The sequence below is a fragment of the Actinokineospora sp. NBRC 105648 genome (assembly GCF_030269645.1).
In the GTDB taxonomy this organism is placed as follows: Bacteria; Actinomycetota; Actinomycetes; order Mycobacteriales; family Pseudonocardiaceae; genus Actinokineospora.
The window spans coordinates 1-57,671 of record NZ_BSTR01000002.1 but is presented as its reverse complement, the minus strand read 5'-3'; the positions used below and the strand labels follow the sequence as shown (position 1 = coordinate 57,671).

At 72.6% G+C, this 57,671-nt stretch carries 39 protein-coding genes and 1 pseudogene (1 of these 40 running past the window's edge); 10 read left to right on the top strand and 30 right to left on the bottom strand.

Annotated features, from left to right (window positions below):
* Positions 1–1,961: the 3' portion of a bifunctional acetate--CoA ligase family protein/GNAT family N-acetyltransferase gene (locus tag QSK30_RS01465; RefSeq protein WP_285498905.1), read on the top strand. It extends 652 nt beyond the left edge of the window; the window shows 1,961 of its 2,613 coding nt (coding positions 653–2,613); the start codon falls outside the window, past its left edge; the stop codon is at positions 1,959–1,961.
* Positions 1,962–2,055: 94 nt separating this feature from the next.
* Positions 2,056–3,720, top strand: a complete 1,665-nt coding sequence (locus QSK30_RS01460; protein ID WP_285498904.1) for a sensor histidine kinase — start codon at positions 2,056–2,058, stop codon at positions 3,718–3,720.
* A 31-nt stretch (positions 3,721–3,751) separates the two neighbouring features.
* Here QSK30_RS01460 and QSK30_RS01455 read toward each other — a convergent pair whose 3' ends face one another.
* The 4 genes from QSK30_RS01455 to QSK30_RS01440 all read right to left on the bottom strand — a co-directional run bounded on the left by QSK30_RS01455 (position 3,752) and on the right by QSK30_RS01440 (position 6,514).
* Positions 3,752–4,387, bottom strand: coding sequence for a response regulator (locus QSK30_RS01455; RefSeq protein WP_285498903.1), 636 nt, complete (start codon positions 4,385–4,387; stop codon positions 3,752–3,754).
* 112 nt (positions 4,388–4,499) lie between these two features.
* On the bottom strand, positions 4,500–4,784 hold the full coding sequence (locus QSK30_RS01450) for a hypothetical protein (RefSeq protein ID WP_285498902.1): 285 nt from the start codon (positions 4,782–4,784) through the stop codon (positions 4,500–4,502).
* Positions 4,784–5,830, bottom strand: a complete 1,047-nt coding sequence (locus QSK30_RS01445) for an Acg family FMN-binding oxidoreductase (protein ID WP_285498901.1) — start codon at positions 5,828–5,830, stop codon at positions 4,784–4,786. Before QSK30_RS01445 ends, QSK30_RS01450 begins: the two co-directional genes overlap by 1 nt.
* Before the next feature lie 117 nt (positions 5,831–5,947).
* A complete protein-coding gene (locus tag QSK30_RS01440; RefSeq protein ID WP_285498900.1) occupies positions 5,948–6,514 on the bottom strand; it encodes a hypothetical protein in 567 nt (188 codons plus the stop codon).
* A 149-nt stretch (positions 6,515–6,663) separates the two neighbouring features.
* On the opposite strand from QSK30_RS01440, the gene QSK30_RS01435 reads away from it, so the two are divergent.
* The 3 genes from QSK30_RS01435 to QSK30_RS01425 all read left to right on the top strand — a co-directional run bounded on the left by QSK30_RS01435 (position 6,664) and on the right by QSK30_RS01425 (position 8,046).
* A complete protein-coding gene (locus tag QSK30_RS01435) occupies positions 6,664–6,978 on the top strand; it encodes a BON domain-containing protein (RefSeq protein WP_285498899.1) in 315 nt (104 codons plus the stop codon).
* 194 nt (positions 6,979–7,172) lie between these two features.
* On the top strand, positions 7,173–7,499 hold the full coding sequence (locus QSK30_RS01430) for a hypothetical protein (RefSeq protein WP_285498898.1): 327 nt from the start codon (positions 7,173–7,175) through the stop codon (positions 7,497–7,499).
* 148 nt (positions 7,500–7,647) lie between these two features.
* Positions 7,648–8,046 (top strand): DUF1003 domain-containing protein, encoded by a 399-nt coding sequence (locus tag QSK30_RS01425; protein WP_285498897.1) that lies wholly within the window; start codon positions 7,648–7,650, stop codon positions 8,044–8,046.
* 598 nt (positions 8,047–8,644) lie between these two features.
* On the opposite strand, the gene QSK30_RS01420 is transcribed toward QSK30_RS01425, so the two are convergent.
* Positions 8,645–8,812, bottom strand: coding sequence for a hypothetical protein (locus tag QSK30_RS01420; RefSeq protein ID WP_285498896.1), 168 nt, complete (start codon positions 8,810–8,812; stop codon positions 8,645–8,647).
* 752 nt (positions 8,813–9,564) lie between these two features.
* On the opposite strand from QSK30_RS01420, the gene QSK30_RS01415 reads away from it, so the two are divergent.
* Entirely contained in the window at positions 9,565–9,861 is a 297-nt protein-coding gene (locus tag QSK30_RS01415) for a hypothetical protein (RefSeq protein WP_285498895.1), read from the top strand.
* Positions 9,862–10,279: 418 nt separating this feature from the next.
* Here the strand turns inward: QSK30_RS01415 and QSK30_RS01410 are convergent, their stop codons facing one another.
* The 6 genes from QSK30_RS01410 to mppP form a co-directional block, all read right to left on the bottom strand.
* A complete protein-coding gene (locus QSK30_RS01410; RefSeq protein WP_352231536.1) occupies positions 10,280–10,513 on the bottom strand; it encodes an RICIN domain-containing protein in 234 nt (77 codons plus the stop codon).
* Positions 10,514–10,608: 95 nt separating this feature from the next.
* Positions 10,609–11,010 carry an ATP-binding protein gene (locus tag QSK30_RS01405; protein WP_285498894.1) on the bottom strand — a complete coding sequence of 134 codons (402 nt, stop codon included), beginning with the start codon at positions 11,008–11,010 and terminating at the stop codon, positions 10,609–10,611.
* Between the two features lie 79 nt (positions 11,011–11,089).
* Positions 11,090–12,178: a hypothetical protein gene (locus QSK30_RS01400; RefSeq protein ID WP_285498893.1), complete on the bottom strand. Its 1,089-nt coding sequence runs from the start codon at positions 12,176–12,178 to the stop codon at positions 11,090–11,092.
* Positions 12,179–12,601: 423 nt separating this feature from the next.
* Entirely contained in the window at positions 12,602–13,396 is a 795-nt protein-coding gene (gene mppR, locus QSK30_RS01395; RefSeq protein WP_285498892.1) for an enduracididine biosynthesis enzyme MppR, read from the bottom strand.
* The gene (locus QSK30_RS01390; RefSeq protein ID WP_285498891.1) at positions 13,393–14,604 is read right to left on the bottom strand and encodes an aminotransferase-like domain-containing protein; all 1,212 of its coding nucleotides are present in this window, start codon (positions 14,602–14,604) and stop codon (positions 13,393–13,395) included. The genes mppR and QSK30_RS01390 overlap by 4 nt, the downstream gene beginning before the upstream one ends.
* Positions 14,601–15,737: an enduracididine biosynthesis enzyme MppP gene (mppP, locus tag QSK30_RS01385; RefSeq protein ID WP_285498890.1), complete on the bottom strand. Its 1,137-nt coding sequence runs from the start codon at positions 15,735–15,737 to the stop codon at positions 14,601–14,603. Before mppP ends, QSK30_RS01390 begins: the two co-directional genes overlap by 4 nt.
* A gap of 288 nt (positions 15,738–16,025) precedes the next feature.
* On the opposite strand from mppP, the gene QSK30_RS01380 reads away from it, so the two are divergent.
* On the top strand, positions 16,026–17,546 hold the full coding sequence (locus tag QSK30_RS01380) for an ArnT family glycosyltransferase (RefSeq protein ID WP_285498889.1): 1,521 nt from the start codon (positions 16,026–16,028) through the stop codon (positions 17,544–17,546).
* Between the two features lie 12 nt (positions 17,547–17,558).
* On the opposite strand, the gene QSK30_RS01375 is transcribed toward QSK30_RS01380, so the two are convergent.
* The 11 genes and pseudogenes from QSK30_RS01375 to QSK30_RS01325 all read right to left on the bottom strand — a co-directional run.
* Positions 17,559–18,224, bottom strand: coding sequence for a response regulator transcription factor (locus QSK30_RS01375; RefSeq protein WP_285498888.1), 666 nt, complete (start codon positions 18,222–18,224; stop codon positions 17,559–17,561).
* Positions 18,209–19,417 carry a sensor histidine kinase gene (locus QSK30_RS01370; RefSeq protein WP_285498887.1) on the bottom strand — a complete coding sequence of 403 codons (1,209 nt, stop codon included), beginning with the start codon at positions 19,415–19,417 and terminating at the stop codon, positions 18,209–18,211. Before QSK30_RS01370 ends, QSK30_RS01375 begins: the two co-directional genes overlap by 16 nt.
* A complete protein-coding gene (locus tag QSK30_RS01365) occupies positions 19,410–20,639 on the bottom strand; it encodes an MFS transporter (RefSeq protein WP_285498886.1) in 1,230 nt (409 codons plus the stop codon). Before QSK30_RS01365 ends, QSK30_RS01370 begins: the two co-directional genes overlap by 8 nt.
* Complete coding sequence (locus QSK30_RS01360; RefSeq protein ID WP_285498885.1) at positions 20,633–21,856, bottom strand: serine hydrolase domain-containing protein; 1,224 nt, start codon at positions 21,854–21,856, stop codon at positions 20,633–20,635. Before QSK30_RS01360 ends, QSK30_RS01365 begins: the two co-directional genes overlap by 7 nt.
* A complete protein-coding gene (locus QSK30_RS01355; protein ID WP_285498884.1) occupies positions 21,856–33,831 on the bottom strand; it encodes a non-ribosomal peptide synthetase in 11,976 nt (3,991 codons plus the stop codon). The genes QSK30_RS01360 and QSK30_RS01355 overlap by 1 nt, the downstream gene beginning before the upstream one ends.
* The gene (locus QSK30_RS01350) at positions 33,828–42,662 is read right to left on the bottom strand and encodes a non-ribosomal peptide synthetase (RefSeq protein WP_285498883.1); all 8,835 of its coding nucleotides are present in this window, start codon (positions 42,660–42,662) and stop codon (positions 33,828–33,830) included. The genes QSK30_RS01355 and QSK30_RS01350 overlap by 4 nt, the downstream gene beginning before the upstream one ends.
* Before the next feature lie 13 nt (positions 42,663–42,675).
* Positions 42,676–43,719: a guanitoxin biosynthesis L-enduracididine beta-hydroxylase GntD gene (gntD, locus tag QSK30_RS01345; protein ID WP_285498882.1), complete on the bottom strand. Its 1,044-nt coding sequence runs from the start codon at positions 43,717–43,719 to the stop codon at positions 42,676–42,678.
* Positions 43,720–43,811: 92 nt separating this feature from the next.
* The gene (locus tag QSK30_RS01340) at positions 43,812–44,738 is read right to left on the bottom strand and encodes a TauD/TfdA family dioxygenase (protein ID WP_285498881.1); all 927 of its coding nucleotides are present in this window, start codon (positions 44,736–44,738) and stop codon (positions 43,812–43,814) included.
* Positions 44,735–44,947, bottom strand: a complete 213-nt coding sequence (locus QSK30_RS01335) for an MbtH family protein (protein WP_285498880.1) — start codon at positions 44,945–44,947, stop codon at positions 44,735–44,737. The genes QSK30_RS01340 and QSK30_RS01335 overlap by 4 nt, the downstream gene beginning before the upstream one ends.
* 26 nt (positions 44,948–44,973) lie before the next feature.
* A complete protein-coding gene (locus tag QSK30_RS01330; protein ID WP_285498879.1) occupies positions 44,974–45,861 on the bottom strand; it encodes an ArsR/SmtB family transcription factor in 888 nt (295 codons plus the stop codon).
* A 642-nt stretch (positions 45,862–46,503) separates the two neighbouring features.
* A pseudogene (locus tag QSK30_RS01325) lies at positions 46,504–46,844 on the bottom strand (transposase); the annotation flags it as partial.
* Between the two features lie 292 nt (positions 46,845–47,136).
* Between QSK30_RS01325 and QSK30_RS01320 the strand changes: the two are divergent.
* The gene (locus QSK30_RS01320) at positions 47,137–48,009 is read left to right on the top strand and encodes an alpha/beta fold hydrolase (RefSeq protein WP_285498878.1); all 873 of its coding nucleotides are present in this window, start codon (positions 47,137–47,139) and stop codon (positions 48,007–48,009) included.
* Between the two features lie 266 nt (positions 48,010–48,275).
* Here QSK30_RS01320 and QSK30_RS01315 read toward each other — a convergent pair whose 3' ends face one another.
* From QSK30_RS01315 to QSK30_RS01290, 6 genes are all read right to left on the bottom strand, one after another.
* Complete coding sequence (locus tag QSK30_RS01315) at positions 48,276–48,425, bottom strand: hypothetical protein (RefSeq protein WP_285498877.1); 150 nt, start codon at positions 48,423–48,425, stop codon at positions 48,276–48,278.
* 96 nt (positions 48,426–48,521) lie between these two features.
* Complete coding sequence (locus QSK30_RS01310; RefSeq protein WP_285498876.1) at positions 48,522–49,322, bottom strand: ABC transporter permease; 801 nt, start codon at positions 49,320–49,322, stop codon at positions 48,522–48,524.
* A 3-nt stretch (positions 49,323–49,325) separates the two neighbouring features.
* Positions 49,326–50,261 (bottom strand): ABC transporter ATP-binding protein, encoded by a 936-nt coding sequence (locus QSK30_RS01305; RefSeq protein WP_285498875.1) that lies wholly within the window; start codon positions 50,259–50,261, stop codon positions 49,326–49,328.
* Positions 50,258–50,599: a hypothetical protein gene (locus QSK30_RS01300; protein WP_285498874.1), complete on the bottom strand. Its 342-nt coding sequence runs from the start codon at positions 50,597–50,599 to the stop codon at positions 50,258–50,260. The genes QSK30_RS01305 and QSK30_RS01300 overlap by 4 nt, the downstream gene beginning before the upstream one ends.
* Before the next feature lie 156 nt (positions 50,600–50,755).
* Entirely contained in the window at positions 50,756–51,085 is a 330-nt protein-coding gene (locus QSK30_RS01295) for a hypothetical protein (RefSeq protein ID WP_285498873.1), read from the bottom strand.
* A 295-nt stretch (positions 51,086–51,380) separates the two neighbouring features.
* Entirely contained in the window at positions 51,381–53,351 is a 1,971-nt protein-coding gene (locus QSK30_RS01290) for a phosphocholine-specific phospholipase C (protein WP_285498872.1), read from the bottom strand.
* A gap of 309 nt (positions 53,352–53,660) precedes the next feature.
* On the opposite strand from QSK30_RS01290, the gene QSK30_RS01285 reads away from it, so the two are divergent.
* Positions 53,661–54,533 (top strand): TIGR04222 domain-containing membrane protein, encoded by an 873-nt coding sequence (locus tag QSK30_RS01285; protein ID WP_285498871.1) that lies wholly within the window; start codon positions 53,661–53,663, stop codon positions 54,531–54,533.
* Positions 54,534–54,639: 106 nt separating this feature from the next.
* Here QSK30_RS01285 and QSK30_RS01280 read toward each other — a convergent pair whose 3' ends face one another.
* Positions 54,640–55,527 carry an aminoglycoside phosphotransferase family protein gene (locus tag QSK30_RS01280; RefSeq protein WP_285498870.1) on the bottom strand — a complete coding sequence of 296 codons (888 nt, stop codon included), beginning with the start codon at positions 55,525–55,527 and terminating at the stop codon, positions 54,640–54,642.
* Between the two features lie 148 nt (positions 55,528–55,675).
* On the opposite strand from QSK30_RS01280, the gene QSK30_RS01275 reads away from it, so the two are divergent.
* The gene (locus QSK30_RS01275; RefSeq protein WP_285498869.1) at positions 55,676–56,713 is read left to right on the top strand and encodes an amidohydrolase family protein; all 1,038 of its coding nucleotides are present in this window, start codon (positions 55,676–55,678) and stop codon (positions 56,711–56,713) included.
* A 769-nt stretch (positions 56,714–57,482) separates the two neighbouring features.
* On the opposite strand, the gene QSK30_RS01270 is transcribed toward QSK30_RS01275, so the two are convergent.
* Positions 57,483–57,671: transposase (locus QSK30_RS01270; protein WP_285498868.1), on the bottom strand; the 189-nt coding region annotated here is incomplete at its 5' end.

Here is a 57,671-nt window from a genome sequence, read left to right as displayed (position 1 = left end):
TGCGCAACATCATCCGGGCCGGGTTCACCGGGACCCTGAGCGCGGTGAACCCGCACGCGCTGTCGATCCTGGGCGTGCCCTGCGTGTCCTCGGTCGAGATGCTGGCCGAGGCGCCGGACCTGGCCGTGGTGTGCGTGCCCGCCACCGTGGTGCTGCCGGTGCTGGCCGAGTGCGCCGCGCGCGGGGTGCGCGCGGTCCTGGTGATCACCTCGGGGGTGACCGGCGAACTCGCGGCCCGGGCCAGGGACCTGGTGCGCGCCCACGGGATGCGCATGGTCGGGCCGAACTGCCTCGGGATCGCCAACACCGCTCCCGACATCCGCTTGGACGCGACGTTCGCCGCCGAGCCGGTGCCCGCGGGTGGGATCGGCGTGCTCACCCAGTCCGGTGGCGTCGCCATCGCCCTCGCCGCCGGGCTGGGGCTCGCGGGCACCGGAGTGTCGACCCTGGTGTCCGCGGGCGACAAGGTCGACGTCTCCGGCAACGACCTGCTGCACTGGTGGACCGCCGACCCGGCGACTACCGCCGTGCTGGTCCACCTGGAGTCCTTCGGCAACCCGCGGCGCTTCGCCCGCCTGGCCCAGACCCTCAGCGCGGCCAAGCCGGTCGTGGTGGTGCGCGCGGGTGTCTCCGCGGCGGGCAGCCGGGCCGCCGGGTCGCACACCGCCGCGCTGGCCACCCCGGCGGTCACCCTGGACGCGCTCTACCGCCACGCGGGCCTCACCGCTGTCGACAGCGTCAACGAGGCGGTCGAGGCGTTGGCCCTGCTGACCACCCAGCCGCTGCCCGCCGGACCGAGGACGGCCATCGTCACCAACGCGGGCGGTGCGGGTGTGCTGGCCGCCGACGCCTGCGCCCGGTACGGCCTCACCGTGCCCGACCTGGCCGAGCAGACCCTGCGCGCGCTGCGCGGTGGCCTTCCGCTCAACGCCGCGGTCGCCAACCCGGTCGACACGACCGCGACCGTCGGCGCCGACGTGCTGGCCCACGCGGTGGCCCACGTCCTGCGCGACGACTCCGTGGACGCCGTCATCGCGCTGTGCGTGCCGACCGCCCTCGGCGACCCCGCACCCGGTGCCCTGCGCATGGCCGAAGTGGCCCACCGGTCCGGCAAGCCGCTCCTGCTGGTCAGGCTCGGCGGGCAGGCGGCCTGCGGGCACGAGGGCGAACCCGCCGTGCCGGTGTACGCCGAGCCGCACGCGGCGGTGCGCGCCCTCGCCCACGCCGCACGGCGCCGGGCCTGGCTCGACCAGCCGCGACCGCGGGCGCACCCGGTCGTCGACCTCGACCGGGAAGCCGTCGACCGCGTGCTCGCGGCCCACCCGGACGGCGGGTGGCTCGACCCGCGGCAGAGCTTGGCGCTGCTGGCCGCCGCGGGGGTACCGGTGGAAGCGGGTCGGGTCGTGCCCGTCGGCGGCGCCGTCGAGGCGGCCGTGGCGGACCTGATCACCGCCGGGCGGCCGGTGGCGCTCAAGGCCGTGACCGATGGCCTGCTGCACAAGCGGGAGGCGGGCGGGGTCGCGCTCGGGTTGACCGATCGCGGGGGCATCGAGACCGCGGTCGACGCGCTGCGGGCCGGGTTCGGTGATCGGCTGCGCGGGGTCTTCGTCCAGCCGATGGCAGGCCCGGGCACCGAGGTGCTCATCGGTGTGCGCGGCGACGAGCGCTTCGGCCCGCTGGTCGTCTGCGGCACCGGGGGCACGCGGGCCGAATCGGGTGAGCACGGAGCCCGGCTCTGCCCACTGTCCGAAGTGGACATCGTCGAGCTGTCGGGCGGCGATCCGCTGGTCGATGCCGTGCTGCGCCGGGTCGCCCACCTCGCCGAGGCGGTCCCCGAGATCGCCGAGCTGGATCTCAACCCCCTGATCGTGACCGACACGCACGCCGTCGCGGTGGACGCGCGCGTGCGGCTCGCCCCGGTCAGCCGGGTCGATCCGCTGCGGCGGGCGCTGCGCGGGTGACCACCTCCGGCAGGTGATCCGCGGGGTGACGGCTGTCCGTCGGGTTGCCTGCCGTGCAACCCTTCTGTCGCCGGGCGAGAACGGGGAGGTCTGCGTGGAGCAGGCGGGCAAGGCGACCGGGTTGATCGCCGGGTTGCGACTGGACGAGCTGCTGCGGGAGTTGCACGAGCGCATCGGCGAGCTGATGCGCACCCGGGACAGTCTGCAGGGCCTGCTCGACGCGGTGATGGCCGTCGCCGCCGGGCTGGAGCTGGACTCGACGCTGCAGCGGATCGTGCAGGCGGCGGTCGACCTGGTCGACGCCCGCTACGGCGCGCTGGGCGTGTTGGGCCACCGCGGGTTGTCCCGGTTCCTCTACGAGGGCATCGATGCCGGGACCCGCGCCGGGATGGGGCACCTGCCCGAGGGGCGCGGTCTGCTGGGGCTGCTGATCGAGCACCCGGAGCCGATCCGGCTGCTCGACCTGGCGAAGCACCCGGCGTCGGTGGGGTTCCCGGCGAACCACCCGCCGATGGGCAGTTTCCTCGGTGTGCCGGTGCGGATCAGGGGTGAGGTGTTCGGCAACCTGTATCTGACCGAGAAGCGCGGCGGGCCGTTCACCGCCGACGACGAGGCGGTGGTGCAGGCGTTGGCCGCCGCGGCCGGGGTGGCGATCGAGAACGCGCGGCTGTTCGAGCGGTCACGCGACCGCGAGCGGTGGCTGACGGCGGCGGCGGAGGTGAACACCCAGCTGCTCGCGGGCGCGTCGCAGGGGGAGACGCTCGACCTGATCTCCCGCCGCGTGTTGGAGCTGACCAGGGCGGACTGCGCGTTGATCCTGCTGGTCGACGAGACCACCCGGGACCTGCTGCGGGTCGGCGCCGCGACCGGGTCGGTGGGTGAGCACCTCTCCGACCCGGAGGTCGCCGCGTTCGCGCCGCTGATCGAGGAGGTCCTGGCCACCGGGGACGCCCGCGAGGTCGCCGACCTGGCCGTGGAGCTGGGCTGCGGATCGCTCGGCCCCGCCGTCCTCGTGCCGCTGCGGATGGCGGGCGGGGTGCTGCTGGCGGCGCGGGAGAAGGGTGGTCGGGCGTTCGGCCCGGACAAGGCGCCGATGCTGGCCTCCTTCGCGGGCCAGGCCGCCGTGGCGCTGGAACTGGCGGAGAAGCAGCGCTCGCAGCGGCTGCTCGACGTGCTCGCCGACCGCGACCGGATCGCCCAGGACCTGCACGACCACGTGATCCAACGCCTCTACGCCACCGGGATGAGCCTGCAGGGCACCCTGCGCCGGATCAGCGACGAGGAGGTCCGCTCGCGCGTGCAGAGGGCGGTGGAGCAGCTCGACCAGACCGTGCGGGAGATCCGGACCTCGATCTTCGACCTGCAGGCCGCCGACGGGTCGAGCAGCCTGCGCCGTCGGATGCTCGACGTGGTCGCCGAGATCGGCGCCGGGGCGTCGGTGTCCCCCGCGGTCGCGATGTCCGGCGCGATCGACACCCTGGTGCCCGCCGAGATCGGCGAGCACGCCGTCGCCGTGCTGCGCGAGGCGCTGAGCAACGCCGTGCGCCACTCCGGGGCCAAGGAGATCGCGGTCGCGGTGACCGCGGGCGACACGCTGCTGGTCGAGGTGCGCGACGACGGGGTCGGCCTGGGTGAGCCGGGGCGCCGTAGCGGCCTGGACAACATGGCCCGCCGAGCCACCCAGTGCCACGGCAGGTGCGAGACAGGCCCGGGGGACGGCGGGGGGACCGTGGTGCGCTGGATGGTCCCCCTCGGCTGATCAGCGAGCCGGGGCCGCGCGGGCGCCCCGGCTACTTGCCGCGGCGCAGTTCGGCGGCCAGGACGGCGGCCTGGGTACGGCGCTGCATCTTGAGCTTGGCCAGCAGGTGCGAGACGTAGTTCTTGATCGTCTTCTCCGCCAGGAACATCCGCTCGCCGATCTCCCGGTTGGTCAGGCCCTCACCGATGAGGTCGAACACCGCGCGCTCCTGCTCGGTCAGCTCGGCCAGCGGGTCGCTCTCGGTGCGCTCGCGCCGGATCCGGTCCAGCAGGGCCGAGGTCGTCCTCGGGTCGAGCAGCGAACCACCCGCGCCGACCGTGCGCACCGCGGCCACCAGGTCCGTGCCCAAGACCTGCTTGAGCACGAAACCGGACGCCCCCGCCAGGATCGCCTCAAGGAGCGCTTCGTCGTCGGCGTACGAGGTGAGCATCAGGCAGCGCAGGTCCGGCAGCGCGGAGCGCAGCTCGCGGCACAGCTCCACGCCGGTCCCGTCGGGCAGGCGCACGTCGAGCACCGCCACGTCCGGCGCGGTGGCCGGGACGCGCACCAGCGCCTCGCTCACCGAGGCCGCCTCCCCGACGATCTCGATGTCGGGCACGTCGAGCAGATCGGCCACCCCGCGCCGCACGATCTCGTGGTCGTCCACCAGGAAAACCCGAATACCCATCTTGCTCCCTCCAGCGCCGGTACCGACTACATGGTGGACTGTAGGCACCCGAGCCGCCGCGTACCCGCGTCCAGTGGCAGCGTCGCACCGGGACTTTGGTCCTCCCCGCAGGTCAGCGGACAGCGTCCAGCAGCAGCCGTTCAGCCGCTCCGATGGCCGCTCGCGCCGCCGCGACCGAGCCGGGGTCGACCAAGATCGACGTGATACCCACCAGGACCGGGTGCTCGGCGTAGTCGGGGTGGGCCGTGGGCGCCTGCCCGCACAGCGACGAGGTGATCCCCGCAGCCTGGCGGGCGGCGGGGATCCGGCCGCCGGGGTCGGCGCCCTTGCCGCCCGCGGACCCGACGTCGGTGCCGCGTGGTTCGGACAGGTCGACCACCAGCTCCTCGGTATCCATCACGCGCTCCCCATCGGAACCCAGGGCTCCGCCGGATCGAAGGGGTCGAGTACATCGGTGAGCGGCCTGCGGGGTGTGCGCGGCAGCTCGCCCACCCCCGGCGCGGGCCAGCCGACCCGCAGCAGCACCTGCGGGGCCATGGCGTCGTGCAGCACGTCCGCGCGCAGCCGCGCGCGGATCTCGCGCGGCTGCAGCGACTGGGTGAGCGGGCAGGACGCGAGCCGCAGCGCGGTGGCGGCCAGGGTCAGCGCGCTCATCGCCTCGCCCGCGCGCAGCCGCGACACCACGTCGTCGGAAGCGGTGCCCAGCACCAGCAGCGCCCCGGCGCCCCCCGCGGCGGAACGGTCGTGCTGGTCCAGCGCGGGGGCGGAGAACCGCCGGGTGACCAGGTCGCCGTAGCGCGTCTCCCGGGTCGTGTTGGCGGCGGGCACCCCGTCCGGCGACCCCGCGTGCCTGCCCGACCACAGCGCCAGCTCGGTCCGGTAGGCGTCGTCGGTCGACTGGTCCCGCTGCGCTCGGCCGATCAGTTCGGCGAGCTCGGCCCGCTCGGATCCGGTCACCACCCGGGCGAGCACACCGGCGTGCGCCGCGGCCTCGGCCAGCGCCGCGAGCCGGGGCTCGTCCACGGGCCACGCGGCGTAGGCGCGGCGGTCGCTGCGCCTTCGGAGGATCGCCGACGCGGCCACGACGTCGGCCCGGGTGGGCGCGGACGGCGTCACCTCGACCGCGGCGAGGTGGGCCGGGTCCGCCGGATCGGGCACGCGGTGGATGCGCGCGCGCCACCCGAACGCCGCCAAGGCCGTGACGAGGTGGTGCAGTGCGGCCCCGCAGCTGACCAGCAGGTCACGGCCGTCCGGATCGGTCGCGGGCAGCCGCCGCCCCTGGTCGGCGAACAGGTGGATCGACGCGCGCCCCACTCGCCAGCGCCAGGGCTGGGTGTTGTGCACCGAGGGTGCGCAGCACGCCAGGCGCAGCGCGCCCGTGATCGTCTCGTCGTCGGGGTGGCCGTCGACCGGGACACTCCGGTCCACCGGTGTCGGGGTCATCGCACACGTCCTTGTCCGTCGGTACCGCCAGGGGTTCACGGTTCGTCAGTACTGGTCCGCCCACCAGAGCGGTTGGTCCCGGCCGGTGCGGGCCCAGGGACCCGCCCGCACGCGGGCTCAGCGCAACCAGCGGCGGCCACCGACCAACCGCGTCCACCGCCTGCCCAGTCCCCACGGGTCGCCCGCGGCGAGCACCGCCAGCGCGACCACGACCAGGGCGTAGACCACGTGGTAGTCCACCAGCGGGTTGGTGGAGCGCGTCAGCGCTCCGGCGTCGGTGTGCCGGGCGAGCGGCCACTCGGCCACCCACATCAGCAGCAGCATCAGGGTCGCGCTGACCGCGGCGGGACGCAGGGCGACACCGAGCAGCAGGGCCACCGCGATGCCGAGCAGGCCGAGCATGAACAGCCAGTCGGCGACCGGCGCCCCCGCCCACGAGCGCAGGGTCGCGGCGAACGGGCCGTGGTCGAGTCCACTGAGGAATCCCCGGGTCGGCGAGCCGCCGTCGACCCAGGCACCGGCACCCGGGGTGGCGTAGCCCAAGCCGAAGGCCTTGTCCAGGAAGGCCCACAGGAAGACGAATCCCATGACGAGTCGGGTCACCGCGAGCACCCGCCCGCCCGCGTTCGTCCCGGTTGTCGTCTGTCGCGCCGTGGCCGTGCTCGGCCGGGTGACGGTGATCATGTTGCCCTCCAGGGGTTCCGGTGCACACCAGTGTCGGCATCGGACACGGGTGTGTCCGCCGCCCAAGGTCCCGTCACGCGGTGCCCTCGGTCCCTGTGCGCCCGGGTCCGACCGGCGCACCGTGGTGGTAGGCGAAGAGAGGAGCGACCATGTCCACCACGTCGCAGGACCCGAGGACCGCGCTGCGCCGGCCCGATGAGGACATCCGGGCCGAGGTCCAGGACCGCGTGCTGCCGGAGATGGAGGACATCGACACCCGGCTGGTGCGGGCCGCCGTCGAGGACGGAGTCGTCCTGCTCGTCGGCCGCTTGGACTGGGACAGCCAGGCGCCGGTGGTTGAACGGGCGGTGGCTGGAGTGGCCGGTGTGCGGGAGGTCCGCAACCGGCTGCGGTGCACCTGGGACGACGTCACCCGGTTTCCCTGGCACCCACACCTGCCACACCTGCGGCGCACCGGCCACTGACGCCACCGGCCTGCGCGGACTCCGCGGCACCGGGTCGGCCGAGGTCGGGGCGTACCGACGCGCACGACAAACTGGGGTGCCGCGATGCCGTCGAGGACCTGGTCGCGGATCTCCGCCCGGGTCCGCGGGATCTCGACGGTCGGTGCGCTCTCCGGCTGGTCGCGGCGGGCGCGGTCGAGGGCGCCCTGCTCGGCTTGGGGCAGGCGGTGGTGTTGGCCAGGCTCGTACCCGCCCTGCCCGCCCGCGCCTGGGTGCTGCGCACCGCCGCCGCGGCGTCCTCGGCCCACGTACTCGGCCTCCTGCCGTCGTTGACCGGACAGCCCTGGGTCGCCGGTGTCGTCGGGTTGCCGCCGCTGCTGTCCCTCGGCGTGGCCCAGTGGTCGGTCCTGCGCGGCCTGGTGCCGTGGGCCGCCCGCTGGGTCACCGCCACCGCGCTCGGCTGGCTGGTCGGCCTCGCGGTGTCCTGGGCATCGCGACCCCGCTGTGGCGCGAGGTCCAGTCGGACCTGGTCGCGGCGCTGATCGGGTGCGTCGCGGGCGTCGCCATGGCGACGTCGGTCGCGGTCGTGACCGGCTTGGCCCTGGTGCACCTCACCGACCGGGCACCGGTCCCTCTGCCAAGCTGACTCCAGACCGCCCCGCCTTGCCGGCGCACGTGGAGGAGAGCCCGATGAGCACTGTGCCGACACCCGGCCCCGGCGAGCACCCCGTCGTCGCGCGGATGCGCGCACACCGGGTCGACGACCGCCAACTCCGGATCGCCGACGCGATCACCAGGTTCGCGGGCTCGATGATGTTCGTCTACATCCACGTCGTCGTGTTCGCGGTCTGGATGCTGGTCGCCGAGAGCAGCCCCTGGCCCACGCTGACGCTGGTCGTGTCCCTCGAGGCGATCTTCCTGTCCACCTTCGTGATGATCGGGCAGAACCGGGCCGCGGTGTTCCAGCAGGCCAAGGCGGACCACGACTTCGCCGAGCAGGAACTCGAACTCAAGACCAACACCCAGCTCACCCGGGAGATCCACGTCCTCACCACGGAACTGCACCGCCGCGCGTTCGCCCAGGACTGACCAACCGGACCACGGCCGTCCACAGCGGACTCGACGATCCGGCGGACCGAAGGTCCCGACCCTGACCGCGATGATCGGTGCTGCCGATCCTGACCGCCGCGCACTGGCCGGGCGCCACCGTGGCCAAGGCCTACCGCGGCGCCGGAACGGCCCGAGCTCGGGAGCGTCGTGGGTCCGGCTGCCTGGCGATGGAGCCGGGCGGTCCACGCATCGACGTTACGAGGCACCAAGTTTGTTCACGGCGTCGAATTCGACGATGACGGCCGTGAGTGTCTCCGGCGCTGTCTCGACAGCTGTCGAATCGGCAGGTGCCAGTCGGCGATCCTCAAGGCTCGGGCCATCGCACCCGCGCGGCGGCGCAGATCTCTGGTTGTCGCCACTGCCGGCAAGGCTCGCGCTTGATCGTCAGGGGTGGTGACGGAGTTCATGGAGTCCGCGACGGTTTCAGCGCGGTCGAGGTCGCGGCCTTGACCATGGCTTGACCACCGGTGCAGGCATGCTCGCTCGCGTGTAGGGGTTGGTGTTGGCGCGGGCGATGTTGTCGGCGTGCCCGACCAGCGTGCCTGCTCGCTTGAGATCACCAACCGCAGCCACGGCTTCAGCCGCTGGCGATCAATCCGGCCGCCCGGTCGAGATCACCGGCCTTCGCCGCGGCCTCAGCCACCGAGGCCAGCGCCTTCGCCTGCCAGTAGGGGTAATCACTGGCATCGGTGATGGCCTCGGCACTGGCGAGATCACCGGCCCTGGCTGCAGCTTCGGCTACCACCGACCACACCTGACCGGCCCGACTCCCCGCAACCGGGCGGCAGCACGTTCCCGACAACGCCAAGCGGCCCGCGCCGCACAGTTGATCATCCCGTGCCGGCTGCCGCCCAGGTCCGCAGGCGTGACTCCCACATGCGGGGAAGCGGACCGCCGCAGAACGGGCGACCCGTTGGCGGGCGCACCCCAAGCGGTCATGTCAGGTGCGCCTGGTGCGCTCGGGCCAGGTGCCGGCCACTGGCCACGTCAGGCGGCGCGGCCTTCGACCCGCCGCGGGAATCGGCCGTCTGCTCACAGGCCGTCACGGACTGAGGTGTCGGCTTGGGGCGTTGTGCTTCGGTGTTTCCCGTTCAGTGTTCGGGTCCTCGACCGTGGCCCGGCCCGGTGAGCGGACATCCGGGTGAACCTGCCGGAGAACGGGCGGCAGTGCTGAACTGACCTCGATCGGCGTTCGCGAGCTGCTCACCGGCGCCGACGTCGACGCCGCGATCGAGAAGGCCGCGAGCGGCCGGACCGTGGTCGTCCACAACGCCGACCAACGCCGCCACGACGTTCCGGCAGACCCTGGGCAAGGCTCTCGAAGGACTCCGGCGCCACACCCGAACACCTCCCCGGGATCGCCCACCGCCGTCCGCCGCGGGGCACTGTCGCTGCGGCTAAATTGGTTGAACCAATTGGTGGATGATCACGGGCGGTCGGCCTGCTTTGATGGAGCGGGCCCGCACCGGGCCCGGCCGCGGCGAAAGGTGGACCTCCGTGAAGTTCGGGAAGATGCTCGGTGTCGCGTCGGCGACGGCGCTGGCGTTGACGGCCCTGGCCGGACCGGCGTCGGCGCAGGACTCGCCGTTCTGGTCGTGCCGCACGGTGCCGGCCGGCTACACCTACACGATGGTGCGTGCCGACCAGGGGTGCGAGCCCCTCTACTACGTCACGCTGCCCCGGACCGGGTTGTGGGCGTGCAAGGTGACCGCCGGGTTCACCTACACCGCCACCCGACCCAGTTCCAGCTGCCGACCCGACACCAACGTGCAGTACCTGCTCGCCGCCGCGTAGCCGCGCCGTGTCCCACGACCGCATGGTCGTGGGACACGGCAGCCGATCGGTGCCGGGGAAGTCGATGGTCTGCCCGCCCTTGGCGGCCCTCGGACCGAGGACCCGGTGACCACCATGGTCCGGGTGCGGAAGAGCATCCGCCCCAGCAGTGCGTGTGGGTGTCGCCGAACAACGAGTCCTTCCGACCGGCCGCAGATCCCGGCGAGGAGATCCTCATGTCCACAATGGAGGCAGCGCGCGGCGAACGGCGAGAGGGCTCGCGGAACTCTGCCCCGCATCCGCTTGTGGTCATGAGCGCGCGGCCTCGCCGAACCTGGTCGCGTTGCGCCACAACGGATCGGACACGGGGGCGGACTCGGACAACGCTGCCCGCAGGTGAGTCTCCTGGACAAGCGGGGGCCAAATCGGTGTTCGCGGATCAGAAGTTCACGTCCCAGTGCTGGTAGTTTTGGCCGCAGGCGTCCTGAGTGGTCTTCGACTTGTAGTTGAACGACGTGATCGTCAGGCACATGCCGCTGTGCTGCACGCGCGGGTACCCGGTGGTGGGCTCGTAGGTCCATTGCTGGTTGGCGCCGCCGTTGCAGTAGTAGATCTCCACGTCCACGTGGTTGGCCGTGTTGCCGCGTGGGATGTCCGGACACATGGCGTTCACGTTCGTCCTGATCGACGAAGCCAGGCCAGTCGCGGCGAGTGCGGGGTCGGCCTTGACCTCGGCGAGGACTTTCGCGGCCGTCTTAAGGTCCCGTGTCAGCGGGGGAAGACGGCGACCAGGGTGCTCACATCGGTGTCCGGGTCGGTGGTCAGGCTCATCCGGTCAGCCACCTCGCGCATCACCCGCAGCCCATCGACCATGCCGGGATCGCGCCCGGGGTCGGTCCAGGCGAAGTGGTCCCTCGCGGTCAGCACCAGCACCTCTGAGTCCACGTGCAACGTCACCGTCGCCTCTGCGGACCCACCACCGCGGCGTGATCGCAGGTGGTCGATAGCGCTGCTCAACGCCTCGCTCGCGGCCCAGACCACGTCGTGGCGGGTGCGGTGGGTGATCTTGCAGTCGGCCATCCACCCGCGCACCCTGGCGCGGATCAGGGCCAACTGCTCGACCCGCACCGGCACCGTCGCGGTGAACACCGCCCACTCGACCATGGTCATACACCTGGATGCCCCACCGTCGCCCTTTTCACGCCCCGTTGTGGCCAACCGGACCCGGCGTTCCCGGCCGACGTGCCGGTCAGCCCCGGCGGTTCCCGCCGGTCTCACTCCGGTGCCCGATCGCGGCGATGAGCGCGGCGAACGCCATGCTGTAGAGGGTGAACACGACCGACCGCATGAACTGCTCGTGCGTGGGCTCCTCGCGCATGCGGTGCACGTTGGCCAAGACCGAGAGCGCCGACCCGGCCACGACGACCAGGGCCATGAACGCGTCGAACTGCGGCGGGTTGTCGCCCATCAGCGTGTTCGCCACCCAGTCGCGCGCGACCTGGGGGTAGAGGGCGTGGCTGCCGCCGACGTCGCCGACGACCATCAGCATCGACCAGGACGTGCCGACCCCCAGCGCGCCCAGCAGCACACCCCGGTGCCCGCGCCCCGCCTTCACCGTCCCGGTGAGCTGGTCGACGACCAGTTGCCCGAACACGCACAGCACGCTCAGCGCCAGCAGGAACTGCAAGAACGGGACCTTGAAGACGAGTCCGAGGAGCAGCAGACCGAGCCCGATGCTCAAGGCGGCGCTCACGACCACCCCGCCCACCGTCCCGAGCACGGACACGAACGCAGGCCCGTTCGAGGAGAACGCCATCGACGACAGGACGCCGAGGGCCACCAAGAGCACCCACACCCACCAGTCCCAGCCGCGGACCCACGCGGACGCCGCGAGGACCCACGGGCCGATGGTCCTGACCACCCAGTGCACCGCCGCGCCCACCCACGCCACCGCGTGCAGCCCGGCTGCCGCGAGGGGCGCCGTGAGCAGCGCGATGACCGCGAACGCGGGCTCCCGGTGCCGCGCGCCGAGGGCGAGGACCGCCAGCAGGAACACCCCGGTCGCACAGATGAGGCAGGTCAGCAGCAGCGAGTACGCGGGCAGGGCTCCGTTGACCGCCGCACTGGCGCCTGCCAGCCACCGCAGCGACGCCCACCCGTCCCCCGCGGTGAGCCTCGCGGTCCCGTCGGGCAGGCTGAACGCCGCGAACAACGCCCCCACCACCGCGTACACCAGCGTCACGAGCAGGTACACCGCGACGATCCCGAGGCAGCCCGGGCGCATCGTCCAGTAGCCGGTGAACTCGCGGCCCTGGTACTCGACCTGGTAGTTCCTCACCGCTGTCCCCTCGCCCACGCCGGCCGCAGCACTTGATCTATACCGGCGCGCAGCGAGATAGTTCCGGGACCCGGCGGCGATCACCCGAACGGCCCAGCGGTGCGGCGGAAAGCGCCCGAGCGGAACTCGTGCTCGATCCCGCTTCGGCCAAGCTGTGCTGACGATCTCCCCGTTGATCGTCAGCGACCCGGCCACCCCCGTGAGGTGCGGCTGGGAATCACTCGTTCGGGGGTAAGCCGGGCACTACGGATGCTTCCACTTCGCACTACCGCATCGGCGACAACGGGGTGGTTGACTACGGAAAGGAGCTGACCCAAACAGTTCCTCGGCGGCTCCCTCGACACGGGGAGGATCTTGCCGGGCCGCCCGCGACGGGCGCTGACTTCAGGCCCAGTCGTCCTCGCGGGTGGCCGTTCGGCCCGTTCAGAGTGCTTGGCCGCCGAGGAGGGTCTCGGCGTAGGAGAAGACGTGGCCCGCGCCGATCTCGAGGGGGGCGAGGCCCGCGAAGTCGCCGTCCAGGGTGTCGAACAGGGTCAGGTTCGCGGCGCCGGTCCAGATCTCGCCGAACTCGACGTCGGTGACCTCCGAGGTCACCAGCTGGGAGACCGGCGGTTGCGACGCGACCCAGCCGGGGAAGTACCGGGTGTGCACGAGCGGGACCGCGTGGAGCGCGGGTGGGTCCTCGACGCGCCGGGCCGGGTGGACGGTGGCCTCGGCGACCCGCTTGCCGTGCACCGAGAGGGTGCCGTCGTAGCGGCCCGGGGATCCCGGTCGTGGTCCCGCGCGGCCGACGGTCCTCGGGCGGGTCTGGTGGATCTCGCCGAACTGCTTCGGCATGCCCTGCACCCAGCCGCGGACCATCGGGACCGGGCTGTCCACCCAGGCGTACGGGCACCTCGCCAAGGGTTTGCCCCGGTACTCGCAGCCGAGCAGGATCAGGAACTCGGTGAACTGGCAGCGGGCGGGTTCGGCCAGCTCCGCGCCGCTGTCCGAGCACCACTGCCAGTCGGCGAAGACGGCGGCGGCCCGGCCGGGGTCCGCGCCGAGGTCCAGTTCCGGTGGCAGGAACCGCCGCGCGACCCCCGGGTCGACCCGGTAGTCGACCATGACCACGTCACCGGCGAAGTGCCACGGCGGTGGGGTGATCATCGCGGCGTCGCCGGACGGCGAGAGCGGCAGGCTGTAGCCGACCGGGCCCGCGGGTGCGCTGGTGGTCATGGGTGGGTCCGCTCCAAACTGGACAGTGCGCGCCAGCAGCGGCCGAGCGCCTCGGCCGCGGCGGTCAGGGCGCTCGGTGGGTTCAGGCTGTACGCCAGCCGAACGGTCGGTTGTGGACCGGTTCCGAAGCGCGAACCGGGCAGTGCGTTGATCTTCGCGGCGGCCGCGGCGGTGACCAGGCGTGCCTCGTCGTGAGTGGATCGCAACCAGAGGAAGTAGCCGCCCGCGGGAGTGGTGAACTCGACGACTCCCTCCAGTCCGGAGCCCAGCGCGACCGCGAGTGCGTCGCGCCGTTCGCGCAGCCGCGAGCGCAGCCAGCCGAGGTGGCGGTCGTACTCGCCGGACCGCAGCAACCAGGCCACCGCGAGGGAGGTGACGTGGTTCGCGGAGCCGCCGCTGGTGAACAACCCGGTCCCGGCGAGCCGACCCACGATCGCCGGGTCGGCGAGCAGGTAGCCCAGGCGCAGCCCCGGGCCCAGCGTCTTCGAGAACGTCCGGAGCCTGACCACACCCCGGTACCCCGCCAGGCCCGCCAGGGAGACGGGGTCGGCTCCGCCGTCCAGGCCCAGTTCGGCGTACGCGTCGTCCTCGACGAGCAGCACCCCGTGCCGGGCCGCGACGGCCAGCAGCTCGCGGCGGCGCCCGACCGGGGAGACGAGCCCGGTCGGGTTGTGGAAGGTCGGCGCGAGGTAGGCGAAGGCGATCCGCTCCCCGGCCGCCCGGGTGGTGGCGATCGCCTCGTCCAGCGCCGCCGGGTCCACGCCCGCCGCGTCCATCGGCACCGCGCGGGCGCGCAGGCCGCGGTCGGCCAGGATCCGCCTGCCGTAGTCGTAGCCGTACTGCTCGACGAGCACGACCTCACCGGACTGGGCGAGCCCCGTCGCGAGCAGGTGCAACGCGTGCGAGGTCCCCGCCGTGACGAGCACATTGTCCGGCCCGCACGGCGGCCCCTCCGCCCGGGCCACCCGATCGGCCACCAGCGCGCGGAACGGCACCGCGCCGCGGTCGTCGCCGTAGGCGAGCGCCGCCGAGCCGTACTCGGCCAGTGCCGCCGGGTAGGCCGCCGCGAGCAGGTCGACCGGCAGCAGACCCGGTTCGAGGTACCCCGGTCCGAGGTCGACCGTCCCGGCCGGGCCGACCTGCTGCACGACGCCGGGACTCCAGGACCGGCGGTGCGACAGCGGCCCGGCGGAGTCCTCGGCGCTCATCCGCCGAGCACGGACCGCAGCGCGTCGGTCGCGGTGGCCACGGACTCGGCGGACCGCGACAGCGCGATCCGCAGCGAGTACGCGCCCTCCTCCGGGCGCGCCCAGTGGAACTGGTGGCACGGCAGGGCGAACACGTTGTGCTCGCGCAGCGCCGACCACACCTCGAGCCCGGTGCGCGGGCCGAGGTCCACCCGTTCGACGCTCGCCCGGCTGTCCTCGTCGGGGAACCCGACCCCGCTGACGCCCGCGAGCCCGGAGCGCAGGGTGGCCCGGTTGCGGGCGATGAACCGGTGCAGGTCGGCGAGACCGCCACCGGCCGCGTCCTCGGCGAAGCGCTGGACCATGGACAGCACCAGCGGCGAGACGCCGAGCAGGATGTCGGAGTACACGTTGGCCAGCGGCAGGCCGACGTTCGCCGCCGAGACCAGCCAGCCGATCTTCAGCTCGAGGGTGGGCCAGAGCTTGCCGGTGTCCTCGATGACCACCCAGCGGCAGCCGCTCGCCTCGAGCACCGCGTAGTGGTCGTAGTGCGCTCGGGTGTCGAATCCCCGGAACGAGGTGTCGAGGGTCAGCACCACGCCGTACTCCGCGCACTGCGCCGCGAGGCGCCGCAGCCGCTCCTCGGCGAGCACGCGCCCGGTCGGGTTGTTGGGCGTGGTGACGAACAGGGAGCCGACCGAGCGCAGCAGCGCCGGGTCCAGGTCGCCGCCGTGCAGCTGCTCCTCCTCGACCGGGACCAGCCGCAGCCCGACCCCGCGCAGGATGTCCGGGATGTTGTCGAAGGTCGGGTGCACCAGGCCGATCGCGTCGGTGGTGGTGGCCAGCGAGCGGGCGAAGATCTCCATCGCCACCGAGGACGAGTAGCAGCTGAGCACCCGGCCGTCCGCCGCCGGGTAGCTGTGCTGCCCGAGCAGCTCGAAGTAGGCGCGGTGCGAGGCCTTCTCGATCTCGTCGACGGGGCGCTCCACCGCGTCCGCCCACATGCTCGGCAGTTCGTCGATGATCCGCGCCTGGCCCGGGGTCAACCGTTGTCTGGCGTGCCCGTCCGAGAGGTTGAGCGGGCTGCTCAACGCCAGGTACTCGAACTGGGTGAGGTTGCCGGGGCTCGTCTGGGTGTCCTGTATTCCGATCACAAGCACCTTGCCTAAGAAAGTAGGGGGTCCGCCCATGCTTGGAGGTTCCGGTAGTGCGAAAAGAGAATTGACGACGACCGGACACTCACCGGGAACAGATACGTTCACCGGGACGGCCTGAGGCTAGCAGGGAAAACAATGCCCGCCGATCCGTTGTCGGGAACCGCTCCCGCGCCCGTCTGATGACCTGCGCGTTTTCCCCAGAAATCAAGGGAGTTGCCGTTTCCGGGTGGTCGGTGAACCCTGATCCGGAAGTGTCGGCGCCCAGGTGAGAGAGGTGTGTGCGGCGTGTCTGCAACGATTGGCGGTCCCCGGACGGAGACCCGGGAGGGCGTGGTCGTTGCGCCGTTCCAGTGGCGGCCGGTGCTCGCGGTGAGCCTCGCGCTCAGTGCGCTGCTGCTCGTTCTGGCGGGCGAGTACGGCTACTACATGGACGAGTTGTATTTCCGCGTCGCCGGCGCGCACCCCGCTTGGGGATACGTGGACCAACCGCCGCTGGTGCCGTTGCTCGCGAAAGCGCAGATCGCGTTGTTCGGCGACACCCCGTTCGCCGTCCGCGTGGTGCCCGCCCTGCTCGCCGGGCTTTCGGTGTGGGTCGCCGCGCACATCGCCCGCGAACTCGGGGGCGGCGGCCGGGCCCAGGTGCTCGCCGCGTTCGCGGCCGCGGGCACGCTGGCGACCCTGTCCGCCGGGCACGTCCTGCACCCGACCGCGGTCGACCACGTCGTGTGGGTGGCGCTGTGCTGGTTGCTGGTCCGACTGCTGCGCACCCGCGACTCGCGGCTGTGGCTCGCCATCGGCGCCGTGGTCGGGGTCGGCCTGCTCGCGAAGTACCTCGTCGTCCTGCTGGTCGTCGGGCTCGCGGCCGGGCTCCTCGGCGCCGGACCGCGGCACGTGCCGCGCGACCGGTTCCTCGCCGCGGGCGCCGGGATCGGTGCGGTGATCGCGCTGCCGGTGCTGATCTGGCAGGCGACGCACGGCTGGCCGCAGCTCTCGATGGCCTCGGACCTCTCGGAACCGCTCGGGGTCGGCAGCGCGGTGAGCTTCCTCGTCGGCCAGGTGCTGATGATCGGGCCCTTCCTCACCCCGCTGTGGGTCGCCGGGCTGGTCGCCCTGTTCCGCCGTCCACAGTGGAGGGACTACCGCGCCCTCGCGGTCGCCTACGTCGCGATCGCGGTGGTGCTGGTGCTCGTCGGCGGGTTCGGGCGGTACACCGAAGGCCTGCTGACCGCCCTGACCGCCGCGGGCTGCGTCCCGGCCGCCGACTGGCTCAGCACGCTGCCCCGCCGGATCGTGTTGGCGGTGGCGGTGGTGGCGAACGCGGCGCTGGCCGCGGTGATGTGCCTGCCGGTGCTCCCGGTGTCGGCCTACGCGGAGGACTCACCGCTGGCGGGTCTCGGCGAGGCCCAACTCGGTCAGACCGGCTGGGAGGAGCTGACCACCCAGGTCGCGGCGGTGTACGGGACCCTGCCGCCCGCCGAGCGCGCCCACGCCGTGGTCTACGGCCAGAACTACGCCGAGGCGGGCGCTGTCGACCGTTTCGGTCCCGCGCGAGGACTTCCCCCGGCCTACAGCGCGCTCAACTCCTACTACGACTTCGGCCACCCCGGTGACGACAAGACCGTCGTGATCGCCGTCGGGGTCGACCCCGACGCCTTCGCACCCCACTTCACCCGCTGCGAGCGAGCGGCCACCCTGCACTTCGCCCTGCCGCACCTCGAAGCGGGGCAACAGGTCCTGCTCTGCCACGACCCGGTCGAGTCGTGGGACCGGCTGTGGCCGAGGCTGCGCTGGGTCGGCACCTTCTGACCCCGCCCGTCCTCACCCACCGTTGCGCAGGTGGGTGAGGACGGCGAGGACGCGGCGGTGGCCCTCGGCCTCGGAGAGGCCCAGCTTCGCGAAGATGCCGCCGATGTACTTCGCCACGGCCGCCGGGCTGACGCACAGCTGCGCGGCGATCGCGCCGTTCGACCGGCCCTCGGCCATCAGCGCGAGCACCTCGCGCTCGCGGCCGGTGAGCCGGTCGATCGGCTGGTCCCGCCGTTCCCTGCGCAGCAGCCGCCGGACGACCTCCGGGTCGATGACCGTCCCGCCCGCGGCGATGCGCTCGACGGCGCCGACGAACTCCTGCACCGCGCCGACCCGGTCCTTGAGCAGGTAGCCCAGCCCACCCGTGCGGCCGTCCACAGCGGACTCCAGCAGCTCGAAGGCGTAGGTGGTCGCGACGTACTGCGTGAGCACCAGCACCGCCAGGCGCGGGTGCCGGGCCCGCAGGTCCACCGCGGCGCGCAGGCCCTCGTCGTTGAAGTCGGGGGGCATCCGGACGTCGGTGACGATGATGTCCGGCCCGACCGCGTCGACCGCCGCCGTCAGCGCGCCCGCGTCGCCGACGGCCGCGACCACCTGGTGGCCGAACCGCTCCAGCAGGACGCCGAGGCCCTCTCGCAGCAAGACCGCGTCCTCGGCGAGGACTACGCGCAGTCCCATGGCAGCTCCACTCGTAGTTCGGTCGGCCCACCGGGCGGGCTGGTCAGCGCGAGCACCCCGCCCACGACCGAGACCCGGTCGGCGAGGCCCTGCAGCCCGGTGCCGCGCCGGGGGTCCGCGCCGCCCGCGCCGTCGTCGGCCACGCGCAGCACGAGCCGGGAACCGGTGAGCGAACCGGTGACCTCCACCTGGCCCGCCCCGCTGTGCTTGGCGACGTTGGCCAGGGCCTCGCTCACCACGAAGTACGCCACCGCCTCGACCTCCGGCGACGAGCGGCGCACCGGGTCGATCCGCACGCGGACCGCGATCGGGCTCCGTTCGGCGAGCTCGGTCACCCCGGCTTCGATCCCCCGGTCGATGAGCACCCGCGGGTGGATGCCGTGCACCAGCTCGCGGAGCTCGGCGAGCACGGCGTAGGCCTCGGCACGGGCGCGCGCCACCAGCCCCGGTCCCGCGCCCGGGACGCCCGCGAGGTCGAGCTCGGCCATCCCCAGGGTCATGGCCAGCGCGACGAGCCGTTGTTGGGCACCGTCGTGCAGGTCGCGTTCGATGCGCCTGCGCTCGGTCTCGAACGCGTCGACCAGCCGGGTGCGCGAGCGCGTCAACTCCGCGACGCGGTCGGGGAGGCTGGTGTCCGGGCGGGTCAGCATGGTGCGGGCGAACACCGCCTGGGCGTCGGCGAAGAGGCTGACCAGGAACGCGACGGCGGGCAGCAGCAGGGCCCCGGCCAGCACGGCCGAGGGCGCGCCCACCGGGCCGTCGAAGTTCACCATGGAGTCGATGTCGAGGACGAACTCCAGCAACGGCGACAGCGGGACCACCAGCGCGCTCAGCGCGACGACGAGCACGACGAGGTCCGCGACCGCGATGACGACGGTGAACACCAGCGCGTAGCCGAACTTGCGCCACAGCCAGCCCCGCTCCAGCGGGGCGCGCGGGCTCCGGCCGCGGTCGACGAGCGCCAGCCGCCGCCGCTCGGCCGAGGCCAGCGGCACCGCCAGCACCAGGTTGACCGCCACCACCGCGACGGCCCCGAGGCCGTAGCTCGCGGGAGTGTCCCGGGCGAGGGCCCACTTGGCCAGCGCGAGGACCGGCAGCGCGGCGACCGCGCCGACGGCGACGTACCACAGCGACCGCCACGGCCTGCCGGAACGAAGGAACCGCAGCGGGCGGCCCGGCCAGGACTCAGCCAACCGCGGCCACCGGTTCCGCGTGCGCGGGGAACGCCCGGACGGCGGGGCTCAGCGTGGTGGCCAGCGCGACCACCGCCAACGCGCCCGCGCACACCAGGAGCCCGGTCGCGCCCCCGGCGCCCGCCAGCAGCCCGCCCGCCAGCGGGCCGAGCGCGCCCGCGCCGCCGGAGCAGAAGCCTGCGATGCTGCTCAGCCGCCCGCGCAGGGCGTCGGGGGTGCTCATCAGCTGGTAGGTCAGCACCGTCGTGTTGGCCACGGGCACGCCGAACATCGCCCCGCCCAGCAGGACGCCGAGCAGGATCCCGGCAGGCACCAGCGCCATCGCCGCGACCAGTACCGCGGCCAGCCAGGAGAACCCGATCAGGATCACCGGCGCGGGCAGCACCCCGGCCAGCCGCCCGGCGAAGACCCCGCCGAGCAGACCACCGGCCCCCAGGCACGCCATCGTCAGGCCGATCTCCCCCGGCCCGACCCGCTCCGCGCCGGACACCGCGAGCACCACCACGACCACGGCGCTGAACAGCAGGTTGCAGAAGATCATCCACACCAGGGTAGTCCGGATCAGCCGGTGGCCGAGCACCCAGCGGAAGCCCGCCGCGGCCTCGCCGCGCACACCGGTGCCGCCCACCTGGTCCGGTGCCGCCTGCCGCCGCGGCACGCGCAGGAACACCAGGGCGACAAGGGACCCGCCGAGCATCACGGCGTCGGCGACGAACGGTCCGACGTGGCCGAGGGTGAACAGCAGCCCGGCCGCGGCGGGCCCCAGCAGGGTCGCGACGAACGGCCGCGCGGCGTTGCGGGCCACCGCCTGCTCCAGCTGCGCGGCGGGCACCACCTGCGGCAGCGTCGCGTGCTCGGCCGGGTCGAACACCGAACCGAGGAAACCCTCCGCCACAGCGGCGGCCAGCACCAGCGGGAACGAGTACGCGCCCAGCAGGACGGCGACGGCCAGCCCGGTCATCACGGCGGTCCGGAACGCCTGGCAGGTCACCATGACCCGCTTGCGGTCCCACCGGTCGGCCACCACGCCCGCGGGCACGATGGCCGCCATGTGCGCGGCCATCAGGGCCGAGGACGCCAGCCCGAGCTGCCACGGCGGGCCCGCGAACGCGAGGATCAGCAGCGGGAACGCGACCTGGGTGACCTCGCCGGCCAGCTCGGAGAACAGCTGGCTGCTCCACAGGATGTTGTAGTCGCGGTTGCGCGACAGCGGGATCACCACGACGACCCACCCGCCCGCCTGACCGCCAGCCGCCCGGTCACCTGGACGCGGTCGACCCGCCCACTGCCGGGATCCCGCAGGAACCGGCCCTGGTGGACGTTGCCCGACTGGTCCCGGACCCGGAAGCGCAGGTCGGGGTGGCAGCGCAGCGACCCGGTGCCACCGAGGACCAGCTCGTCGCCGGTCATGGTGAAGTCGAACGCCGACCCGCCGTTCGCGTACACCCCGGCGCACTCGGGCCAGGCGGCGACCGGCTCGGGCCAGGGCGCCGGCCGCCCCAGCGGGATGGCCAGCTCCGCCAGGACGTCGGCCCACAGCGCCGGTCCGGTCGCGGCGTTGGTGGTCAACGCGACCGCGGTGCCGGTGGCCGGTTCGAACCGGAGGTGGCACGAGGTCCCGTCACCGGTGCCGTCGTGCCCGAACCAGTCGGTGGCCCCGACCCCGTCCGAGCCGTCGGGGACCGCCGAGTCGTCGGGGCGGTAGCGCGCCCAGCCGAGGCCCCAGCCGTCGGCCATGCCGAACGGACCCGCCTCGACCCCGCCCAGCTGGTCTTCGCACATCGCCTCGACCACGTCGGCCGAGCAGAACCGGACCAGGTCGGCGGCGCTCAGCGCGAGTCCGCCGTCGGGTGCCTCCAGGTCGGGCACGAGCTGCTCGCCGACCGGCACGATCCGCTCCCCCACCGCGTGGCCGCTGACGGTCGCGGCGGTGAGGGGGATGTCCAGTGGCCGCAGGACTATCGCCTCCAGCGCCTCCGCCCAGTCCATCCCGGTGACCTCCTCGGCCAGCTGACCGGCCAGGACGTAACCGACGTTGGAGTAGGAGAACACCGCGCCCGGGGGGAACTCCGGGAGCGTGTGCCGGGAGTACCTGGCCGCCCACCGGGAGCGCGGCCCGGTCGCGTCCTCGTCGACGTTGGACTCCAACCCGGCCGTGTGGCTGAGCAGTCCGCGCGGCGTGACCGCTCCACCGAGGCCGGGCAGCGGCTCGTCGAGGTCGAGTTCACCGTCGTCGACCAGCGTCAACGCGAGCGCGGCCGTGAACGGCTTGGTGAGCGAGCCGAGCGGGAACGCCGAAGCGGCGGTCACCGCGCGACCTGATCCACAGCGCTCCTCCCCCGCCTCGATCGCGTGGGTCACCCTGGCCCGGCGCACCACCAACTGGGCGCCGGGCACCCGGTGCTTCTCCAGCAGCCGCAACAGGCCCTCGTCGTCCATCAGCGCCCCGCCGCGTGTTCGGCCATGGCCCGCAGTGCCTCGCGGAAGTCCGAGGCGACCCGCTCCACGGTCTCGCGGTGGTGGACGTTCTCGGAGTAGTACCAGGTGAACTCGAGCAGGCCACCCGCCGCGACCCCGACGACCTCCAGCAGGTGCGAGACCCGCTCCTGGGGGCTCTGTTCCTGGCCGAGCGGTGTGCTCCGCGTCCCGGCGTCGACCTGCCCGTGGTAGTTGAACACCACCTCCGGTCCGGGGCGCGCGGGCAGCGACCCGAGTCCGTGCAGCACGCCGTGGCCGAGGCCGTTCCCCGGTACCGCGCGCAGCCTGCGCCGGACGGACTTGACCAACGCCGCCCACTCCCGCGCCTCGGTGGGCAGCACGACCGGGTACACCGTGGTGAACCAGCCGACAGTGCGGGACAGGTCGACGTCGTCGAAGATCTCCTCGCGGCCGTGGCCCTCCAGGTCGATCGCCACCTCGTCCGCACCGGTCCACCGGCCCAGCGCCCAGGCGAGCGCCGCGAGCAGGACGTCGGCGGTCCGCGTGCGGAACACCCCCGGCGCCCGGTGCAGGAGCACCTGTGTGTCCTCTTCGGACAGTGACATGGACACCGTGCGGGTGGCGGACACCAGGTTCGGCCCGGTGCGGTCCACCGGCAGTGCGGGGGTCTGCGGCAGCGCGGCCCAGTGCGGAACCTCCTCGTCGAACCCGCCCTCGACCGCGTACCGGGCGAGGCGCTCGGCCCACGCCTTGAACGAGGTCGTCTTGGGGCCCAGCACCACCGGTCCACCCGCCGCGGCCTGCCGGTGCGCCCGCTCCAGGTCGTCGAGCAGGATCCGCCACGACACCCCGTCGACCACCAGGTGGTGGGCGGTCAGGAACAGCAGCGGCGGACGCCCGGGGCCGAACTCGACCAGCAGCGCACGCAACAGCGGACCGCTGGCCAGGTCCAACGTCGAGTCGGCCGCCACGGCCAGCTCGTCGAGCACCCGGTCTTGATCGTCCACTTCGGACAGGTCGTGGTGGGCCAGCACGTCGACGGGGCTGACCGGCGCGTTGTGCTGGCGCCAGCCGTCGCCGTCGCGGGTGAACCGCATCCGCAGGGCGTCGTGGTGCTCCAGCAGGGCCGCCACAGCGGTCCGCCACGCGGCCACGTCGACCTCTCCCCCCAGCTCGACCGTCGTCGACTGGGTGAGGTGGTGCGGGGCCACCGGGTCGCCGTCGAGGAAGCGCCGCTGGATCGCCGTCAGCGGCACCGGCCCGGACACCTCCGCCGAGGTGGCGGCGGTCCTCGCGTCGACCTGGACGACCTTCCGGAGCCGGGCGACGGTCTGGTTGAGGAACAGGTCCTTCGACGTCACCCGCAACCCGGCCCGCCGGATCCTCGACACCGCCTGGATGCTCAGGATCGAGTCGCCGCCGAGCTCGAAGAAGTTGTCCTCGGCGCCGACCAGCGGCAGGCCCAGCACCTCGGCCCAGATGCCTGCCAGGGTCCGCTCGATCTCGTCGCGGGGGGCCAGGTGGCCCGCGTCCGGCTCGGCGGCCACCGCCGGGGCGGGCAACGCGCCGCGGTCGACCTTCCCGCTGGAGGTCACCGGCAGCTCATCCAGCACGACGAAGGCCGACGGCACCATGTAACCCGGCAACGCGTCCCTGGCGAAGTCGCGCAGCTCGGACACCGACGGGGCGGTGTCCGCCCGCGTCACGTAGGCGACCAGCCGCGGGGCGCCGGACGGTCCTTGCCTGACCACCACAGCGGCGCGGGAGACCGAGGGGTGCCCGGCGAGCACGACCTCGACCTCGCCCAGCTCGATCCGGAAGCCGCGCACCTTCACCTGGTCGTCGACCCGACCGAGGTACTCCACGGCACCATCGGCCGTCCACCGGGCCAGGTCGCCGGTGCGGTACACGCGCGTCCCCGGCGGGCCGGACGGGTCCGCCACGAACCGCTCGGCGGTCAGCGCCGCCCGTTTGAGGTACCCCCTGGCCAGCTGCGCCCCGGCGAGGTACAGCTCACCGGGTACCCCGGCGGGCACGGGCCGCAGCAGGCTGTCGAGCACGTACGCGCGGGTGTTCCACACCGGAGTGCCGATCAGCGGCCGTTCGCTGTCCCCGACCCGGCAGTAGAGGGTGTCCACAGTGCACTCGGTGGGACCGTAGAAGTTGTAGCCCGTGGTCCCCGTCGCGGCGCGCAGGTCGCGCCACAGCGGTTCGTTCGCGGCCTCGCCGCCCAGCATCACCACCCGCGGGTTGTGCGTGTCCGAGCCGACCAGCCCGACCGGCACCAGTTGCTCCGCGTAGGACGGCGTGAGGTCGAGCAGGTCGACGCGGTGCTCGGTGACGTACTCGACGAGTGCCTCGGGGTCGCGGCGGGTGAGGTCGTCGACCACGTGCAGCTCGTGGCCGTCGACCATCGCCAGCACACCCTCCAGGGAGGTGTCGAACGAGAACGCCGCCGTCAGCGCCACGCGCCACCGCCCGGACCCGCTCTCCGGCCGGAAGAAGTCCCGGCTGTGGTTGAAGAACAGGTTGGTCAGGCCGCGGTGGGGCAGCACCACGCCCTTCGGTCGCCCGGTGGAACCGGAGGTGTAGATGACGTAGGCCGGGTGGTCGGGGTGGACCCGCGTCCCCGGGTTCACGTCGGGGCCGTGCTCGGGGAGGTCCTCGTCGAGCACCAGCACCGGGGCCGCGTCGGCGAGCACGAACGCCCGCCGGTCGGGGGGCAGCTCGGGGTCCAGCGGCAGGTAGGCGGCGCCCGCCTTGAGCACGCCGAGCAGGGCGACGACCGTGCCCGCGGTACGCGCGGAGGTCAGACCGACGACCTGTTCCGGGCCGATCCCCCGCGAGATGAGGTCGTGCGCGACGCGGTTGGCCCTGGCGTTGAGTTCCGCGAAGGTCAGCGACACCGGCCCGCACACCACGGCCGTCGCGTCCGGGGTGGCCTCGGCCTGTGCCTCGAACAGCGTGGACAGGGTGGTGTTCGGCACTTCGCGCACCGGGCCGTGCCACGCCGCGAGCCGGTCGCGGTCGTCGGCGTCCAGCCAGGGCAGCTCGGCCATCCTGGCCCGTGGCCGAGCCGCGATCCCGGCCAGCAGGGTCCGCAGGTGACCGGCCAACCGGTCGATCGTGGTGCCGTCGAACAACGCGGTCGAGAAGCCGATCGCGAGCGAGAGCCCACCGGGCCGCTCGAAGAAGTCGAAGCTCAGGTCGTGGCTGACGTCCCCGCTGACGACCGGGACCTCCGTGGTGACCAGCCCCGGGAGGACCACACCGCCCGACCGGGTGTTCTCGAGCCCGACCATGACCTCGACGAGCGCGTTCCGGCTCGGGTCGCGTTCGGGCCGGAGGGCCTCGACGAGCCGTTCGAACGGCACCTCGTCGTGGGTGAACGCCTCCAGGGCGGTCGAGCGGACCCGCGCCAGGAAGTCGGTGAAGGTCACCGTCTCGTCCACTGTGGACCGCAGGACGACCGTGTTGACGAAGAACCCGACCAGGCCCTCGAGCTCGGCCCGGTTCCGCCCGGAGGTCGCCGTGCCGACGGTGATGTCGTGCTGGCCGGTGCAGCGCGACAGCAGCAGCTGCACGGCGGCGACCAGCACCATGAACAACGTCGCGTCCTGGCCGCGGGCGAGCTCCTTGAGGCCCGCGGCGACTCCCGCGTCGACCTCGACCAGGCGCAGGTCGCCCGCCGCCTCCCGGACCGCGGGACGCGGCCGGTCGGTCGGCAGTTCGAGCGGCGTGAGCCCGTCGAGCCCACGGCGCCAGTGGTCGAGGTGGGAGTCGACGTCGAGGTGGGTCCGCTGCCACACCGCGAAGTCCGCGTACTGCACGGGCAGCGGCGGCAGTTCCGCGCGGGCGCCTCGACTGGCGGCCTCGTAGCAGGCACCCAGCTCCGTGGCGAGCACGCCCATCGACCAGCCGTCGGTGGCGATGTGGTGCAGGACGATGGCCAGCAGGTGCTCGTCCTCGCCGGTGCGGAACAGCGATGGGCGGAACACGCCTTCGCTGAGGTCGAACGGCCGGTCGGCCTCCTGTCGCAGGCGTTCAGGCAGGTCCGCGGCCGAGACCTCGACGAGGTCGAGCGGGGCGGCGGTGGCGCGGACCACCTGGACCGCCCGGCCGTCGACCGTGGCGTAGGTGGTGCGCAGCGGTTCGTGCCGTTCGACGAGCTGGGCCAGCGCGGCGCGCAGGGCGTCGACGTCGAGCGCGCCGGTGAGCCCGAGGGCGAAGACGGTGTTGTACTCGGCGCTGTCCGGGTCGAACTCGCTGAGGAACCACAGCCGCTGCTGGGCGAACGACAGCGGCAGCGCGCCGTCCCGCCGCACCCGCACCAGGTCGGCGCCGGTGCCCGAGAGCCCGGCGACGACCTCGGCCAGCGCGGCGACCGACGGGGTGTCGAAGAGCTGCCGGGGCGACGGCGCCGCGCCCAGCGCGGCGCGGACGCGCGAGATCACCTGGATGCTGAGGATCGAGTCGCCGCCCAGGTCGAAGAAGTTGTCGTGCACGCCCACCCGCTCGACGCCCAGCACCTCCGCCCAGATCCCGGCGAGCGACGCCTCCAGCGCGGTGCGGGGCGCGACGTGGGGTTCACCGGTGTCGGCGACGCCGTCCGGGACGGGCAGCGCGCGCCGGTCCACCGTGCCCGCGGGGCTCAGCGGGAGCGCGTCGAGCACCACGAACGCCGACGGGACGGCGTGCGCGGGCAGGCTCTGGGCGGCGAACGCCCGCAGCTCGCGGACGTCCGGCGCGGCACCCGAGGGCACCACGTAACCCACCAGCCTGGCCGGGCCGTCGCCCCGGTGGGCCGCGGCGGCGGCCGAGGTGACACCGGGGTGGCGCGCCAGCACCGCCTCGACCTCGCCCAGCTCGACCCGGAAGCCGCGGATCTTGACCTGGTCGTCGGCCCGGCCGAGGCACTCCAGGTTGCCGTCCGCCCGCCACCGCGCCAGGTCCCCGGTGCGGTAGAGGCGACCACCTGGGACGAACGGGTCCTCCAGGAAGCGCTCGCTGGTCAGGTCAGGACGATTCCAGTAGCCGCGGGCGACGCCGTCGCCGCCGATGTAGCACTCGCCCGCGACGCCGACCGGGACCGGCCGCAGCAGCTCGTCGAGCACGTAGACCCTGGTGTTGCGCAACGGTTTCCCGACCGGCACGAACGCCGCGTCGCCCAGCGGCTCCGCGCCGACCTGGAACACCGTCGAGTCCACTGTGGTCTCGGTGGCGCCGTAGGCGTTGACCAGGACGGTGTCCGGTCCGACCGCGGCGAGCACGGTGCGGGCGTCGGCCGCGGTCCAGCCCTCGGAACCGACCATCAGCACCCGCAGCGTGTCGAGGCGCTCGCCGCGCCAGGCCAGCTCGGCGGCCAGCGCCTTCGCCAGCGACGGCACCGTCACCATCAGCTCGGCGCGGGATTCCCGCAGCAGGTCCAGCAACGCGGGCGGATCCGCCACGACCTCGGTCGGGCAGATGACCATCGAGCCGCCGAACAGCGCCGACAGCAGGAAGTCGCCGAAGAACAGGTCGACCGACAGGCTCGACACCGACAGGCAGCGCGGTCGCAGCGCGGTGAGGCCGTAGCGCGCGTCCCAGGCCCGGGTCATGTGGTGGACGTGGCGGTGTTCGACCATCACCCCCTTCGGCGTGCCGGTCGAGCCCGAGGTGTAGACGACGTAGGCCAGGTCCTCTGGGGTCACCGCGGTGCGCGGTGGCGTGCTGGGCCCGGCGAACGGCTCGTCGAGGCTCACCACAGCCGCGCCGCTGTCCGGCACGCGGTCGAGCAGCCGGTCCTCGGTGAGCAGGATCGGCACCGCCGCGTCCGCGAGCATCGTGGCCAGCATCCGCGCCGGGTACTCCGGGTCCAGCGGCACGAACGCGGCACCGGCCTTGAGCACGGCCAGCAGCGCGACGACGGCGCCGACCCCGCGCTCGGCGCAGACGCCCACCAGGACGCCCGGCGCGGCACCGAGCCCGACCAGGCGGTGGGCGAGCTGGTTGGCCCGCGCGTCCAGCTCGCGGAAGCTCAGCCCGTGGTCCCCGCGACTGACGGCCACGGCCTCCGGGGTCGACCTCGCCCGCTCGGTGAACAGTTCGTGCGCGCACCGCGGCGGCCCGAACCCGGTCGCGGTGTCGTTCCAGTCCGACACCACCAGCCCGCGCTCGGACCCGGTCAGCATCTCCAGGTCCGCCAGCCGGGCGCCGGGAGCGCGGGCGATCTCGCCGAGCAGGGTCTCCAGGTGCCCGGCCATGCGCTCGACTGTGGACTCGGTGAGCAGGTCGGGGTCGTAGCCGAGCGCCAGCTGGAGTTCGTCCGCGGCGTAGGCGGACAGGGTGAGGGCGTAGTTCGTGTGCTCGTCCCCGGAGTACGCGCTCACCTTCAGGCCGTAGCGCGCGGCGGCGTCCTCGTCGTAGGGGTAGTTCTCGAACACGACGATGCTGTCGAACAGCGAGGTGCCGCGGGGGACGTCGCTGTAGGTCTGGATCTCGGCGAGCGACAGGTACTCGTACTGCCGGGACTCGACCTGGGCGGCCTGCAACCGCCCCAGCCACGCCGACACCGTCTCGGTGCTGTCGACCTCGACCCGGACCGGCACCATGTTGATGAACAGCCCGATGATCGACTCACTGCCCGGCAGGTCGGCCGGGCGACCGGACACCGTCGCGCCGAAGCAGACGTCGCGTTCGCCGCTGTGGCGCGAGAGCAGCAACGCCCACGCGCCCTGCAGGAGCGTGTTCACCGTGAGCCGCGCTTCCCGGGCGCACGCGAACAGCCGCCGGGAGGCCTCCGGGGACAGCGCCAGCCGGATCTCCCGCGACGACCGCGAGCGGTGCGCCAGCACCGGCGTGCGGTCGAACGGCAGGGGCGTCGGGGTGGTGAAGCCGGACATCAGCTCGCGCCAGTGCTCCTGCGCCGCGGTCTTGTCCTGCTCGGCCAGCCAGGCGACGTAGTCCCGGTAGGGCCTGCGCGCGACCGGGACCAGGCCCCGGTCGCCGGAGAGCACGGCGTACCGGGTGAACACGTCGGTCAGCACCGAGGCGAAGCTCCAGCCGTCGGCGAGCAGGTGGTGCGCGGTCCAGAACAGCTGCACGCGGGTGTCGGTGAGGCGGGCGATCGTCAGGCGCAGCAACGGCGCGACCGCGAGGTCGAGGCGGTCCGCGACCCGCTCGTCCCACAGCCGGGCCACCGCCTCGGCCTGGTCCGCGCGACCGCGCAGGTCGTGGTGGGCCACCGGCAGGTGGACGCGCGACTCGACGACCTGCAGCGGTTCGGCCACGTCCGCCCACACGACGCGGGTGCGCAGCGCCTGCGTGCGGTCGAGCACCCGCTGCCAGGCCTCGGCCAGCCGGAGCGGGTCGGTGACACCGTCGAGCACCACGCCGAAGTGCCCGGCGTAGACGTCGGCACCGTCCTCGGCCAGCGAGTGGAAGAGCATCCCGCTCTGCATCGGGGTGAGCGGGTAGACGTCCTCGACGAGGCGACCGTCGCCGACCAGCCGGTCCACAGTGGACTGGTCGAGCGCGGCGAGTGGGAAGTCCGACGGCGTGCAGCCGCCCGCGTCCGGCCGGGCGCAGTGCCCGACGATCTCCGCCAGCGCGCTGATCAGCCCGTTGGCCAGCGCGGTGATCGTCTCCTCGTCGTGGACCGCGGCCGAGTAGGCCCAGCGGAACTCCAGATCACCGCCGGTGACCACCCCGGTGATCTCGAGCAGGTGCTGGCGCACCTGGGTGGTGGCGCGCTCGGAACCCCCCGGGTCCGGGCATCGGCCGTGGTAGAGCTCGCCGTCGATCGAGGTGTCCAGCCTGCCGAGGTAGTTGAACGCCACCTCCGGACGCCTGCCCGCGCGGGGCTGGGTGCCGTACCCGATGCCGCGCCGCGGGATGGCCCGCAGCTGCTCCTTCACCGACTTGAGCACCTCGCCCCAGCCGGACGCCGGAACGGTCAGGGCGCAGGGGTACACCGTGGTGAACCAGCCGACCGTGCGGGACAGGTCGACGTCGTCGAACAACTCCTCGCGGCCGTGGCCCTCCAGGTCGACGAGCACGGTGTCCCCACCCGCCCAGCCGGACAGCACCCGGGCCAGCGCGCTGAGCAGCACGTCGTTGACCCGCGTCCGGTAGACCTCGGGGACGTCGCGCAGCACCGCGTCGGCGGGCATCCGGCGGGACACCGTGCGCATCGACCCGGCCGTGTTGTCGCCCGCGCGGTCGACGGGCAGCGCGGCCGCCCGCGTCGAGAGCTCCGCCATCCGCGCCCAGTGCCCGCGTTCGTCGTCGAACCCGCCGGCGGCGGTGTGCCCGATCAGCCGGAACGCCCAGTCCCGGAACGAGGTCGTCTTCGGCCCGAGGTCGACCCGGTGCCCGCGGGTGGCCTGCCGGTAGGCGGTGTCCAGGTCGGACAGCAGGATCCGCCACGACACGCCGTCGACGACGAGGTGGTGCGCGACCAGGAACAACCGGGGTCGTGCCCTCGCCGGGACGAACAGCAGCGCCCGCAGGAGCGGGCCGGTGTCGAGCCGGAAGTCCTGCTGGGCCAACGCGATCGCCCCGGCGTCGAGGTGGTCGAAGCGCTGGATGACCGTCACCGGCCCGGGGGCCGCGTTGTACTGGCGCCAGTGCCCGTCGGCGCGTTCGGCGCGCAGCCGCAGGGCGTCGTGGTGTTCCAGCAGGGCCCCGAGCGCGATCTCCAGCGCGTCCTCGTCGAGGTCGCCCGCCAGTTCCAGGTACATCGACTGGTGGAAGCGGTCGACGCTGTCGGTCAGGTGGTCGAAGAACCAGCGCTGGATCGGGGTGAGTGGGACCTCGCCGACCACGGCGCCCTGCTCGGCCGTCGAGACCGCCGTGGCGGCCGCCTCGGCGGCGAGCTCGGCCACGGTCTGGCGCAGGAACATCTGCTTAGGCGTCAGGTTCAGACCGCCCGCGCGCGCCCGCGCCACCACCTGCAACCCGAGGATCGAGTCACCGCCGAGGTCGAAGAAGTTGTCGTGCACGCCGACTTGGTCGACGCCGAGCAGCTCCGACCACACCGCGGCGAGGACCTTCTCGGCCTGCGTGCTGGGTTCGACGTACCCCTCGGCGTCGCGCACACCGGTCGGCACCGGCAGCGCCTTCCGGTCGATCTTGCCGTTGACCGTCAGCGGCAGGGCGGCCAGCACGGTGAACGCCGTGGGCACCATGTGCTCGGGCAACCGGTCGCGCAGGAAACCGCGCAGCTCGGCCACATCCGCCTCGCCGACGACGTAACCGACGAGCCGGCGCGTCCCCCGGGCGTCGACCTTGACCGCCGCGGCTGCCTGGTCCACCCCCGGGTGCCGGGCCAGCGCGGCCTCGACCTCGCCGAGCTCGATCCGGAACCCGCGCAGCTTGACCTGGTCGTCGGCGCGCCCGGCGAACTCCAGCCTGCCGTCGGCGAGCCAGCGGGCCCGGTCCCCGGTGCGGTACATGCGCGCCCCGGGCGGCCCGAACGGGTCGGCCACGAACCGCTGCGCGGTCACCGCGTGCTGGTTCAGGTAGCCGCGGGCGAGCCGGGTGCCCGCCAGGTACAGCTCACCCGGCACGCCGACCGGCGCGGGGCGCAGCCGGTCGTCGAGGACGTAGGTGCGCACGCTCGGGATGGGCCGGCCGATCGGGACCACGCCGGTGGCCGCGTCCGCCGGTGTCAGCGGGTCGCTCAGGGTGGCGCAGACGGTCGACTCGGTCGGCCCGTAGCCGTTGATCATCCGCAGGCCCGGTGACCAGGCCTCGACGAGCCCGGGCGGGCAGGCCTCCCCGCAGACGACCAGGTTCGCCCCGGGCGGGATGGCGTGCCGGGGCAGGGCCGCGACGGCGGTGGGCGGCAGGTTGAGGTGGGTGAGGCGCTGCCGGGCGATGAGCTCGACGAGCGGGTCACCCGGCAGCCGCTGCGCCGCGGTGGCGAGCACGAGCGCGCCGCCGGAGAACAGCGCGAGCGCGAACTCCCAGAACGCGCCGTCGAAGCTCAGCGAGGCGAACTGCAGCACCCGGGTGTCCGGGCCCGCGCCCAGCACGCGGCGCTGGGTCAGCACCATGTCGTGGAAGCCCGAGTGCGTGACGACCACCGCCTTGGGCCTGCCGGTCGAACCCGAGGTGTAGATGACGTAGGCGGCGTTCCCCGGCCGGACGGCGACCTCGAGCGCCGTGGCGGGGAGGGTGTCCAGGTCGACGGTGTCCAGGTCGACGGTCGGGGTGCCGGGCACCTCACGGCCGTCCGTGGTCAGCGCCAGCATCGGCCGCGTGTCCTCGGCCATCACCCGGAGGCGGTCGGCGGGGTAGTCCGGGTCCAGCGGGAGGTAGGCGGCGCCGGCCTTGTGCACGGCGACGACCGCGATGACCAGCTCGACCGAGCGCGGCAGCGCGACGGCGACGAACTCCTCCGGGCCGACGCCGCGCCGCACCAGCAGGGCGGCCAGCCGGTTGGCCCGTTCGTCCAGCTCCGCGTAGGTGAGGGTGGTGTCCCCGAACACGACCGCGGGCGCCGTCGGCGTGGCGGCGACCTGCTCGGCGAACAGCTCTGGCGCGGTCCTCGGCTCCGGGCCCGCCCCGTCGCCCGGCCAGCCCGCGGTGAGCAGGCGGTGGTCCTCGGCCGCGAGCACCGGCAGGTCGGCGACGCGCTGGTCCGGGCGCGCGGCGATCGCCGCCAAGAGCGTCCCCAGCTGCGAGGCGATGCGCCCGGCCGTGGCAGGGGTGATCACGCTGGTGTTGTGGCGCAGGTGCCCGACCAGGCCGCCGCCGCGTTCGGTGAAGTCGAACGCCAGGTCCACGCCGGAGACGACGACGGGGGCCACGAGCTCCTCGACCGCCAGGCCGGGCATGCGGGTGTGCGCCACCGGGGTGTTCTGCAGGTTCACGATGACGTCGACCAGCGGTGGCCTGCTGGGGTCGCGGTCCGGTCCGAGCAGGTCCACCAGCCGCTGGAACGGCACCTCCTCGTTGGCGGAGGCACCGAGCACGGTCTCGCGCACGGTGTCGAGGAACTCGGGGAACGTCCGGGACTCGTCCACCGTCGAGCGCAGGACCAGGGTGTTGACGAAGAACCCGACCAGGTTCTCCCACTCCTCCCGGGTGCGCCCGGAGGTGGCCGTGCCCACGGCGATGTCGGACTGTCCGGCGTATCGCGCCAGCAGGACCTGCACCGCCGCGACCAGGGTCGTGAACAGGGTGGCGCCGCGCGCGCCGCCGATGGCCTTGAGCCTCGACACCACCAGTTCCGGCACCTCGAACACGTGGACCGAACCGGCGGGGTCGCGGACCGCGGGGCGCGGGAAGTCGGTCGGGAGTTCCAGCGGGGCGAGCCCGGCCAGCCGGTCGCGCCAGTACCGCAGCTGGTCGTCGAGGTCGCGTTCCCGCTCCCAGTGGGCGAAGTCGACGTACCGCAGCGGCAGCGGGGCGAGCTGCTGCCCGGCGTACAGGGTGTTCAGCTCCTCGACCAGCAGCCCCATCGACCAGCCGTCGGTGACGATGTGGTGCATGGCGAGCACCAGCACGTGCTCCCGGGCGCCTAGCCGCAGCAACCGGGCCCGGAAAACCGGGCCGCGCCGCAGGTCGAACGGCCGCCGCACCTCGGCCAGCAGCTCCGACTCCACCTCGGCGACCGAGGTCACCGGAAGGTTCACATAGGACACCGGTCGCACGGTCTGGGTCCCCCGGCCGTCCACCGAGTCGAACGTCGTCCGCAGCGAGGCGTGCCGGGCGACCAGCCCGTCGAGCGCCCGGCGCAGGCTCGCCACGTCGAGTTCGCCAGTCAGCCGCAGGGCCCGCGGGACCACGTACTCGATGCTGTCGGGCTCCAGCTCGTAGGAGAACCACAGCCGCTGCTGCGCCTGCGACAACGGCAGCGGGCCGTCGCCGGGGGCGGTGTCGATCCGCTCGGTCGCCGGGTCCTCCGGTGCCTCGCCCGCGAGGCGCCGCAGCAGCAGTTCGCGCTGCTCCGGCGACAGCGAGGCCAGCCGGTCGTCGATGCTCATCGAGCGTCCCCCATCGTCACCAGAATTCGGTCGCGCACGGTCTCGGCCAGCTCGCCAATGGTCGGGGCGTCGAACAGGTCGCGCGGGGTGACCGCCACGCCGAAGGCGCGCCGCACCCTCGACACCAGCCGCAGCGCGGTGATCGAGTCGCCGCCGAGGGCGAAGAAGCTGTCGTGCACGCCCACCACCTCGAGGGACAGCAGTTCGCCCCAGATCCGGCCGAGGGCGCGCTCGGTCGGGTTCCGCGGGACGACCCGCCCGGTGCCGCCCGGTCGCGGGACCGGCTCCGGGAGCGTCCGCCGGTCCACCTCCCCGGTGCGGGTGGGTGGGCACTCGACCTGGTCGGCGACGCGGCCGAGGAACTCCAACCGGCCGTCCGCCGACCACCGGACGACGTCGCCCGTCCGGTACAGGCGACCGCCCGAACCGAAGGGGTCGGCGACGAACCGCTGCGCGGTCAGCGCCTGCTCACCGAGGTAACCCCTGGCCACGCCGTCGCCCGCGAGGTACAGCTCGCCGCGGGCCCCGACCGGGACCGGCAGCAGCCGCGCGTCGAGCACGTGGGCCCGGGTGTTGTCCATCGGCCTGCCGATGGGCGCCGGTCCCGGCCGGGTGATCGGGTGGCAGGTGGCGAAGGTCGTGGTCTCCGTGGGCCCGTACGCGCTGACGACCGTCGTGCCGGGGCAGTGCTCCCGGACGGCCGTGATCGCCGGCCCGGCGACCACCGCGCCACCGGTCCACACCTCGCGCAGATCCGCGAAGCACCCGGGGTCCTCCTCGGCGAGCGCGCCGAACCGAGCCGAGGTCAGGAAGACCGTCGTCAGGCCGTGCTCGGCCACCAGCCGCCGGATCAGGCGGGAGTCGAGGTCGTCCGGGGCGACCACGACCCGGCCGCCCGTCAGCAGCGGCATCCACAGCTCCCACGTCGCCGCGTCGGACGCCAGCGACGAGTGGAACAGGACCCGCTGGGGTTCGGTGGACCGCCAGCGCCGGTCGGCCACCTGGCTGACGATGTTGCGGTGGCTGACCGCCACGCCCCTCGGCTCACCGGTGAACATGACGCACGCCAGCCGCTCGGGATCTACGGGACCCAGCGGGTTGTCCGCCGTGGCGGAATCCACCACGACAACCGGCAACCCGACGGTCTCCGCCTGTGCGTGCAGCTCTCGCTCGGTCAGGACCAGGATCGCGCCCGCGCGCTCGGCAGTGCCACGGAGCAGGCCCGCCGCCTGGTCAGGGCGCAGGGGCACGTAGGCGCCACCGGCCTTGAGCACCGCGAGCGTGCCCACCACCACGTCCGCCGACCGCCCCAGCACCACGGCCACCCGCGACTCCGCACCGACTCCCCGGGACACCAGGGTCTGGGCGACGGCGTTCGCGCGGGCGTTCAGCTCGGCGTAGGAGAGGGTTTCGGCGCCGGTCACGGCGATCGCGTCCGGCGTCCGCGCGACCTGTTCCTCGAACAGGCCGTGGACGGTACCCACGGCGTAGTCCTCGGCGGTGTCGTTCCACCGCTCCAGCGCGCGCCGGTCGCCAGCGGCGAGCATCGGGATGTCACCGATCCGGCCGTGCGGGGTCTCCACGACGCCGGTCAGCAGCGCGACGAGGTTCTCGCCGACCCGCCGCAGCGTGGCCTGGTCGAACAGCGCCGGGTCGTACCGGAACACGAAGGACAGCCGCTCGCCCGGATAGGCCACGACGTTGAGGGGGTACCCGTTGACCTCGTTGGCACCGACCGCACTGACCCGCACCTGCGCGCCCGCGCGGTCGATCGGGTAGTTCTCGAACACGACGATGCTGTCGAAGAGACGCGCACCCGTGCTCCACGCCTGGACCTGGGCCAGCGAGACCGATTCGAACGCGCGGGCCCCCGCCTGGGCGTCCTGCAGTGCGAGCAGCCACGGCAGCAGCTCCGCGCCCCCGTCGACGTCGACGCGCACCGGCAGGGTGTTGATCATGATGCCGGCGATGTCCTCGGCGCCCGCCAGCTCCGCCGGGCGGCCGGAGACCGTCGCGCCGAAGCAGACGTCGCGCTCACCGGCGTACCTGGCCAGCGTGATCGCCCACGCACCCTGGACCAGGGTGTTCATCGTGAGCCGGTGCTCGCGGGCCAGCTCGGACAGCAGGCGCGACACCGCCTCGGGCACCTCGGTCGTGACCCACTCGGTCGAGCGCGGGCGGTAGGCCGCCGCGGGCACGCGGTCGTACGGCACCGGGGTGAGTGTGGCGAAGCCCGCCAGTTCCGAGCGCCAGTGGGCTTCGGCGTCGGCCAGGTCTTGGGCGCGCAGCCACTCGACGTAGTCGCGGAACGGACGCCGCGGCGGACCGGTGGGGAGGCCGGCATAGGTGGCGCAGACGTCGGCCAGCAGGCGGTGTGCGCTCCAGCCGTCGAGCAGGATGTGGTGGACGGTCCAGATCATCCGGACCTCGTTGCCGGACAACGGGATCAGCGCGACGCGCAGGAGCGGTCGGTCGTCCGTGGCCAAGCCCCGCGCCCAGTCGTCCTCGACCACGCCCTCGGCCGAGTCGTGGTGGGTGATCGGCACGCGGACCTCTCGGCGCACCAGCTGCACCGGCTCGTCGACGCCCTCGGTCACGATCTCGGTGCGCAGGACCGGCGTCCGGTCGACGACGGACTGCCAGGCCCTGCCCAGGGCCACCGGGTCGGTGACGCCCTCGACGACCACGTCGAACTGGACGAGGTAGGCGTTCGAACCGGGCGCCATCATCGAGTCGTAGAGCATCCCGCTCTGCATCGGGGTGAGCGGGTAGACGTCCTCGACGAGGCGACCGTCGCCGACCAGCCGGTCCACAGTGGACTGGTCGAGCCCGGCGAGGGGGAAGTCGGCCGGCGTGCGGCCACCGGCGGCGGGGTGGGCACAGTGCTCCACCAGTGCCTTGAGCTCGGCGACGAACTCCGCCGCCAACCGCTCGACCGTGTCCGGGCGGTGCAGGTTCGTCGAGTGGTGCCAGGAGAACCCGAGCCTGCCGTCCCGCACCAGACCGACGATCTCCAGCGCGTGCCCGCGCACGTCCGACGGGTCCTGCCTGAGCTCGATCGCGGTCTCGATCTGGCCGAGGTAGTTGAAGCTCACCTGCGGGCGCGGGCCCTCCGCCAGCGTTCCCAGGTAGCGCAGGGCGCCGTACCCGATCCCCTTGCGGGGGACGGCCCGCAGCTGTTCCTTGACCGACTTGAGCAGGTCGCCGTACTCGCGGCCGGTGTCCTCGAGCACGACCGGGTAGTAGCTGGTGAACCAGCCCACCGTGCGCCCGAGGTCGAGGTCGGCGAACAGCTCCTCCCGGCCGTGGCCCTCCATGGCGAGCAGCACGCGGTCGTGTCCGGTCCAGCGCGTGAGCACGCGGGTGAGCGCGGCGAGGAGCACGTCGTTGATCTCGGTGCGGTAGACGTCCGGGACGTCGTTCAGCAGCGCGCGGGTCGTCTCGGCGTCCAGCCCGACGTGGGCGGTGCGGGCGGTGTCGACGGTGTTCGGCCCGTCGCCGTCCCGTGGCAGCGGGACCTCTTCGCGGATCGCCGACCAGTGGGCGAGTTCGTCGTCGAAACCGCCGTCCCGCACGTGGTCGGACATCCGCAGCGACCAGTCGCGGAACGAGGACGTCTTCGGGCCGAGGTCGACCGGGCCGCCCGCGCGGATCTGGTCGTGGGCGGTCCGGAGGTCTTCGAGGAGGATCCGCCACGACACGCCGTCGACCACGAGGTGGTGAATGTAGAGCCGCAGGCCCGCGCCGTCGGGCTCGACCCGGAGCAGCGGGGTGTCGTCGAAGTGCCCGGTCCCGGTCTCGAGGTTGTGCTGCGACCACCCGCCATCCAACCGGCTGAAGCGCATCCGGAGCGCGTCGTGGTGGTCGGTCAGGGCGTCGAGCGCCGCGCGCAGCGCCACCTCGTCTTCCGGGTCTCCCGGCCGGTCGATCGTGACGTACTGGTCGAAGACCTCCGGCACGGTGAACCGGTCGATCAGGTAGTGCTGGATCGGGGTCAGCGGTGTCGGGCCGCAGACGCGTCCGGTCCGGTCCACGGCCTGTTCGACGACGGCGTGCGGTGCCAGCGCGGCGATTGTCTGCCAGCGGAACAGGTCCTTCGACGTCAGCCGCACGCCCGCGCGCCGCGCCCTGGACACCACCTGGATGGCGAGGATGGAGTCCCCGCCGAGGCGGAAGAAGTTGTCGTCCGCGCCGACCCGGGCCACGCCGAGCGCCTCGGCCCAGATGCGGCTGAGCTGCTCCTGCACCGGGTCCGCGGGCGCCACGAAGCCGTCGGCCGCCCGCGCGAGCGGGTCGGGCAGCGCCCGGTGGTCGACCTTGCCGGTCGCGGTCAGCGGGAACCCGGCCATGGCCACGAAGGCCGCCGGGACCATGTACTCGGGTAGCGATCGGCCCAGGTGCGCCCGCAGGTCCGGCAGCGGCCCGTCGCCCGCGACGACGTAGGCGGCGAGGTACTTGCGGGCGCCGTCCTGCCTGGCGACGACCACGGCGCCGGTGACGTCCGGGTGGGTGCGCAGCGCAGCCTCGACCTCACCGAGCTCGATCCGGAACCCGCGGATCTTGACCTGACCGTCGACGCGGCCCAGGAACTCCAGCTCGCCGTCGGCCGTCCAGCGCACGAGATCACCCGTGCGGTACAGCCGTCCGGCGCCGAACGGGTTCGCGACGAAGCGCTCGGCGGTCAGCGCGGGACGCCCGGAGTACCCGCGCGCGACGCCCGACCCGCCGAGGTACAACTCCCCCGGCACGCCCACCGGCACCGGTTGGAGGTAGTCGTCGAGCACGTGCGCCCGCGTGTTGTCCATCGGTCCGCCGATGGGCGCGCTGCCCGCGTCCGCCATCTCCCGGCAGGTGGCGAAGGTCGTCGTCTCTGTCGGGCCGTACACGTGCACGACCTTCGTGCCCGGGCAGTGCCGCAGGACCCGGTCGAAGGCGACCAGGGACGCGGCCTCGCCCCCGGTCCACACCTCCCGGAGGCCGGAGAAGCTGTCGGGGTCCTCCTCCGCGAAGAGGTTGAACAGCGCCGTGGTCAAGAAGAGGCCGGTCACGCCGTGTTCGGCGACCATGCGGCGGGTGAGGTCGGAGGTGAGTCCGCTCGGCGCGACGACGACGCGGCCGCCCGCCAGCAACGGCACCCACATCTCGTAGGTGGCGGCGTCGAAGGCGTGCGGGGAGTGGAACAGCAGCCGCTCCTGGGCGCCGCCGCGCCAGCGCTGGTCGGCGGCGAGCGCGACGATGTTCCGGTGGGTGACGGCGACACCCTTCGGCGTGCCCGTCGAGCCGGAGGTGAAGATCACGTACGCGAGCCGCTCCGGCCGGATCTCGTGGCCGAGGTCGGCCGCGGGCTGGTCGGCCAGCCGGGGTTCGTCGTCCACCACGACCAGCGGGACGCCCACGGTCGCCGCCCGCTCGCGCAGCGACCGGTCGGTGAGCAGGAGCGCGGCCGCCACATCCCCCACCACCAGCCGGACCCGGTCGACGGGATAGCTCGCGTGCAACGGCACGTAGCAGGCGCCTGCCTTGAGCACGGCGAGCATCGCGACCACGGCGTCGGCCGAGCGGTCGAGCATGACGGCCACCCGTGACTCCGCGCCCACGCCGTGCGCCACGAGCAGGTGCGCCAGGCGGTTCGCCCGACCGTTCACCTCGGCGTAGGTGAGGCTGCCCGCATCCGACGCGATGGCGATCGCGTCGGGCACGCGGCGGACCTGCTCCTCGAACAGACCGGGGACCGACCCCGCCGGACGGGCGGACCCGGTGTCGTTCCACGCGGCGACGAGCCGCTGCTCGGCGGGACCGGACAACGGGAGTTCCGCCATCGGCCGCGCGGTGTCGTCCAGCGCGTCGAGCAACACCACCAGGTGACCCGACATCCGCTCGATCGTCGCCGCGTCGAACAGGTCGGTGTTGTACTTGACCAGGACAGCCATCCCGGCGGCGTGCTCGGTGAACTCGATCGAGATGTCGAAGATCGCCGACACCTCCGGCAGGTCGAGGCGTTCGCCTGCCAGGCCCTGGAGGTCCAGCGCGCGCTGGAGTCCACTCTGGAGCACGACCATCGCCTCCACGAGCGGGGTGCGGCTGGCGTCGCGGTCCACGCACAGCTCGTCCACCAGGCGTTCGAACGGCACCTCCTGGTGGGCGAACGCGCTGAGAACCGTCTTCCTGACCTGGGCGAGGAGATCCGCGAACGACTCGCGGCCGTCCACGGTGCCGCGCAGGGCGAGGGTGTTGATGAAGCAGCCGACGAGCCGTTCCAGCTCGGGCCGCTCACGCCCGGACACCGCCGTGCCCAGGACCACGTCCCGCTGCCCCGAGTACCGGGCGAACAGGAGTTGGCAGGCGGCGACGAGCGTCATGAACAGGGTCGCGCCGTGCCTCCTGCCCAGGTTGTCAAGCCGCGCGGTGGTTTCGGCGGAGATGCCGAAGCGGTGGTCGCGGCCTGCCGAGGTCAGCACCGCGGGACGCGGGCGGTCGGTCGGGAGCTGCAACGGGGTGACCTCCGCCAGCTGCTCGCGCCAGTAGGTCAGGTGTGGTGCCAAGGCCTCGTCGGTGAGGCGGGCGCGCTGCCACGACGCGTAGTCGGCGTACTGCAGGGGCAGCACCGGGAGCTCTCGCCCGTTGTAGAGCGCGCTCAGCTCCTCGGTGAGCAGTCCCATCGACCAGCCGTCGACCGCGATGTGGTGCACGCCGATCAGCAGGACGTGCTCGTCCTCGCCGCGCAGCAGCAGGAACCGCGCGACCGGACCGCCGCGCAGGTCGAACGGGACGGTGACCTCGTCGCGTACCTGGGCCGCCCAGTCCGCCAGGTCCAGGACGGCCAGCCGCGGCTCGCCCGCGGGGTGGATGACCTGGATCGGCTCGTCGTCAGCGAGGCTCACCGTGGTCCGCAGCGGTTCGTGCCGCGCCACCAACTCGTGGCAGGCCGTCCGCAGCCGCTCGACGTCGAGGTCGCCGTGCAGCCGGAATCCGAAGTGGACGTTGTACTCCACGGCGGTCGAGTCGAACTCGTGGAGGAACCAGAAACGCCGCTGGGGAAACGAGAGCGGCAACTTCCCCGCCCGGTCGGCGACGGCGATCCCGGCTACCCCGCCGCCCGCGGAGGTGTCCACCCTGGCCGCCAGGTCCGCGACAGTGCGGCAGTCGAACAGCACCCGGATCGGCAGCTCGACATCGAGCGCGGCACGCATCCTCGGCACGACGCGGAAGGCGAGCAGGGAATTGCCGCCGAGTTCGAAGAAGTCCGCGTCCACGTCGATGCTGTCCACACCGTCGAGGCCCAACACGTCGGCCCAGATGCCCGCGATGGTGGTCTCGGTGGCAGTGCGCGCGACCTCCCCGCCCCGGGTTTCCCCCGGTGCGGGAAGGGGCAGCGCGTCGCGGTCGAGCTTGCCACTGGCGGCGAGCGGCAGTTCCGCGAGCGGCACGACCACGTCCGGGACCATGTACTCGGGCAGGCTCGACGCGAGGAACCCGCGCAGGTCCGGCAAGTTCTCCCCCGCGGGTACGACGTAGGCGACGAGACGCTTGTCCTCGTCGCCGCGCGCGATCACCACGGCGTGGCGGACGGCCGGGTGCAGCGCCAACGCCGCTTCGACCTCCCCTGGTTCGACGCGGTGGCCGCGGATCTTCACCTGGTCGTCCGCGCGGCCCAGGTAGTGCAGGTTCCCCGCGTCGTCCCGGCGGACGACGTCCCCGGTGCGGTACATGCGTTCGCCCGCGCCGTGGAACGGGTCCGCGACGAACCGCTCCGCCGTCATCGCGGGCCTGCCGAGGTAACCGCGGGCGAGCCCGGCGCCCGCCACGTACAACTCGCCCGGCTCGCCCACCCCGACCTGGCGCAGCCGCGTGTCCAGCACGTACGAGCGGGCGTCCGCCATCGACTCGCCGATGGGGACCGCGCCGCGGGCCAGCACCGCGCCCGGCTCCACCCGGAAGGCCGTGCACCCGACCGTCGCCTCGGTCGGGCCGTACTCGTTGACCACGGTCGCGCCGGGGTGGCGCGCGCGCCACCGGTCCAGCAGGTCACCGGGGAGTGCCTCGCCACCGACGACGAGGTCCGCTGTCGGGGAAAACTCCTCCGGCAGCGCGAGCAGCATCGGCAGGTGGCTCGGTGTCGCCTTGACGAAGGTCGGGCGCCGCAGGGGCCGCGCGCCCCCGCGGTCGTCCAGGTCGCCCACCAGGACGCAACCACCCACCGAGAGCGGACCCCAGACCGTCGTGACGGTCAGGTCGAACGCCACGGAACCGTGCAGCAGCGCGGTTCCCGCCAACCCGGGGTAGTCCCGCTCGCAGCACGCGAGGTAGCTCGCCAGCTGGCGGTGTTCGACCTGGACGCCCTTGGGCCGCCCGGTCGAGCCGGAGGTGTAGATGACGTAGGCCAGGTTCGCTGGGTCCGGCCTGGACGGGTGCGGTGTGAACCGGACCGGGGCCGCAGGCTCGTCGCGACCGGTTCCCAGTGGTACCAGCGCATCCGCGGGCACCGGCAGGTTCCCGGCCAGGCCGGGCTGGGCCAGCACAGTCGTGACACCGGCGTCGGCCAGCATGAGACCCAGGCGCTCGGCGGGCAGCGCGGGGTCCAGCGGCAGGTAGGCCCCGCCCGCCTTCAGCACGCCCAGCAGCCCGGCCACCAGGTCGATCCCGCGTTCGGCGCAGACACCGACCACCACGTCCGGCCCGACGCCGCGCTCGACGAGGCGCCCGGCGAGCCGGCTCGCCCGGGCGTCGAGTTCCGCGTAACTGACCGCGCCCGCCGCCGATAGCACGGCGGGCGCGTCCGGGGTGCGGAGCACCTGCGCGTCGAACGCCTCCAGGAGGAACCTGAGTTTCACGCCGACCCCCAGCTCAGTAGATGACGCGGTGATCCGCGCCCAGCCTGAATGCCCGCGACTTGCGCAGGTCTCGCGCGACGTTCAACCGGCGCAGCCACCGGTCGGTGCCGTCGAAGCGGGCCCGGAACGGCTTGCGCCCGTGCACCACCCGGTAGTTGTCGATGAAGCACATGTCGCCGGGGCGCAGCACGACCCCGCTCATCGCCTCGTCGATGGCGGCGGAGAACCGCTCCAGCGCCCGCTGTTCCTCCGCACCGAGCGCCCCCTGCATGTAGTAGGGGTCCACGACGACGTACGGGTCGTCGGGTGCGCCGAACAGCAGCGCCACCGGCTCCGGGTCGCTGAGCGCCCGCTCGACGCGCTCGGCGCTGCGGCGCCGCAGCGCCGCGACCCGACCGTCCTCTGCCCGACCATCCTCGGCGACCGCGTCGACGCGGTTCTCCGCGCGGTGGGAGTTGTCGGGGAGGATGTGGAACCGCGGCTCGGCCAGGATCTCGCGCAGGTCGTCCTCGATCCGCACGTCGGCGATGTCCGCGGTGGTCGTCTCGACGCCGCCGGGGTTGCGCAGGCACATCAGCGCCAGGTAGTCGGTGCGCAGCGGGTGGAACGCGTCCTCGGTGTGCCAGGTGAGCAGTTCGTCGCTGCCCCAGCCGATCTGCTCGTGCTCGTGCTCCCGGATCGGGAAGATGTCGTGCATGATCCGGCCGTCCTGCTGGGTGGCCCAGCCGATCGGCTCCCCGAGCAGCTGGGCGACGAGGAAGAACGCGATGTCGTGCCGCAGGGTCGGCACCACCTCGGGCTTGCCCTTCCAGTGCGCGGGCGTCGGGCCCAGCCCGGCGTCGTCCACCGGCAGACCGGACACGACCAGGACCCCGCTCGGCTCGGTGCGGTGGAACTCGTGGAGCTCGCGGCGGACCCGCCGGGGCAGTTCGTCGGCCCACAGCCGGGCCTCCGACTGGAACCCCGCGGACTCGACGGTGTCGTGGCGGCGCGCGAGGTCGTCGACGACGGAACGGATTGCTTCGACATCTCCTGGGTGCAGCTGCAGCCGTCGCACGGCGTCTTCCTCTCGTATCCGGACAAGGGAGGAGCCTGGCCGAGAACGCAGGCCAGGCTCCAGGTCTTTGACGCCCCAGCGAAACCGACCGGTCAGACGACCGACGGTTCGGCCATCGCGACCGCGATCCGCCGGGGCCCGGTGAACGGCTCCCGCGCGTGCGTGGTCAGCATGTTGTCCACCACCAACAGGTCGTCGCGCTCGTAGTCGAACCGCGTGGACGCGGCGCGGTAGCAGGCGCGCAGGTGCGCCACGACGTCGTCCGGGATCGGGCCGCCGTCGCCGTAGTAGGTGTTGTTGGGCAGGTTCTCCTCCCCGCACATCTCCAGCAGTCCCTCGCGGATCTCCGCGGGCAACGTGCTGACGTGGAAGAACGTCGCGTGGTTGAACCACACGGGCTGCCCGGAGACCGGGTGGCGGTGCACCGGTTCGCGCACCGCCCTGGTCCGCAGCCGGTCGCCGTCGAGCCAGTCGACCTCGATTCCGTTGCGCGCGCAGTAATCCGTGACCTCGGCGGGGTTGTGCGTGTTGAACGCCTCGCGCCAGGGAAGGCCGAGCTCGTCGCCGTAGTTGCGGACGGTCATCCACTTGCGGCGTTCGAACTCGGCGCGGACCGAGGGATCGATCGACTCGTGCACCGCGCGCGTGGACGACAGCGGAGTCGCCCCCTGGGTGGTCGGTGGCTCGATGCAGTAGAAGTAGAGGGTCAGCGGCCAGACGGCCTGGTAGGAGTTCTCGTTGTGCGCGAAGATCTCCTCCTGCGGCGGGTAGTCCGTCGAGGTGTAGACGTTCCCGCTGATCCGGCTGCGCGGGGTGGAGCGTTCGGAGTAGGTCAACGGCGCGCCCGAGAGCTGCCGGACGGCTTCGTCGAGTCCGTCGACCCCGCCGACGTCGAACCCGCGGAACAGCACGGCACCGTGCTCGACCAGGGCCTCGCGCAGGTCGGGGCGGTCGAGCCGGATCCGGTCGTGGATGGACGCGCCGTCGCCCTCGAGGACCAGCGGCAGCGCGGTCGTCATCGATCCATCGCCTCCACCAGGCTCTTGGGTCGCAAGTCGGTCCAGTTGGCGGTCACGTAGTCGAGCGCGCTCTGCCGGTCGGTCTCGGCGAGTGCCACCGACCACCCGGCGGGCACCTGCGCGAACGACGGCCAGAGCGAGTGCTGGCCCTCGTCGTTGACCAGGACGAGGTAGCGGCCGTCGGGGTCTTCGAACGGGTTGGTGCTCATGGTGGTTTCCTCTCCTGGAGCGGGTTTCAGACGACCTCGGGGTGGCGGGAGCGGACGGGCTCCCGGCTCTTCAGCAGCGCCACGCCGAGGCCGGTGAGCGAGTGCGTCACCGAGTTGCGGTTGCGGGCCGTCATCACCAGCCCCGCCTTGCGCAGCACGGTGGCGTGTTTGCTGGCCCCGGCGAGGGAGATGCCCAGGCGCTGCGAGAGCTCGCTGGTCGTGCAGCTCTCGGTCAGGGCCCGCAGCGCCGCCGCCCGGGTGTGCCCGACCAGCGCCTCCAAGGCCTGCTCGTTGGGTTCGTCGACGCGCCAGAGGTCACTGGTCGCCGGGACGCCGAACACCATCGCGGGCACCCCGGTCGCCCGTTCGGACCGCACCACCACCGCCGTGCGACCGGAGAGGAACACCGAGGGGCTGAGCGAGAGACCCCGCCCCCGCAGGTGGATGTCCCGGTCGGCGGCGTCCGGGATCTCCAGCACCGGCGCGACCCAGTTCACCTTGGGGTGCAGCGCGCCGAGCAGACCCTCGACCCCGCTGGTGATGGCGACCCGGCCCAGGGAGTCGCGGACCGCCTCGAGGTGGGTGCGCACCCGCTCCCAGTGCGGCATGACCGCCAGCCGGCAGAACTCGTACACCGTGGCCGTGACCTGCTCGCGGATCGGGTCGCCGCCCGCGCCCTGCCCGCGGGCCCCGACCGGGCGCTCCAACAGCCACAGGAGCTCGTCGAGTGGCGGGCACTCCCACGCCGGTGACCCGCGCAGCAGCGCGCGGACGTTCTTCCGCCAGGCGTGGAAACCCACGGTGCCCGCGCGGCCGTACACATCGAGCCCGAACACGCTCTCCGCGACCGGACCCAGGCTCGCCACCATGCGCAGCCGCGCGAGGTCGGCGGCTGTGAAGTGAATTCTCAGCATTCAGGCCTCTTCTTTTCACCAGCGGCAGGCGAAACAACCCGCAGGACGACACTCCCGCGGGTGACCGCGAATTTTGGCGACCGCTGAACCGATAGCCCAGACATGGGGAAATCGACCCCCAGGTCGACCCCAAACCCCACGACCCGAACCGTCACCGACCATAGCAGCAACCCACGAGTTCGGTAAATATCTGGTTTCCAATGAACGGGGACCGGACTTCCATATCACGTCCACAGGCGGACCGTGGTACTCCGTACGCAGGAACCACGCCGACCAACCGGGAATAACGTCTCCGATTCGGAAGAAAGCGACGAAATCGTTAGCCCGACCGGCGCAACGATCACCGCCGCAGGTTGCATACCCCTAATCTTTAGGGGTATGCGGATCGCCTCGCCACCGCCACCCTGTCCGACCATCGCCACCCACACGAGCGCGGAGATCGCAACCCATCCCGAAACCGCGCAAGCGAATGCCCAGCCGTGGACGTATCGAACCCCAGAATATTGCGCACACAATCACGTCGCCCGCCGCTCGACCGCATCAGGCCGGTTCCGCTCGCGCGGAAGTCGTCGAGCCTGGAATTCCGAGCGGACACGGCCGTGGCGCTTCCTCCGCCCCACGTGTCGGATTGAGCCCGTTTCCGTTGACGCTCTCGACCGCGTTGGTCGAGCAGATCACCCGCCGGATCTCCGGATCGACCGCCAGGAACAGCACGAACTCGGCCCAGACGTTTTCCCACAACCGCACGATCGCCGGATATCGGACGCCCCAGGCTTCGGCGAACTCGGCGAACCGCTCGCGAGCGACGGCCTCAGCCTGCGCGGTGTAGACCGGCTTGAGGCCTTGGCGATCGCGGCCCAATGCTGACGACCCGCGTAGCGGAAACTGTTGCGCGGCAAATGGACCACGCAGGTCTGGGTGATCGTCTGCGGCCAGACGGTGGTGATCGCGTCGGGCAGACCGGTCAGCCCGACGCAGACCAGACGCCTCTGCCGCTTCGCGACGATCTTGGGCTCGAAGCTCGCGTCCCGGTCACGCGGCACGCCGATCTCCCGGTGCTCGGGAAGTACCTGCCGACGATGGCGCTCACAACCCCCACCAGCCTGCTGCCGGCCGAATCCGAGACGCTCGTGGGTGCCGCGCGGCAGGTCTTGGCGACCGGCGCGCCGATTTCCCAAGCCCGCCAAGGCCGTGCGCTACGTCCGCCCACGACGAGGATTCACCTCAAACGCGGACCAGGCCTGGTCTTCGACGCTGCCGGTGTAGGGTCCGCCGGTGATCTTGTCGAAGCGACACGGTTCGGTACCCATGTCCGACGGTGCCCGTATCGGCTGGTCGGTGGCCGGGGACACGACCCGCACACCTCCCGTGGTGCTGCTCCACGGTGGACCGGGCGTACCCGACTACCTGGGTGAGGTGGCCGCCATGGTGTCGGACATCGCCCCCACGTACCGCTACTTCCAGCGCGGTACCGGGCCGTCGGAGTGGCGGGGGCCGCACACCCTCGCCCGGCACGTCGCCGACCTCGCCGAGCTCCTGGAGACCTGGGGGCCGCCGCGGGCGATCTTCGTCGGCCACTCCTACGGGACCGACCTCGCCGCCAGGTTCTGCCTCGCCCACGCGGACAAGGTCGCGGCGCTGCTGTTCCTGTGCGGCCCGTTCGTCGGCGACTGGAGGGCCGCGGACCGGGCGGAGCGCGACCGCCGCACGACACCCGCCCAGCGGGAGCGGCACCGCGAACTGGGTGAGCTGCCGTCGCGCACCGAGGAGCAGGAGCGCGAACTCCTCACCCTGTCGTGGTTCACCGACCACGCGGACACCGCGCGCGGGTGGACGTGGGCCACGCGCAGCGCCGAGGAGCGCAGGCCGATCAACTGGTCGATGAACAGAGACTTGGGCAGGGACAACCGCGCCGACCCGCTCGACGACCACCTGGACGAGCTGCGCTCCCGCCTCCCGGCCGCGGTGGAGATCGTCGGCGGTGTCGCCGACCCCCGGCCGATCTCCGCCCTCGCCGCCCTGGCTGAGCGCTTCGGCGTCCCCTTGACCGCGGTCGAGGACGCCGGGCACGAGCCGTGGCTGGAGCAGCCCGAGGCCGTGCGCGCCATCGTCAGGGACTTCGTCCGGCGCGCCGCGACGACCGGCTGACCGACCGCCCGGCTGCGCTTCGGTGAGCCTCACCAGGGCAGCAGCTGGGCCTGCATGGAGCACTCGAGCACGACCGTGGTCTCCGACACCGCCCGCGCGGCCTTCCGGATGGCGTCCGCCTCAGTGGCACCGAGGCACGGGCGGCGACCACCCGGGCGGCGCGGATCATGTCCGCGGTGACGACATCCCCACTGTCCACGAGGACGTCGAGGTGGACCTCGTGCACCGCCGCGCACCGCACGGACCGGACGCGCCGACCAGCGCGCTCAGCGCCCGGTCGTCGCGGGTCGGGCTGCCCACAGCACGGTGGCGGCGGTCTCGTCCACCGGCACCGGGCACATCAGGAACGGTGTCCGGCCGGGAAGGTCGAACACGGCGTAGAAGTTGGGCCTGCCGAACAGGAACATCGAGGGCACGATCACAGCCCTCGGCCGTCGAGGCGCACGTCGCGGTCCGGGCCGTTGCCCAGCTCCAGCACCGGCGCCCGCACAGCGCGTGCTCCCCGCCGGGGCTCAGGCGTCCCTGGCGCGCAGCACCAGCAACCCGGCGACGTAGGCCACCGCCACCCAGCCCACCACCAGCAGCAGCCCGACCACCGGCGGGAACGGCTCCAGGTGGCCCTTGGCGGCATGCTGCCCGGCCGCGGTGGGCAGGTAGCCCTGCAGCTTGACCATGAACGGCACACCGCTGACGAGCAGCGCGCCCGGAATGCCCAGCAGCAGCAGGAAGACCGCCGCCAGCGCGGCCGCGGCGTAGCGCAGCGCGACCGCGGCACCCACCGAGAGCACGCAGATCAGCGCGAGGTAGAGCCCGCTGAGCAGCACGTGCCGGGTCAGCTCACCGACCTCGGCGGTGGCGTGCCCGTCGAACAGCGGCCAGGCCACCAGTGCGCCGATCACCGCGAGCAGCACGCCGAGGGCGAACCCGACCCCGGCCATCAGCACCGACTTGGCCAGCAGCAACCTGCCGCGCACCGGGACCCACAGCAGGGAGACCCGGATGCTGCCGGTGCTGTACTCGTTCGACACCGCCTGGATCGACAGCATCGCGAGCACCACCTGCACACCGAGCAGCGCGGCCACCGGCGCGTTGCCGACCGGCTGCGGCGCCTCGTCGTTCAGCGCGGAGATCGAGCCGTAGTACATGACCACCACGAGCATCATCGCCAGCGAGGCCGCGACGATCAGCCAGGTGGAGCGCACCGAGCGCAGCTTGGTCCACTCGGCGCGGACGGCCTGCACAAGGCCGCTGGTGGTCTCCTCGGGGGCGGGCAGCACCGCGCCGCCGGTCCGGGTCGGGGTATCGGTCGACATCGCTCACGCCCTCGCTTCCGGGCCACCCGCGGCCACGCCGAACTCGACGCTCGCCGCGGTCAGCTCCATGTACGCCTCCTCCAGCGAGGCCTCCAGCATCCGCAGTTCGTGCACCCGCACGCCGAGCTGGTGCACCAGGTCGCCGACCCGGGCCAGGTCGCCGCCACGCACGACCAACTGGTCCTCGGCGGCCTCCCGCACCGCCATCCCGGCGCGGGCCAGGCCCTCGCGCAGGGTGGCCAGGTGGTCTGGGTCCGGCACCCGGACCTGGACCGCGGTCAGCGAGCTGCGCGCGATCAGCTCGGCGATCGGCGCGTCGGCGATGAGCCTGCCCCGGCCGATGATCACCAGCTGGTCGGCGGTCAGCTGCATCTCGCTCATCAGGTGGCTGGAGATGAAGATCGTCCGGCCCTCGGCGGCCAGCGACCGGACCAGCTCGCGCACCCAGCGCACGCCGTCGGGGTCCAGGCCGTTGACCGGCTCGTCGAAGATCAGCACCCGCGGGTCGCCGAGCAGCGCGCCCGCGATTCCCAGGCGCTGGAACATGCCGAGGGAGAACCCGCCCGCGCGCCGGTGCGCGACCGTGGCCAGCCCGACGGTGTCGAGCACCTCGGCCACCCGCTTGGCGGGCAGGCCGTGGGTGTGCGCCATGGCCAGCAGGTGGTTGTGGGCCGTGCGGCCCGGGTGCAGCGCCTTGGCGTCGAGCAGCGCGCCGACCTCGCGGATCGGGTTGCGCAGCGCGCCGTAGGGCCTGCCGTCGATGAGCGCCTCGCCCGCACTGGGGTGGTCGAGGCCGACGATCATCCGCATCGTGGTGGACTTCCCCGCGCCGTTGGGGCCGAGGAAGCCGGTGACCTTGCCCGCCGCGATCTCCAGCGTGAGGTCGTCGACGGCGAGCGTCTCGCCGTAGCGCTTCGTCAGCCCCCGCAGTGTGATCATGTGCTGTGGTGTCCTCCTCGTCGATCGGTGCACCGCACCCCGCGCACGGGGATCCCCAGCCGAGTCCCGTTTCCCCAGGTAGCTCGTAGGGGCGCGCTGCCGAGCGGTGCGACTTCCTGGGGCACCGGAGCGTTGTCGCCACCCACCCGGGTGATGACCGCGCTTTGCCCGGCGCGCAAGGAGACCTCGGTCTCCCCGATGCGCACGCTCGGGCACCGTACCGCTCCCCGTTCGGCCCGGACCACCGACTCCACCGAGATCCCGTGCCGCACCAGGACCTCGGCGCCGTGCTCGGCGTGCACCCGGACCCAGTCGGTGCGCTCGCCCGCGCGCGACACCGTCGCGCAGGTGCATGTCCAGCAGCGCGCCCGCGGCAGCGTACGAGGTGACCTCCGCGCGGGCCGATCGCGTTCCATACCGGGTGGTCGGTGTGCAACCGACGGCCGGATCAGTGAGGAACACTCGCAAGTGCTCCCACGCCCGGTCGCCCTCCCTCAGCGCCGCCGCGGTGACCCGCGCGGCGCCTGGCCACCCCGGCGCGCCCGCGGTCCAGCGCTCGACCGAGCGGCGCGCAGTCGCCGCGTCCCACGACGGTCGCGCAGCGGGGTGAGCCAGGGCAGGTGGGCGGGCACCGCGTCGCCCGCGCGCGCGGGCACGCCCGCGCCGATCAGCGCGCCGGACTCCGAGCTGTGGCCCGGGGTGAGCCGCTCGGCGAGTTCGCGAGACCGGGCGGCGGCGAAGCGCGCGTCACCCGACTGGGTCCGGGCCGCCCAGCGCGGCAGCGACAGGTCGTAGGTGCTGGGCATCGACCGGGTTGCGCTCACCCGCGCGCAAACCGGTTCCCGGGATACCTGCGGTGGAACGCGGGAGCGAACATGTGCTCCCGTGTACCGGGTCGAGCGCGGCGTGGCCACCACTTGACGCCGTAGTTGCCGGCACTGCTGGCGCTCTCGGCCAATTTCGCGGCTCGGGCGCGACAGCGCGCACTCCAGTCCGCCTTCATCACCCGGCTGATCGGGCAGAGCAGCCGGATGACCATCGCCGGGGTCAACCTCCCCAGCTACCGTGGCCGCCAGCTGCCGTGCCGGAACAGTGAACGCACCGGGGCGGTGGAGGCTGTCAGCCCGTGACGCTGGGGCCGCCTGACTCCACGTGGCCGGTGAAGCGCTGGGACCAGGTCGGGTCGCTGTTGACGGTGACCGTGAAGTCATACCAACCGTTGCGGGCCGCCACGTTGAAGGGGTCCGTGGTGGTCTGGCCCGCGGCGACGGTGTAGGTCCAGGGGCCGTCGGTGCGGTAGTTGGTGGACTTGATCGTGAAAACTACCGGGGCTGTGCCGGAGTTGGTCATGGCGAAGGAAAAGGACGTGCCCGCCAGGCAGTCCACCGCGACCTTCGCGCCCGGTTTGGTCGTGTCGCCGGTGAAGCGCCGCAGGAAGCGGTTGGGGCCGATCACCGTCAGGTCGTACTTGCCGTCCCCGTAACCGCTGCCGCAGTTGAAGAAATCGTCCTGCGACGTCCGCGGGTCCACTGTGTACTGCCAAGGGCCGCCGGACCGGTAGGCGTTGGCGTAGGCGGCGAAGTGCGTCGCGGCGGTGCCGTCGTTGGTCATCCGCACCCACACCTTCGCCACCCCGCCCGAGCCGTACTCGATGCGGTCGAGGTCGGCGCGCGGCTGGTAGGGCAGCGCGCGGGCGGGGCGGGTGCCGGACTCCTGCGCGGGCAGGGCGTTGTCGGTCGGCGTCGGGTTCGGCTTGCCCGTGCAGGTGTCGTACCCGATCACCTTGGTCGCGGGCAGGGTGGGCAGGCCGTAGCGCGGGTTGGCGAAGTCGAAGGCGCCGGTGAGGTCGCCCACCACCTTCCGGCGCCACGCGGTGATGTTCGGGCACGTCGCCTTCTTGCCCAGGGCCTTGGTCCAGGTCTCCAGGAACCGCAGCACGGACGTGTGGTCGTAGACCTCCGAGCTCACCCAGCCGCCCCGGGTCCACGGGGAGATCACCAGCATCGGGACGCGGAACCCGAGACCGCAGGGCTTGCCGTCGAGGAACTCCCCCGCCGTGCCCGCGGGCGGGACCGGCGGCGGGACGTGGTCGAAGAAGCCGTCGTTCTCGTCGTAGTTGAGGAACAGCACCGTCGAGTCGAACGTCTCCTGGTCGGCGGCGAGCGCGTTGACCACCTGGTGGACGAAGTGCGCGCCGTCGCCGGGCGGGGCGTAGGGGTGCTCGGAGAACGCCTGGTTGGGCACGATCCACGACACCTGCGGCAGCGTCTTGCCGACCGCGTCCGCGCGGATCGCGGCGACGATGTCGTCCGGTGTGGACCCGGTGACCGCCCGGACCGAGGTCATCCCCTTGTCGTACAACGGGTTCCCCGGCTTCGCGCCGGTGAACTGGCTGAAGTACGCAAGCGCGTTGTCGCCGTAGTTGTCCTTCGCGTTCTGGTAGACCTTCCAGCTGACCCCCGCGGTCTGCAGGGCCTCGGCGTAGGTCTGCCAGGTCAGGCCCGACTCGTCCCCACCGTCCTTGCTGCCCGCGTCGATCTTGCCGCTCCACAGGTAGGTGCGGTTGGGCCCGGTGGCGCTCAGCGCGGAGCAGAAGTACGCGTCGCAGATCGTGTAGTTGTCGGCGAGGGCGTAGTGGAACGGGATGTCCGCGCGGTCGAGGTAGCCCATGGTGCGGACGTTGCCGACCCCGGCCACCCAGCTGTCGAGCTTGCCGTTGTTCCACGCAGCGTGCTGCGAGGTCCAGCTGTGCGGCAGGTCGCCGGAGCACTGGGCCAGGGTCTCCGGGTCGGTCCCGGTGGTGTCGCTGAGCTGCCAGGGGTACTGCCTGCCCGAGCCCTTGGGCTGGTTGAACACCGGGTAGCCGCCCGCGAGCGTGATCCCGCTGCGGTCGCCGAAGCCGCGAACCCCGCGCAGGGCGCCGAAGTAGTGGTCGAACGACCGGTTCTCCTGCATCAGGACCACCACGTGCCGCACGTCCCGGATAGTCCCGGTGGACGAGGCGGCGGCCTGCGCGCCCTCGGTGGCCACATCGGCGGCCAGCGCTCCGGCGACACCGGCCGACAGCACGCCGAAGGTCCTGCGGTTCATGGTCGACATGTTCAGACCTGCGCAATCTCGCGTCCAGCTTGCGTTTAGATGTCCGTTAGCAGCTAGTACCAAGCAAGAACAATCAGACCCTGCCGCAGGGGCGCGTACCAAGTCAAGACTTGACGAGTTGTGGCAAACCTCGGGCGTCAGGCACGTGCCGACCAAGTGGGCGACTGCCAACTGGCCTGGTACGCGAGTCCGTCCGACGGATTCCCGCTGCACGGCCAGAACACGGGCATGGGAGGTGGAACCGACCGCGGCCGATGCGCGTCCGCTTGTCGTGACTGGTCGCCTCGTGGGGTGGTGGGGATGGTGGTGACGTCGGTGGAACCGTTGCCCGAGGAACTGGGGTTTCTCGTGGCCGGGTCTGGTCGTGCGGTCGAGGTGGCAGTGGTCGCGCTGATCGAGTCGGGTGCGCTGCGGGCCTCCCGTGATGGGGTGCTCAGTGCCGTGAGTGGCGTGGCGCCCGCGGCGACGCCGTTGCAAGAGGCCGTGCTGAGAGCCACGCCCCTCACGCTGAGAGGGGTGATCACGGAGACGACGGGCGGCGTGACAGCGGAATCGTTGCAGGACAACCTTCGTAGCCGTGGGTATGTGCGGAGGTTGGCCGGGCGCAAGTCTGCGCCGTGGGCGCGATGGGTGGTGCTCCTCGGCGCCCTGGCAACGATCATCGCGACCGCGCGGGGGGCGATGGCGTTCGAGTACGCCGTGGTCGTGCTCGTGGTTGGTGCGGTGCTGGTGACACTGGCGGGCTTCGGTCGGAAGCCGTTGTCGCGCAAGGGCCGGGAGGCTGTGAAGCGGTTGGACACGACCGCGACGACGTCGAATCGGCTCGCGCTGGTGGCTCTTTACGGGCTCCTGGGCAAGGTTGGGCAGACACACGTGTGGGAGATCGTCGGCGTCGAACCCGCGACGGCCGCGACGCTGCAGTTGAGTGAAGAGCGTCGACGGTCACGCGTCGCGCCCTTCCGTCGCCGCGGCAACTACTTCGGCTCCGGTGATGGCAGTTCGCGCCGCGGTGGGCGCCGCTCTGGCTCTTGGTGCGGCGGGAGCTCTTCCTACGGCAGTTCTTCTTGCGGCAGTTCCTCTTGCAGCACCTCGTCTTGCAGCAGTTCCTCGTGCAGCACTTCGTCCTGCAGCAGCGACTCCTGCGGTAGCAGCTGCGGCGGTGGCGGCGACTAGGTGATGGCCTGCGGTTGGTCTGGCCCGATCACCGACGCCCACCTGGTGGATCACGAGTTCGCGGCCCGCCTCGCCGATGAACGGCCACCGGCCTGGGTCCGCGTGGTCAGTTCACGGTCAAGGCGCGTTCGAGGGCGGCCCGGCCCGCCGGTTCCCACGTCGGTTTGCCCCCTGGTAGGCCGAGCCTGCCGTTGCGCCCGATGCTGATCAGGTGCAGCGCGCGCAGCACGGCCCACCCACGAGCCCGTGCGATGGTGGCGTCGTCCGCGTCCCCATATGTCTCGAAGAATCGGCCCGCCGTACCCGCGGGCAGCAGGATCCAGGCGGCGGACAGGTCGGTCGCCGGGTCGCCCGCGCACAGCTCGCCGAAGTCGATCACCCCGGCCAGCGTCCCATCTCGCACGACCACGTTCGCGGGATGCAGATCGCCGTGCAACCACCTCGGCGCGGCATGCCACGCGGGCGCGGCGACTGCCTTCTCCCAGGTCTCCCGGGCGGCATCGGCGCTCGTGTCGTCGGCGAGGACCGTCAACGCGCTGGTGAACCCTTCCCGCATCCCGGCCAGCGGAATGCCGCGGACGGGATTGGCCGGGGCTTGCGCGGGTGCCGGCCGATGGAGAGCCTTCAGAAAGCCCGCGAGGGTGTCGGCCGCGTCGGTGCGGGTGATCGGTGAGTGATCCGCCGGGTCGCCCTCGACCCAGCGCGTAATCGTCCAGGTGTGTCCGAACAGGGCCGATGGCTCACCGACGCGCACCGGGGTGGGCGTCGGCAACGGCAAGTGGCCGGTCAGAACGGGGAGCCACTCCTGCTCGACACGCGACAGGGCCGGGGCGCGCTCGGTCCGCGGCAACCGCACCGCCAACTCCGTCCCGAGGCGCCACAGCTGGTTGTCCCAGCCGCCGACCACCGCACGGAGCTCCAGGTCCGCGAGATCCGGGTGCTGGTCGCGCAGCAGCGCTCGCACCAGGTCCTGCTCGAACCCGGACTCGACCATGAACGACACCCTCACATCCAGTATCTGCCGGCAAGCTAACACTGAACCTCCCGGTGGCCTCGCACCCGGTGCCAGAGTCACCGACGTCGACGCTCTACCGCGTCCGCGGCCAACGGAAACTGAAGGAACCACCAGCGAGGAGACGACGATGTTGGAGATTTCCGGGAAAGTGCTGCCGGGGGGCGAGGACCGCGTGATCGTCATCGCCGGCGAACGGATCAGCAGCGTCTCCCCCACCGCCGGCACCGATCTGTGGCTCGTTCCGGGCCTGGTCGACGTGCACACCCATCCCGGGACGGAGAAGCCGGGCGACACCTTCGACAACGGGGTCTTCCGCGATCACATGCTGCGGCACCGCGCGTCCGGGGTGTTGCTGGTGCGCATGCCCGGTTCGGCGGAGACGGACTCGACAAGGGTGTTCGACGACGCCGACCTGCCGCGGGTGGTCCCGGGCGGGCGGTGGTTGGCCACCCTCGGCAAGTTCTTCCCGGGATACGGCCGGGACATCGCCGACGACGAACTCGTCACCGCCGCGGTGGAGGAGGCGGCCGCCTCCGGGGGGTGGTGCAAGATCATCGGCGACTGGGTGCCCGGGGCGCCGGTCATCCCGCTGGAGGTGCTCACCGACGCCGTGACCGCGGTGCACGCCATCGGCGGGCGGGTCGCGGTGCACAGCCAGACCACGGAAGGCGGGCGCAACGCGGTGCTCGCCGGGGCCGACAGCATCGAGCACGGGATGCACCTCGACCACGAGCTGCTCCCCAGGATGGCCGAGCAGGGAACCGCCCTGGTGCCGACGTTCACCACGTTCGCCAAGGTCATGGACGACCTCAAGGGCCGCGACGACGTCCCCGAGGACCGGCGGACGTGGTTGACCACCGGCTGGGAGGGACTGTTCGCCACCGCGCGCGCCGCGCACGAGGCCGGGGTGACCGTGCTCGCGGGCACCGACAGCAGCCCGTTCGGCGCCGTCGCGGATGAGGTCGAGTGGCTGGTCCGCGCCGGCCTGCCACGAGCGGCGGCGGTGGGCGCCGCGTCGTGGACGGCACGGTCCTGGCTCGGGCTACCGGGAATCGAGGCGGGCGCACCCGCCGACATCGTCGCCTACGACGCGGACCCGCGGGTCGAACCCGACGTGTTGCGCCGCCCGAAGCAGGTGGTCCTGCGCGGGGAGCTCGTGGGCTGACGTCCGGATTCCGTTCGTGGTCAAGGGAATCGGGCGGTGATGGTGAAGCGCGCAGGGCACGAGCGGTTGCGTCGGCGACCGACCTCCCGGTGTGCGGGGAGCCGGGGACCAAGCTGACCTCCGTGGCCATGTCCCGACCAAGGCGCGGACACCAATGACCGGAAAGTCCTTTTTGGACTCTTCACCGCGGGTGGGACGCGCTGGCCCGCGGTGTTCGACCGGCCGGAACGAGCTGGTCTTGGACCGCGGCCCCAACCCGCGCCGGCGTGGGTTTGACGGACCGACAAATCACGTTCGAGAAGTCGACAGCATTCGATGGAGGTACTGCTCACCCCTAGCGGAGAGCGCCCAGCGGCGGACTTGTTCGCTCGCTGCTCAACGCCCGCGGGCGCGTGCTGGGTGAGTCCACCCGGATCTCGGCCTCGCTCACCACGCCATCCACCTGGTTCGCGACGCGACCCGCGCGGCGGGCGCCACGACGACCGTGGCGGGGTACCTGACCACGGAGATCATCGACGTGGCTCGCGAGTGCGCGGCCGACGCCGTCAGCGTCCACTGCAGCGACGTCCCACGATCGTGGATCCCGGCTACGTGCACCTGTCCGATCTGACCCGAGTGTCCTGCGTCAAGCAGCTCACACGTCGGCGCGTTCGCGAATTGGCCCGACGAACGGCGCGATCGACATCGCACTCCCGCGGAAGTGGCTTCGAGCCACTCGAGACCGTCGACACGGCCCGCAAAAGTCCTGCGCGAGTGGTAGGGCGTGTTTTCAAAGCCAGAGAAGCAGGGTGGCCAGGTCGATCAGTCCTCGGCAGGAGCTGGCGGTCTTGTCGAAGCGGGTGGCGATGGCGCGGAACTGCTTGAGGCGGTTGAAGCAGCGTTCGACGATATCGCGGCGCCGGTGGGCGACACGGTCGAAGGCCGGTGGGCGGCCACCGGCCCGGCCGCGGCGCAGCCG

Excerpts from the sequence above, each read along its gene's own strand:
- QSK30_RS01455 (WP_285498903.1), bottom strand. The coding sequence starts at position 4,387 with ATGGGTATTCGGGTTTTCCTGGTGGACGACCACGAGATCGTGCGGCGC.
- QSK30_RS01450 (WP_285498902.1), bottom strand. The coding sequence starts at position 4,784 with ATGGATACCGAGGAGCTGGTGGTCGACCTGTCCGAACCACGCGGCACC.
- QSK30_RS01445 (WP_285498901.1), bottom strand. The coding sequence starts at position 5,830 with ATGACCCCGACACCGGTGGACCGGAGTGTCCCGGTCGACGGCCACCCC.
- QSK30_RS01440 (WP_285498900.1), bottom strand. The coding sequence starts at position 6,514 with ATGATCACCGTCACCCGGCCGAGCACGGCCACGGCGCGACAGACGACA.
- QSK30_RS01435 (WP_285498899.1), top strand. The coding sequence starts at position 6,664 with ATGTCCACCACGTCGCAGGACCCGAGGACCGCGCTGCGCCGGCCCGAT.
- QSK30_RS01425 (WP_285498897.1), top strand. The coding sequence starts at position 7,648 with ATGAGCACTGTGCCGACACCCGGCCCCGGCGAGCACCCCGTCGTCGCG.
- QSK30_RS01405 (WP_285498894.1), bottom strand. The coding sequence starts at position 11,010 with ATGACCATGGTCGAGTGGGCGGTGTTCACCGCGACGGTGCCGGTGCGG.
- mppR (WP_285498892.1), bottom strand. The coding sequence starts at position 13,396 with ATGACCACCAGCGCACCCGCGGGCCCGGTCGGCTACAGCCTGCCGCTC.
- QSK30_RS01390 (WP_285498891.1), bottom strand. The coding sequence starts at position 14,604 with ATGAGCGCCGAGGACTCCGCCGGGCCGCTGTCGCACCGCCGGTCCTGG.
- QSK30_RS01375 (WP_285498888.1), bottom strand. The coding sequence starts at position 18,224 with ATGGGACTGCGCGTAGTCCTCGCCGAGGACGCGGTCTTGCTGCGAGAG.
- QSK30_RS01360 (WP_285498885.1), bottom strand. The coding sequence starts at position 21,856 with ATGGACGACGAGGGCCTGTTGCGGCTGCTGGAGAAGCACCGGGTGCCC.
- QSK30_RS01355 (WP_285498884.1), bottom strand. The coding sequence starts at position 33,831 with ATGAGCATCGACGACCGGCTGGCCTCGCTGTCGCCGGAGCAGCGCGAA.
- QSK30_RS01340 (WP_285498881.1), bottom strand. The coding sequence starts at position 44,738 with ATGACGACCGCGCTGCCGCTGGTCCTCGAGGGCGACGGCGCGTCCATC.
- QSK30_RS01335 (WP_285498880.1), bottom strand. The coding sequence starts at position 44,947 with ATGAGCACCAACCCGTTCGAAGACCCCGACGGCCGCTACCTCGTCCTG.
- QSK30_RS01330 (WP_285498879.1), bottom strand. The coding sequence starts at position 45,861 with ATGCTGAGAATTCACTTCACAGCCGCCGACCTCGCGCGGCTGCGCATG.
- QSK30_RS01310 (WP_285498876.1), bottom strand. The coding sequence starts at position 49,322 with ATGTCGACCGATACCCCGACCCGGACCGGCGGCGCGGTGCTGCCCGCC.
- QSK30_RS01305 (WP_285498875.1), bottom strand. The coding sequence starts at position 50,261 with ATGATCACACTGCGGGGGCTGACGAAGCGCTACGGCGAGACGCTCGCC.
- QSK30_RS01290 (WP_285498872.1), bottom strand. The coding sequence starts at position 53,351 with ATGAACCGCAGGACCTTCGGCGTGCTGTCGGCCGGTGTCGCCGGAGCG.
- QSK30_RS01285 (WP_285498871.1), top strand. The coding sequence starts at position 53,661 with ATGGTGGTGACGTCGGTGGAACCGTTGCCCGAGGAACTGGGGTTTCTC.
- QSK30_RS01280 (WP_285498870.1), bottom strand. The coding sequence starts at position 55,527 with ATGGTCGAGTCCGGGTTCGAGCAGGACCTGGTGCGAGCGCTGCTGCGC.
- QSK30_RS01275 (WP_285498869.1), top strand. The coding sequence starts at position 55,676 with ATGTTGGAGATTTCCGGGAAAGTGCTGCCGGGGGGCGAGGACCGCGTG.